Annotated in this window: 57 protein-coding genes, 1 pseudogene and 2 riboswitches (2 of these 60 cut by a window edge); of the genes and pseudogenes, 51 read left to right on the forward strand and 7 right to left on the reverse strand. The window is 32.8% G+C overall.

Annotated features, from left to right (window positions below):
* The 29 genes from ACSBO6_RS07500 to mutL all read left to right on the forward strand — a co-directional run.
* Positions 1 to 1,851: the 3' portion of a DNA translocase FtsK gene (locus ACSBO6_RS07500; RefSeq protein WP_098848324.1), read on the forward strand. 537 nt of this gene lie to the left of the window's left edge; the window shows 1,851 of its 2,388 coding nt (coding positions 538-2,388); its start codon lies beyond the left edge, outside the window; it ends in the stop codon at positions 1,849 to 1,851.
* 61 nt (positions 1,852 to 1,912) lie between these two features.
* A riboswitch (purine riboswitch) is annotated at positions 1,913 to 2,014 on the forward strand.
* A gap of 243 nt (positions 2,015 to 2,257) precedes the next feature.
* Positions 2,258 to 2,983, forward strand: a complete 726-nt coding sequence (locus tag ACSBO6_RS07505) for a GntR family transcriptional regulator (RefSeq protein ID WP_098848323.1) — start codon at positions 2,258 to 2,260, stop codon at positions 2,981 to 2,983.
* A gap of 168 nt (positions 2,984 to 3,151) precedes the next feature.
* Positions 3,152 to 4,249: a BMP family lipoprotein gene (locus ACSBO6_RS07510; protein ID WP_218937242.1), complete on the forward strand. Its 1,098-nt coding sequence runs from the start codon at positions 3,152 to 3,154 to the stop codon at positions 4,247 to 4,249.
* A gap of 251 nt (positions 4,250 to 4,500) precedes the next feature.
* On the forward strand, positions 4,501 to 6,024 hold the full coding sequence (locus ACSBO6_RS07515; RefSeq protein WP_098848321.1) for an ABC transporter ATP-binding protein: 1,524 nt from the start codon (positions 4,501 to 4,503) through the stop codon (positions 6,022 to 6,024).
* On the forward strand, positions 6,021 to 7,088 hold the full coding sequence (locus ACSBO6_RS07520; protein WP_098848320.1) for an ABC transporter permease: 1,068 nt from the start codon (positions 6,021 to 6,023) through the stop codon (positions 7,086 to 7,088). The genes ACSBO6_RS07515 and ACSBO6_RS07520 overlap by 4 nt, the downstream gene beginning before the upstream one ends.
* Positions 7,089 to 7,091: 3 nt before the next feature.
* A complete protein-coding gene (locus ACSBO6_RS07525; RefSeq protein ID WP_098848319.1) occupies positions 7,092 to 8,039 on the forward strand; it encodes an ABC transporter permease in 948 nt (315 codons plus the stop codon).
* Positions 8,040 to 8,339: 300 nt separating this feature from the next.
* A complete protein-coding gene (yfmF, locus tag ACSBO6_RS07530; protein WP_098848318.1) occupies positions 8,340 to 9,617 on the forward strand; it encodes an EF-P 5-aminopentanol modification-associated protein YfmF in 1,278 nt (425 codons plus the stop codon).
* Complete coding sequence (yfmH, locus tag ACSBO6_RS07535; protein ID WP_498844431.1) at positions 9,617 to 10,900, forward strand: EF-P 5-aminopentanol modification-associated protein YfmH; 1,284 nt, start codon at positions 9,617 to 9,619, stop codon at positions 10,898 to 10,900. Before yfmF ends, yfmH begins: the two co-directional genes overlap by 1 nt.
* Before the next feature lie 185 nt (positions 10,901 to 11,085).
* Positions 11,086 to 11,814 (forward strand): elongation factor P 5-aminopentanone reductase, encoded by a 729-nt coding sequence (gene ymfI / locus ACSBO6_RS07540; protein ID WP_098848316.1) that lies wholly within the window; start codon positions 11,086 to 11,088, stop codon positions 11,812 to 11,814.
* A gap of 112 nt (positions 11,815 to 11,926) precedes the next feature.
* Complete coding sequence (locus ACSBO6_RS07545; RefSeq protein WP_098848315.1) at positions 11,927 to 12,718, forward strand: DUF3388 domain-containing protein; 792 nt, start codon at positions 11,927 to 11,929, stop codon at positions 12,716 to 12,718.
* A gap of 20 nt (positions 12,719 to 12,738) precedes the next feature.
* Positions 12,739 to 13,632, forward strand: a complete 894-nt coding sequence (locus tag ACSBO6_RS07550) for a helix-turn-helix domain-containing protein (protein ID WP_098848314.1) — start codon at positions 12,739 to 12,741, stop codon at positions 13,630 to 13,632.
* A 72-nt stretch (positions 13,633 to 13,704) separates the two neighbouring features.
* Entirely contained in the window at positions 13,705 to 14,283 is a 579-nt protein-coding gene (gene pgsA / locus ACSBO6_RS07555) for a CDP-diacylglycerol--glycerol-3-phosphate 3-phosphatidyltransferase (RefSeq protein ID WP_098848313.1), read from the forward strand.
* A 24-nt stretch (positions 14,284 to 14,307) separates the two neighbouring features.
* Positions 14,308 to 15,567, forward strand: coding sequence for a competence/damage-inducible protein A (locus ACSBO6_RS07560; RefSeq protein WP_498844432.1), 1,260 nt, complete (start codon positions 14,308 to 14,310; stop codon positions 15,565 to 15,567).
* Positions 15,568 to 15,816: 249 nt separating this feature from the next.
* Positions 15,817 to 16,860 carry a recombinase RecA gene (gene recA / locus ACSBO6_RS07565; protein ID WP_098848311.1) on the forward strand — a complete coding sequence of 348 codons (1,044 nt, stop codon included), beginning with the start codon at positions 15,817 to 15,819 and terminating at the stop codon, positions 16,858 to 16,860.
* A gap of 467 nt (positions 16,861 to 17,327) precedes the next feature.
* Entirely contained in the window at positions 17,328 to 18,899 is a 1,572-nt protein-coding gene (gene rny, locus ACSBO6_RS07570) for a ribonuclease Y (protein WP_069034493.1), read from the forward strand.
* 215 nt (positions 18,900 to 19,114) lie between these two features.
* Entirely contained in the window at positions 19,115 to 19,906 is a 792-nt protein-coding gene (locus ACSBO6_RS07575; protein ID WP_498844433.1) for a TIGR00282 family metallophosphoesterase, read from the forward strand.
* 127 nt (positions 19,907 to 20,033) lie between these two features.
* Positions 20,034 to 20,294, forward strand: coding sequence for a stage V sporulation protein SpoVS (spoVS, locus tag ACSBO6_RS07580; protein ID WP_044893696.1), 261 nt, complete (start codon positions 20,034 to 20,036; stop codon positions 20,292 to 20,294).
* A 210-nt stretch (positions 20,295 to 20,504) separates the two neighbouring features.
* Positions 20,505 to 21,431: a dipeptidase gene (locus ACSBO6_RS07585; RefSeq protein ID WP_498844434.1), complete on the forward strand. Its 927-nt coding sequence runs from the start codon at positions 20,505 to 20,507 to the stop codon at positions 21,429 to 21,431.
* A gap of 230 nt (positions 21,432 to 21,661) precedes the next feature.
* Positions 21,662 to 23,419 carry a 2-oxoacid:acceptor oxidoreductase subunit alpha gene (locus ACSBO6_RS07590; RefSeq protein WP_098848308.1) on the forward strand — a complete coding sequence of 586 codons (1,758 nt, stop codon included), beginning with the start codon at positions 21,662 to 21,664 and terminating at the stop codon, positions 23,417 to 23,419.
* On the forward strand, positions 23,406 to 24,272 hold the full coding sequence (locus ACSBO6_RS07595; RefSeq protein ID WP_098848307.1) for a 2-oxoacid:ferredoxin oxidoreductase subunit beta: 867 nt from the start codon (positions 23,406 to 23,408) through the stop codon (positions 24,270 to 24,272). Before ACSBO6_RS07590 ends, ACSBO6_RS07595 begins: the two co-directional genes overlap by 14 nt.
* Before the next feature lie 192 nt (positions 24,273 to 24,464).
* On the forward strand, positions 24,465 to 24,650 hold the full coding sequence (locus ACSBO6_RS07600; RefSeq protein ID WP_098848306.1) for a hypothetical protein: 186 nt from the start codon (positions 24,465 to 24,467) through the stop codon (positions 24,648 to 24,650).
* A 50-nt stretch (positions 24,651 to 24,700) separates the two neighbouring features.
* Positions 24,701 to 24,946 (forward strand): hypothetical protein, encoded by a 246-nt coding sequence (locus tag ACSBO6_RS07605; protein WP_498844435.1) that lies wholly within the window; start codon positions 24,701 to 24,703, stop codon positions 24,944 to 24,946.
* A 213-nt stretch (positions 24,947 to 25,159) separates the two neighbouring features.
* Positions 25,160 to 25,705 (forward strand): GNAT family N-acetyltransferase, encoded by a 546-nt coding sequence (locus tag ACSBO6_RS07610; protein ID WP_098848304.1) that lies wholly within the window; start codon positions 25,160 to 25,162, stop codon positions 25,703 to 25,705.
* A 205-nt stretch (positions 25,706 to 25,910) separates the two neighbouring features.
* Positions 25,911 to 26,861 (forward strand): phospho-N-acetylmuramoyl-pentapeptide-transferase, encoded by a 951-nt coding sequence (gene mraY, locus ACSBO6_RS07615; protein ID WP_498844436.1) that lies wholly within the window; start codon positions 25,911 to 25,913, stop codon positions 26,859 to 26,861.
* Positions 26,862 to 27,600: 739 nt separating this feature from the next.
* On the forward strand, positions 27,601 to 29,130 hold the full coding sequence (gene miaB / locus ACSBO6_RS07620) for a tRNA (N6-isopentenyl adenosine(37)-C2)-methylthiotransferase MiaB (protein ID WP_098848301.1): 1,530 nt from the start codon (positions 27,601 to 27,603) through the stop codon (positions 29,128 to 29,130).
* On the forward strand, positions 29,130 to 29,576 hold the full coding sequence (locus tag ACSBO6_RS07625) for a YlbF/YmcA family competence regulator (protein WP_098848300.1): 447 nt from the start codon (positions 29,130 to 29,132) through the stop codon (positions 29,574 to 29,576). The genes miaB and ACSBO6_RS07625 overlap by 1 nt, the downstream gene beginning before the upstream one ends.
* 271 nt (positions 29,577 to 29,847) lie before the next feature.
* Positions 29,848 to 30,393: an outer spore coat protein CotE gene (gene cotE / locus ACSBO6_RS07630; protein ID WP_098848299.1), complete on the forward strand. Its 546-nt coding sequence runs from the start codon at positions 29,848 to 29,850 to the stop codon at positions 30,391 to 30,393.
* 152 nt (positions 30,394 to 30,545) lie between these two features.
* Entirely contained in the window at positions 30,546 to 33,191 is a 2,646-nt protein-coding gene (mutS, locus tag ACSBO6_RS07635) for a DNA mismatch repair protein MutS (protein ID WP_098848298.1), read from the forward strand.
* Between the two features lie 317 nt (positions 33,192 to 33,508).
* Positions 33,509 to 35,452 carry a DNA mismatch repair endonuclease MutL gene (mutL, locus tag ACSBO6_RS07640; protein ID WP_498844437.1) on the forward strand — a complete coding sequence of 648 codons (1,944 nt, stop codon included), beginning with the start codon at positions 33,509 to 33,511 and terminating at the stop codon, positions 35,450 to 35,452.
* Positions 35,453 to 35,573: 121 nt separating this feature from the next.
* Here the strand turns inward: mutL and ACSBO6_RS07645 are convergent, their stop codons facing one another.
* Positions 35,574 to 36,239 (reverse strand): O-methyltransferase, encoded by a 666-nt coding sequence (locus ACSBO6_RS07645; protein ID WP_498844438.1) that lies wholly within the window; start codon positions 36,237 to 36,239, stop codon positions 35,574 to 35,576.
* A gap of 183 nt (positions 36,240 to 36,422) precedes the next feature.
* On the opposite strand from ACSBO6_RS07645, the gene ACSBO6_RS07650 reads away from it, so the two are divergent.
* Entirely contained in the window at positions 36,423 to 36,800 is a 378-nt protein-coding gene (locus tag ACSBO6_RS07650) for a VOC family protein (RefSeq protein ID WP_098848295.1), read from the forward strand.
* A gap of 49 nt (positions 36,801 to 36,849) precedes the next feature.
* Here the strand turns inward: ACSBO6_RS07650 and ACSBO6_RS07655 are convergent, their stop codons facing one another.
* Positions 36,850 to 37,335 carry a QueT transporter family protein gene (locus tag ACSBO6_RS07655; protein WP_056470694.1) on the reverse strand — a complete coding sequence of 162 codons (486 nt, stop codon included), beginning with the start codon at positions 37,333 to 37,335 and terminating at the stop codon, positions 36,850 to 36,852.
* Positions 37,336 to 37,340: 5 nt separating this feature from the next.
* A riboswitch (PreQ1 riboswitch) is annotated at positions 37,341 to 37,385 on the reverse strand.
* A 183-nt stretch (positions 37,386 to 37,568) separates the two neighbouring features.
* On the opposite strand from ACSBO6_RS07655, the gene ACSBO6_RS07660 reads away from it, so the two are divergent.
* The gene (locus tag ACSBO6_RS07660) at positions 37,569 to 38,522 is read left to right on the forward strand and encodes a carbohydrate kinase family protein (RefSeq protein WP_098848294.1); all 954 of its coding nucleotides are present in this window, start codon (positions 37,569 to 37,571) and stop codon (positions 38,520 to 38,522) included.
* Between the two features lie 183 nt (positions 38,523 to 38,705).
* Here the strand turns inward: ACSBO6_RS07660 and ACSBO6_RS07665 are convergent.
* A pseudogene (locus ACSBO6_RS07665) lies at positions 38,706 to 38,837 on the reverse strand (NADH-dependent alcohol dehydrogenase); the annotation flags it as partial.
* Between the two features lie 23 nt (positions 38,838 to 38,860).
* Positions 38,861 to 39,397: a flavodoxin family protein gene (locus ACSBO6_RS07670; protein ID WP_098848293.1), complete on the reverse strand. Its 537-nt coding sequence runs from the start codon at positions 39,395 to 39,397 to the stop codon at positions 38,861 to 38,863.
* A 239-nt stretch (positions 39,398 to 39,636) separates the two neighbouring features.
* On the opposite strand from ACSBO6_RS07670, the gene ACSBO6_RS07675 reads away from it, so the two are divergent.
* The 6 genes from ACSBO6_RS07675 to hisC all read left to right on the forward strand — a co-directional run bounded on the left by ACSBO6_RS07675 (position 39,637) and on the right by hisC (position 45,339).
* Positions 39,637 to 39,957, forward strand: a complete 321-nt coding sequence (locus ACSBO6_RS07675) for a winged helix-turn-helix transcriptional regulator (RefSeq protein ID WP_498844439.1) — start codon at positions 39,637 to 39,639, stop codon at positions 39,955 to 39,957.
* 322 nt (positions 39,958 to 40,279) lie between these two features.
* On the forward strand, positions 40,280 to 41,395 hold the full coding sequence (gene hppD, locus ACSBO6_RS07680) for a 4-hydroxyphenylpyruvate dioxygenase (RefSeq protein ID WP_098848291.1): 1,116 nt from the start codon (positions 40,280 to 40,282) through the stop codon (positions 41,393 to 41,395).
* Positions 41,396 to 41,407: 12 nt separating this feature from the next.
* Positions 41,408 to 42,019, forward strand: a complete 612-nt coding sequence (locus tag ACSBO6_RS07685) for a flavin reductase family protein (protein ID WP_098848290.1) — start codon at positions 41,408 to 41,410, stop codon at positions 42,017 to 42,019.
* Between the two features lie 4 nt (positions 42,020 to 42,023).
* Positions 42,024 to 42,920 carry a fumarylacetoacetate hydrolase family protein gene (locus ACSBO6_RS07690; protein WP_098848289.1) on the forward strand — a complete coding sequence of 299 codons (897 nt, stop codon included), beginning with the start codon at positions 42,024 to 42,026 and terminating at the stop codon, positions 42,918 to 42,920.
* Positions 42,921 to 42,930: 10 nt separating this feature from the next.
* Entirely contained in the window at positions 42,931 to 44,082 is a 1,152-nt protein-coding gene (locus tag ACSBO6_RS07695) for a homogentisate 1,2-dioxygenase (protein WP_098848288.1), read from the forward strand.
* Positions 44,083 to 44,256: 174 nt separating this feature from the next.
* A complete protein-coding gene (gene hisC / locus ACSBO6_RS07700) occupies positions 44,257 to 45,339 on the forward strand; it encodes a histidinol-phosphate transaminase (protein ID WP_498844440.1) in 1,083 nt (360 codons plus the stop codon).
* A gap of 123 nt (positions 45,340 to 45,462) precedes the next feature.
* On the opposite strand, the gene ACSBO6_RS07705 is transcribed toward hisC, so the two are convergent.
* Together ACSBO6_RS07705 and ACSBO6_RS07710 are read right to left on the reverse strand one after the other, a co-directional pair.
* Complete coding sequence (locus tag ACSBO6_RS07705; RefSeq protein ID WP_498844441.1) at positions 45,463 to 45,888, reverse strand: SRPBCC family protein; 426 nt, start codon at positions 45,886 to 45,888, stop codon at positions 45,463 to 45,465.
* Between the two features lie 23 nt (positions 45,889 to 45,911).
* Positions 45,912 to 46,931: an aldo/keto reductase gene (locus ACSBO6_RS07710; protein WP_498844442.1), complete on the reverse strand. Its 1,020-nt coding sequence runs from the start codon at positions 46,929 to 46,931 to the stop codon at positions 45,912 to 45,914.
* A gap of 337 nt (positions 46,932 to 47,268) precedes the next feature.
* Here ACSBO6_RS07710 and ACSBO6_RS07715 point away from each other — a divergent pair, with 337 nt between their 5' ends.
* The 5 genes from ACSBO6_RS07715 to ACSBO6_RS07735 all read left to right on the forward strand — a co-directional run bounded on the left by ACSBO6_RS07715 (position 47,269) and on the right by ACSBO6_RS07735 (position 50,051).
* The gene (locus ACSBO6_RS07715; RefSeq protein WP_286138507.1) at positions 47,269 to 47,484 is read left to right on the forward strand and encodes a hypothetical protein; all 216 of its coding nucleotides are present in this window, start codon (positions 47,269 to 47,271) and stop codon (positions 47,482 to 47,484) included.
* A gap of 33 nt (positions 47,485 to 47,517) precedes the next feature.
* The gene (locus tag ACSBO6_RS07720; protein ID WP_098848284.1) at positions 47,518 to 47,796 is read left to right on the forward strand and encodes a hypothetical protein; all 279 of its coding nucleotides are present in this window, start codon (positions 47,518 to 47,520) and stop codon (positions 47,794 to 47,796) included.
* A 268-nt stretch (positions 47,797 to 48,064) separates the two neighbouring features.
* On the forward strand, positions 48,065 to 48,595 hold the full coding sequence (locus tag ACSBO6_RS07725; protein ID WP_098848283.1) for an SF0329 family protein: 531 nt from the start codon (positions 48,065 to 48,067) through the stop codon (positions 48,593 to 48,595).
* 420 nt (positions 48,596 to 49,015) lie between these two features.
* The gene (locus tag ACSBO6_RS07730) at positions 49,016 to 49,555 is read left to right on the forward strand and encodes a PepSY-associated TM helix domain-containing protein (protein ID WP_098848282.1); all 540 of its coding nucleotides are present in this window, start codon (positions 49,016 to 49,018) and stop codon (positions 49,553 to 49,555) included.
* Between the two features lie 157 nt (positions 49,556 to 49,712).
* Complete coding sequence (locus ACSBO6_RS07735) at positions 49,713 to 50,051, forward strand: DUF5655 domain-containing protein (protein WP_098848281.1); 339 nt, start codon at positions 49,713 to 49,715, stop codon at positions 50,049 to 50,051.
* Between the two features lie 80 nt (positions 50,052 to 50,131).
* Here ACSBO6_RS07735 and ACSBO6_RS07740 read toward each other — a convergent pair whose 3' ends face one another.
* A complete protein-coding gene (locus ACSBO6_RS07740; protein WP_498844443.1) occupies positions 50,132 to 50,743 on the reverse strand; it encodes a flavin reductase in 612 nt (203 codons plus the stop codon).
* A 102-nt stretch (positions 50,744 to 50,845) separates the two neighbouring features.
* Here ACSBO6_RS07740 and ACSBO6_RS07745 point away from each other — a divergent pair, with 102 nt between their 5' ends.
* From ACSBO6_RS07745 to hisF, 9 genes are all read left to right on the forward strand, one after another.
* Positions 50,846 to 51,532: an ArsR/SmtB family transcription factor gene (locus ACSBO6_RS07745; protein ID WP_098848279.1), complete on the forward strand. Its 687-nt coding sequence runs from the start codon at positions 50,846 to 50,848 to the stop codon at positions 51,530 to 51,532.
* Positions 51,533 to 51,669: 137 nt separating this feature from the next.
* On the forward strand, positions 51,670 to 51,846 hold the full coding sequence (locus ACSBO6_RS07750) for a hypothetical protein (RefSeq protein ID WP_180233013.1): 177 nt from the start codon (positions 51,670 to 51,672) through the stop codon (positions 51,844 to 51,846).
* A gap of 382 nt (positions 51,847 to 52,228) precedes the next feature.
* Positions 52,229 to 53,146, forward strand: a complete 918-nt coding sequence (locus tag ACSBO6_RS07755) for an ATP phosphoribosyltransferase regulatory subunit (protein ID WP_098848278.1) — start codon at positions 52,229 to 52,231, stop codon at positions 53,144 to 53,146.
* Entirely contained in the window at positions 53,143 to 53,790 is a 648-nt protein-coding gene (hisG, locus tag ACSBO6_RS07760) for an ATP phosphoribosyltransferase (protein ID WP_098848277.1), read from the forward strand. The genes ACSBO6_RS07755 and hisG overlap by 4 nt, the downstream gene beginning before the upstream one ends.
* Positions 53,771 to 55,057 (forward strand): histidinol dehydrogenase, encoded by a 1,287-nt coding sequence (hisD, locus tag ACSBO6_RS07765; RefSeq protein ID WP_498844661.1) that lies wholly within the window; start codon positions 53,771 to 53,773, stop codon positions 55,055 to 55,057. The genes hisG and hisD overlap by 20 nt, the downstream gene beginning before the upstream one ends.
* Positions 55,054 to 55,632 carry an imidazoleglycerol-phosphate dehydratase HisB gene (gene hisB / locus ACSBO6_RS07770; protein ID WP_098848275.1) on the forward strand — a complete coding sequence of 193 codons (579 nt, stop codon included), beginning with the start codon at positions 55,054 to 55,056 and terminating at the stop codon, positions 55,630 to 55,632. The genes hisD and hisB overlap by 4 nt, the downstream gene beginning before the upstream one ends.
* Positions 55,633 to 56,256: an imidazole glycerol phosphate synthase subunit HisH gene (gene hisH, locus ACSBO6_RS07775; RefSeq protein WP_098848274.1), complete on the forward strand. Its 624-nt coding sequence runs from the start codon at positions 55,633 to 55,635 to the stop codon at positions 56,254 to 56,256.
* Positions 56,234 to 56,965, forward strand: coding sequence for a 1-(5-phosphoribosyl)-5-[(5-phosphoribosylamino)methylideneamino]imidazole-4-carboxamide isomerase (hisA, locus tag ACSBO6_RS07780; protein ID WP_098848273.1), 732 nt, complete (start codon positions 56,234 to 56,236; stop codon positions 56,963 to 56,965). Before hisH ends, hisA begins: the two co-directional genes overlap by 23 nt.
* A protein-coding gene (hisF, locus tag ACSBO6_RS07785) for an imidazole glycerol phosphate synthase subunit HisF (protein ID WP_098848272.1) crosses the window boundary here: on the forward strand, positions 56,935 to 57,671 show its 5' portion. The gene runs 22 nt beyond the window's last position; the window shows 737 of its 759 coding nt (coding positions 1-737); the start codon lies at positions 56,935 to 56,937; the stop codon falls past the right edge of the window. The genes hisA and hisF overlap by 31 nt, the downstream gene beginning before the upstream one ends.

Raw genomic sequence — 57,671 nt, forward strand, 5'->3', positions numbered from 1 at the left:
ACTGGTAAGCCACTTGGAGGTTATGTATACCAATATATAATGCCAAAAGTTAGAAATTTAATTTCAGATACATGGAAGGATTTAACAAATTTTTGGAAACGTGGTCGTGAACAAAAAACAACTAGTAGACGAGCTGAGGCTAAACAAAAGAGAAAAGCAAAGAAAGATTCATATGAAGACGATGATCGTCATGAAGAAGTGTCAGGGGCTGAAAGTTTAAATTACCAAATTAATAATTCATATGAAGCTGAGATTGAGCCGAGAAAAGAAATTCAAATTGAATATTCTCCTACATATCAGCCACCTAAAGAACCAGAATTGATCATAGCAAATAATTCAAATCAACTTCAGGCTCATTTTGCAGATGAAGACGATCATTCAATCGAATTGCCAGTTGCAGAAGTAGGAGTCGAGGATAAGATAGACTACGTATTGCCATCAATGGACTTATTAGCCTATCCAAAAGGCGCTAAAAAACGAGAAAATGAATCAAAATTAAAGGAAAATGCGGACAAGCTTGAAAGAACATTTCAAAGTTTTGGTGTAAAGGCTACTGTAACGAAAGTACATCATGGACCTGCTGTAACAAAATATGAAGTATACCCTGAAGCAGGGGTAAAAGTTAGTCGTATTGTAAACCTTAGCGATGATTTAGCACTTGCACTTGCAGCCAAAGATATTCGAATTGAAGCTCCTATTCCAGGTAAATCAGCTGTTGGAATTGAAGTGCCAAATACGAATATAACGACTGTATTACTTAGAGAAGTTCTCGAAGCAAAAAGTCCGAAATTACAAAATCCATTAGCTGTATCGCTAGGAAAAGATATTGCCGGTGATGCTGTATTTGCAGAGCTTAATAAAATGCCACATTTACTCGTAGCTGGAGCGACAGGTAGTGGGAAAAGTGTATGTATAAATGGAATCATTGTTAGTATCCTAATGAATGCAAAACCATCTGAAGTTAAGCTAATGTTAATCGATCCGAAGATGGTTGAATTGAATGTATATAATGGTATTCCACATTTACTAACCCCTGTCGTAACAAATCCTAAAAAAGCTTCACAGGCGTTACGAAAAGTTGTTAGTGAAATGGAAAGAAGATATGAGCTTTTTTCTCATTCAGGAACTAGAAATATTGAAGGTTATAACGAATTAACGAGACAAAATAATGCGATGACAGATTCGAAACAACCTTTATTACCATTTATCGTCGTGATTGTTGATGAATTAGCTGACTTAATGATGGTAGCATCAAGTGACGTAGAAGATTCAATCACTAGATTAGCCCAAATGGCTCGTGCAGCGGGGATACACTTAATTATTGCGACACAAAGACCGTCTGTTGACGTTATCACAGGTGTTATTAAAGCAAATATACCTTCTCGAATTGCTTTTAGTGTATCTTCTCAAACAGATTCTCGTACAATACTTGATACTGGTGGAGCAGAAAAACTATTAGGAAGAGGAGATATGTTATACCAACCAATTGGTGCTTCTAAACCAATCCGAGTGCAAGGAGCATTTTTATCTGATGATGAAGTTGAACGAGTAGTCGAGTTTTCAATCTCTCAACAAAAGGCTCAATACCAAGAAGAAATGATGGTAAAAGAGGAAAAAGATGGGAAATCGGAAGTGGATGATGATCTATATAATGAAGCTGTTGAATTAGTAACCAATATGCAATCTGCCTCAGTATCACTACTACAAAGAAGATTTAGAATTGGTTATACAAGAGCTGCTAGATTAATTGATGCGATGGAAGATAATGGTGTAGTTGGTCCGTATGAAGGTAGTAAACCTAGGGAAGTATTAATTAGTAAACCGGTGGAAGATGAGCAAGCCTTGTCTTAACAAAAAAGAAAAAATTGTCGAAACATTGTTGACATTTTTAGACATAGAATGATATTATTTCTTCAGATAAATGGATAGTCCTCATATAATATCGACATAATGGGTCGGAAGTTTCTACATTGCAACCAATATTTGCAATACTATGGGGAAAAAGCATTATTATGGAGAAATGATTTATATTTATGAAAATCAAAAACTCTTATAATCTAGCTTTTTCACTAAGTGGAACAGTAGATTATAGGAGTTTTTTTGTTAAATATGAAGAAATGATTCATTAACGAAATAAAAAATAAAGCGTTTACAAAAAAGTGTTGAAATGAGTAAAAAATAACAGTATAGTAAAGAAGGATTATACGACAGATGTCTAACAACTGATGTCTGAAATCCGAAGTTTGGGGGATGGGAAATGAAGATTAAAACAGACACCAGATTACTTTATCTCCAAGTGATGGATCGAATAAAGCAAGATATTGAGAATGGTATTTATTTGCCACATCATAAGTTACCATCAGAGTATGAGTTATCTAAAATATTTGGAGTAAGCCGAGCAACATTAAGAGAAGCATTAAGAGTTTTAGAAGAAGAAAATATTTTAGTTAGAAGACACGGTGTCGGGACATTCGTCAAACCGAAACCAATTTTTAGGACAGGCATTGAACAATTAAGTAGTGTCTCAGAAATGATTATTGATGCAGGTAAAGAACCTGGTACAATCTTTCTTTCTTCTAAACTATTAGTTCCTACAAAAGAAGATTTAAAAAACTTCAATATAACAGAAGATGATCGTATGCACGTAGTAGAAAGAATTCGAACAGCAAATGGTGAACCTGTCGTTTATTGCATTGATAAATTGCCGACAAATTATTTTAAACAGGTTCCGTCTTATGAAGATCATTCGTTCTTTTCATTTATCGAAAAAGAAACTGGTCGAAATATCGAATATTCAAGTGCAAGAATTGAACCTATAGGTTATCACGATAAAGTTTCTCCTTTATTACAGTGTGAACCAGATGTTTCATTATTATTAATCGAACAGCTACATTTTGACGATTTAAACCGCCCAGTATTGCATTCTAATAATTACTTTAGAGCGGATCAGTTCAGTTTTAATGTATTAAGAAAAAGAAATTAAATTGTATAGCCAAAATATTATTTACAAAAAATAAGTTTTGGCTGGTTTTCAAATATTGTTTACTGAAATTTCATTAAATATTGGGGAGGTGGATCGTTAAGGTAACGATTATAAACCAAGCTAGTACAAATGTAAATAAAAATTTAAGGGGGCAAAATTTTTATGAAGATGAAAAAAGCTGGTCTTGTTCTTTCTATGGCCTTAGCAGCAGGTACAATTTTAGGTGCTTGTGGTAAGGGTGGAGAAACAAAAGACGTAAAAGGTGCATTTAAAGTAGGGATGGTAACTGACTCAGGTACAATTGATGATAAGTCATTTAACCAAGGTACTTGGGAAGGAATTCAAGCTGGTGCTAAAGATTTAGGTTTCGACCTTAAAAAGAATACAAAATACTTAAAACCTGCTGGTGAAACTGAGGCTGATTATTTAAAAGAAATTGGAAACTTAAATGATGCGGGCTTTAAATTTATCATCACTCCAGGTTATAAATTTGAAACAGCAATTAATAAAGCGCAAGATAAATATAAAGATGACAAATTTGTCATTATCGATGGAACACCACACTCTTCTAAAGATTTTACGCCAAATGTTAAAGAAAACACAGTTTCAATTTTCTTCGCAGAGCATGAAGCTGGTTACTTAGCTGGTATTGCTACAGCAGTACAATTAAAAACTGGTGATGTTGGATTTATCGGTGGTATGGAAATTCCAGCAGTACAAAAATTCAACTGGGGATTCCAACAAGGGATTAAATATGCAAACGAAAATCTTGGAACAAGCATTTCTTTAAAAGCTAATAACGTAGTGTATTCTGGAAGCTTCACAGACAAAGCAGCAGGGCAACAAATCGCAGCTCAAATGTATGACCGTGGCGTTAAAGCAATTTTCGCTGCTGCAGGTGGAGTAGGACAAGGTGCTATTACTGAAGCTAAAAATAGAGTGGCTAGTGGTAAAGAAGCATGGGTTGTTGGTGTTGACGTAGATCAGTATGCTGATGGTGTTTATAAAGATAACAAATCAGTCATTTTAACTTCAGCTATGAAAGGTGTAGCGAAAGCAGCTTCTGATATGGTAAAAGCTGAAAAAGATAAAAAATTCCCTGGTGGAGAAACTTTAACTTATGATGCTAAAAATGATGGTATTGGTTTACCAAAAGAAAATCCAAACTTAAGCTCAGAAACTTTAACAAAAGTTGATGAAGTATTTAACAAAATTAAGTCTGGTGAAATTGTAGTAGCAAGTGAAAGAGGAAGTTTAATTAAGTAATTAATAAATGAAAGAAGAAGCATAGGAAAGGAAATCCTTTTATATGCTTCTTCTACCCTATAAATGATTTTAGCAATTCATACTTTAATCAATTGTAAGCACTTATATTGGTAAAGCTTCCAATTGATTAGGGCATGAGTATCGGGTGAGCTTAGAAAAACCCTCCCTAAAGAATAAAATCGAGAAAAATATTTCGAAATCAAGTTAAACTTTAAAAATAAATGACTTCGTAATATACAAGGAGGAAAATTATGGAATATGTAGTGGAGATGCTAAATATAACTAAAGAGTTTCCTGGCATTATAGCGAACGATAATATTACACTACGATTAAAAAAAGGGGAAGTTCATGCTTTATTAGGTGAAAACGGAGCAGGGAAATCAACTTTAATGTCCGTCCTTTTTGGAATGTACTCTCCTGAAAAAGGAATTATAAAAGTAAAAGGTAAAGAGGTTAAAATTTCAAATCCAAATGTTGCAAATGAACTAGGAATCGGAATGGTTCACCAACATTTTAAATTAGTTTCGAATTTTACTGTAACAGAAAATATTATTTTAGGTCTTGAACCTAAAAAAGGTTTAGTCGTTGATATCAAGACTGCAGCAAAACGAATCGAAGAGCTTTCTAAAACTTACGGATTAAATGTAGATCCATATGCAAAAATTGAAGATATTTCAGTAGGGATGCAACAAAGAGTCGAAATTTTAAAAACATTATACCGTAATGCAGAAGTATTAATCCTAGATGAGCCAACAGCAGTACTTACTCCACAAGAGATTCAAGATTTAATGAAGATTATTAAAAATTTAATTAATGAAGGCAAGTCTATTATTATCATTACACATAAATTAAAAGAAATTAAAGCTGTTGCTGATCAATGTACGGTTATTCGTCATGGAAAATATATTGGTACTGTTGATGTAAAACAAACGTCTGAATCTGAAATGGCGTCTATGATGGTCGGACGTCAGGTGTCTTTCAAAGTAGATAAAGTAGAATCGAAGCCTGGTGAAGTTGTATTAGATATTAACAATCTAAGTGTAAAAAATAATAAAAAAGTATTAGGTTTAAAAAATGCTTCACTTCAAGTTCGAGCAGGTGAAATTGTTGGGATTGCCGGAGTAGAAGGAAATGGTCAAACTGAACTTGTTGAAGCAATTACAGGATTAAGACCGATTGAAGAAGGTTCTATTTTATTAAAAAATCAAGATATTACAAAACATAGTATACGCGATCGAATTAGAAGCGGTATTGCACATATTCCAGAGGATCGTCAAAAAAGAGGTCTTGTTCTTGAATATACAATTGAAGAAAACGTTGTTCTAGAGATTTATAATCAAGAGCCATTCTCTAAATATGGGGTGTTAGATAAAGCTGCGATTGCCAAACATGCAAAAAAAATCATTGAAGAATTCGATGTACGTTCAGGTGAAGGTGCTAAAACAGTCGTTGAATCAATGTCTGGAGGAAATCAACAAAAGGCAATCATTGGTCGTGAAATCGAACTTAAGCCTGAGTTATTAATTGCATGTCAGCCAACTCGTGGATTAGACGTAGGTTCAATTGAGTATATTCACAAGAGATTGATAGAGCAAAGAGATAGCGGAAAAGCTGTCCTATTAATCTCGTTAGAGCTAGATGAAGTTTTAAATTTATCTGATCGAATTGCAATTGTAAACGCTGGTGAAATCGTTGATATCGTTAATGCTAAAGACACAAATGAAGATGAATTAGGTTTAATGATGGCTGGTATAAGGAGAGGTGAAGGGGCATGAAAAAGGGAGGAATCATTTCTTTAATTGCCATATTATTAGGTTTACTAGCTGGAGCACTATTAATTTTTGTAACAGGTAATGATCCAGTAGAAGGGTTTACTTATTTATTCCAAGGTGGATTAAAAGATCCAGAGCGTATTGGAAATACACTTGCTACTGCTACTCCATTAGTTCTAACAGGACTTTCTGTTGCTTTTGCATTCAGAACGGGTTTATTTAATATTGGTGCAGCTGGGCAAATGCTATTTGCAGGATTTTGTGCTTCTGCAGTTGGTTTAACTGTCGATTTACCTACGCTGATCTTAGTTCCGATTATGGTAATTGTAGCCTTTTTAGCGGGTGCAGCTTGGGCATTTATTCCAGGACTATTGAAAGCGAAATTTAATGTTCATGAAGTAGTTTCTACAATCATGATGAACTGGATTGCATACTGGACAGTTTACTATTTAGTACCACAATATTTTAAAGGTAGTACAGAAACAGAGTCAAAAATGCTTGCAGATTCTGCAACATTAAAAATGCCATTTTTATCAAATTTATTTGGTGATTCATATATAAACTTTGGTTTATTTATTGCAGTTATTATGGTAATCATCATTTCATTTATTATTAATCGTACAGTATTAGGATATGAGTTAAAAGCTGTAGGTTATAACCGTAGTGCTGCTGAATACGCAGGTATCTCTGTAAATAGAAATGTTATTTTATCAATGATGATTTCAGGCGGACTTGCTGGCTTAGCGGGTGTTGTTCAATATGCTGGTAATGCATCATTAATTCAAATAGGTGTTTTACCTACTGAAGGATTCGACGGAATTGCCGTTGCACTTTTAGGAATGAATACACCAATTGGCGTATTTTTCTCAGCAATCTTCTTCGGACTATTATATTCTGGTAAAGGCTTTATGAGTGCAATGACTTCGATTCCACCAGATATAGCTGATGTTATCATTGCAATCATTATTTATTTCTCAGCAACTAGTATTTTAATTAAAAAAGTAATCGATCGAGTATCCAAATCACGTAAGTACAAAAACAGCAATGTAGGAGAGAAGGTGAAATAAGGCATGGATTTAATTATACAAATTTTCCCATATGCAATTGCCTATACGATTCCATTATTAATCGTAGCATTAGGCGGTTTATTTTCTGAGCGAAGCGGTGTCGTAAATATTGGTTTAGAAGGTTTAATGGTCGTTGGTGGTTTCGCTAGTGCCTTAACAATTTCAAAACTTCAAGAAACTCATCAAGGTGAAGTTTGGGTAATCTGGGTAGGGATTCTTGTTGCAGTTCTTACTGGTGCTTTATTTTCTTTACTACATGCCTTTGCTAGTATTAATTTACACGCAGATCAAGTAATTAGTGGTATCGCAATTAATATGATTGCAGGTGCTTTAACAATCTTCTTAGCAAGAAATATTACTGGATCAGGAAACATCAGTATTAATGGTATAACACGTACTGATATTCCAGTTTTAAAGGACATTCCAATTCTTGGAGACTTATTATTTAAAAACACGTATTCTACAACATGGTTAGTAATCGCAATTCTAATCATTAGTACATTTATACTTTATAAAACTCGTTTAGGCTTACGCCTACGTGCATGTGGTGAATATCCACAAGCAGCAGATGCAGCAGGTATTAACGTATACCGTATTCGTTATCTTGGTGTTATTATTTCTGGTGCATTTTCTGGATTAGGTGGAGCAATTATTTTAGTAACATACTCTGGCGAATTTACAGGAAGTGTTGCAGGGCTTGGTTTCTTAGCAATTGCTGCATTAATTTTTGGTCAATGGAAACCACTTGGGATTTTAGCTGCGACATTATTCTTTGGTGTTGCTACAACAATTGCCAATGTATCGCAAGTTATTCCAAGTTTAGCTCATATTCCACCATTAGCATTAAAGTTATTCCCTTACGTAGTAACTTTAATTGCATTAGTAATTTTCTCAAAATCATCTCAAGCACCAAAATCAGTTGGTGTTGCGTATGAAAAAGGTAAACGATAAATAAAAGTGTTGAAGCTTCCTAATTTAATTAGGAAGCTTTTTTTCTGTTTAAAATGATGTTGTCAATACATCCCCAAATATATCTCAATTAAGAAAGTTTGATCTTTTTACAATTAACAAGGTATGTTCTTTAAGAAGAACAATGCCTTTTTTCAATTCTGTAATAAAATTCATCTTTTATTTGAATTAATTATTTTGGGTAAACTAAGCAGTAGGTTTTATTTTTGGTAAAATTAGAGATACAATGAAGATATTGGAAATAAACATGAGTAAATAGTATTTGACTAAGGAGGGTTCAATTTGAATTTGTTACAGTACAAAAATAGTGATATTAACGGTATTAAACTACATGTGGTAACAACTGAAAAGTTTAAAACAAATTCGATTACGTTAAAAATCCGTGGAAAACTTGAAGAAGATACAGTATCGTATCGCGGAATTTTACCTTATGTATTGCAAAGTGGGACAAAAGATCTTCCTACAAATGGTGAAATTAGAAGGAAATTAGAAGAATTATATGGGGCGACCTTTTTTGTAGACGTTTCTAAAAAAGGTGATTATCATGTTATGTCATTTACAATTGACATTGCAAATGAAAAATACCTTTCAAATCAAGGTTCATTATTAAATGAAGCGCTCATGCTGATTGCTTCAATTTGGCAAAATCCATTTTTAGAAAATGGGGTATTTTCAGCTAAACATGTTGAAACTCAAAAAAGAACACAAATACAGCGAATTCAGTCAATTAATGATGATAAATTGAAATTTGCAAATCAACGATTAGTGGAAGAAATGTTTAAGGATGACCCTTATGCATTACTTGCAAATGGAAAAACAGAAGATGTATATTCAATTACAGCTGAGTCACTTTATAAGTATTATGAAAAAGCTTTACAACAAGATTTAATTGATCTTTATATCGTTGGAGATGTTGAATTTGATCAATGTAAACAATTAGTTGAAGAGAATTTTCGAAACACAACTAGTGAAAAATTAACGGTAGATACAACAAAAGCAACGCCAGTCAATTCTCCAAATGAAGTAATTGAAGAGCAAAAATTAAATCAGGCTAAACTACACATTGGCTATACTACTGGGATTTCAATTAAAGATCCTGATTACTTTGCACTTCAAGTATTTAATGGTCTTTTTGGCGGATACTCTCATTCAAAATTATTTATTAATGTTCGAGAAAAAAATAGTTTAGCATACTATGCTGCTTCTCGTTTTGAAAGTCATAAATCAATTTTAATGGTTATGTCAGGTATAGCAAGTGAAAATTATGAAAAAGCAACAACAATTATTGCTGAGCAACTTGAAGAGATGAAAAAGGGAAATTTCACTGAAGGAGAAATAGACCAAACAAAATTAGTCATTAAAAACAGTCTTTTAGAAAGCATGGACACTGCTTATGGAATCATTGAAACATTATTCAATGACCAAGCTGCGGGAAATGAACGTCCGATTGAGGATTGGTTCCCTGAAATCGAAAAAGTTACGAAAGATGAAATCGTGGCTGTAGCAAATAAAATAAAGCTTCACACAACTTATTTCTTAAAAGGTCAGGAGGGAGCATAATGGAAAAAAAGTATTTTGAACAATTGAATGAAACGCTTTATTTCGAGGAACTTGAAAACGGTTTAAAAGTATATATTCTTCCTAAACAAGGCTACAACAAAACATATGCGACCTTTACAACAAAATACGGTTCGATTGATTCTGAATTTATTCCTTTAGGAAAAGATGAAAAATTAGTAGTACCAGATGGGATTGCTCATTTTTTAGAGCACAAATTGTTTGAAAAGAAAGATGGGGATGTATTCCAGGTTTTTAGTAAACAAGGTGCCTCCTCTAATGCGTTTACAAGTTTTACACGAACTGCTTATTTATTCTCTGCAACGAATAATGTAGAACAAAATTTAATGACTCTAATTGATTTTGTTCAAGATCCATATTTTTCTGATCAAAGTGTTGAAAAGGAAAAAGGGATTATTGGTCAAGAAATTAAAATGTACGAAGATAACCCTGACTGGAGACAATATTTTGGGATGATTGCAAATTTATATGGTAAACATCCTGTTCGAACAGATATTGCTGGTACAGTTGAATCTATTTCAAAAATTACAAAAGAATTACTTTACACTTGTTACGAAACTTTTTATCATCCAAGTAATATGTTGTTTTTTGTTGTAGGTCCTGTAGACCCTGAAAAAACAATGAATTTAATTAAAGACAATCAAAGCAAAAAAACGTTTAAAGATGCAAATGAAATAAAGAGATTTTTCCCAGAAGAAACGCCTGAATCTGCAGTGAAGAAAAAAGTGTTACATATGAATGTTCAATCATCGAAAGTATTAGTTGGTGTGAAAGATTTTTCAGCACCTAAAGGTGGAAGCGAATTATTAAAGCATGAATTATCCATTTCCGTATTACTTGACTATTTATTTGGTAAAGGTTCAAATACGTATCAACAAATGTATGAGGATGGTTTAATCGATGATACGTTCTCATATGATTACTCAGCAGAAAATGGTTTTGCCTTTGCAATCATTGGAGGAGATTCTACTTCACCTGAAAAACTGTCTGAAAAAATAAAAGAAGTATTATTAGACGCAAAAAATCATCAGTGGGAAAAAGAAATTGTCGATCGCGTCGTTAAAAAGAAAATTGGCGGCTTCTTACGCTCGCTAAATTCTCCAGAATATATCGCAAACCAATTTACACGATATGCGTTCTTAGATATGCATTTATTTGATATTGTTTCTGTGTTACAATCAATTTCTGTAGAGGATTTAAAAGAAAGTGCTAGTCATCTAATAAATGAAGAATATATGAGTGAGTTTTTTGTTCTTCCTCATTAAATAAATTAAAAGCATCCTTTAATGGGATGCTTTTTGAAATTTATAAAATTTGATGGTTATTAAAAAATCTAATTTTGATATAGATTAATAAAAATTTTTAAGAGCTATTCCCCTCTATTCAACCTTTATATTTCTTAATACTATTAATCCTGCTTTAAAACTTCATAAATGGAGATTATAAATAAATGAGAAAAAGAATTCTAGTAGTAGGAGCTAGTGGTGACATTGGCTTAGCAATTTCAAAAAAATTAATAAATGAAAAATATGATTTAGTTGTTCATTATAATAGTAAGAAAGAGCCACTTAATGAACTGGTTGAATTGGCTAATGAGTTTAAGGTAAATTGCCAATTCGTTCAAGCGGACTTATCAGTTGAAAATGGCGTTGAAATTTTAACATCACAAATTACTGATACTATTGATTCAATTGTATATGCATCGGGTTTTTCAGTCTTAGGTTTAATTAACGATGTAAGTGATGAAGAAATTGATCGAATGACTCAATTACATATTAAAAGTTTGATAAAGGTAGTTAATCATTTTCTTCCTAATATGGTTGCAAAAAAATCTGGTAGTATCGTCGTTATTTCGTCTATTTGGGGACAAATTGGTGCATCATGTGAAGTATTATACTCAACTACAAAAGGTGCTCAAAATGCCTATGTAATGGCATTAGCTAAAGAGCTAGGGCCAAGTGGAATAAAAGTAAATGCCGTTGCTCCAGGGGCCGTAAAAACGAATATGTTAAATACATTTAGTGAAGAAGATTTAAAAGAGATTGCAAATGATATTCCGATGAATCGTTTAGCTATTCCAAGTGAAATTGCAAATACAGTAAATTTCCTTATTTCCGAACAATCTTCTTATATTACTGGCCAAATTCTTGGAGTAAACGGCGGTTGGCATACTTCTTAGTAAAATTTCCTATCGAAAGTTATTTATTTCACATATTTTACCTTTTATATTATGGCGAAATCGTTTATTATTAATTGTAGAGTTAAGTAGTTAACAAATAGGGGGTATAGGTATGGAGTTAATCGAATGGTATTTTGAGTATGAAATACATAAGAATCGCCCTGGACTACTTGGAGATATTGCATCACTAATCGGTATGCTAGGGATTAATATTTTAACAATCAATGGTGTCGACACAATGAAACGCGGCATGTTACTTGGTTGCGATAACGATGATCAAATTACTAGATTTGAATCAATTTTAAATACTATGGACAATATAACAATAATTAAACTTAGAAAGCCAACTCTAAGAGATCGCTTAGCTGTGAGACATGGTACTTATATTCAACGAGACGTTGATGATAAAAAGACTTTTCGTTTTGTCCGCGATGATTTAGGTATGCTTGTTGATTTTATGGCAGAGTTATTTAAAATGCCTGGCCATAAGCTAATCGGAATTAGAGGGATGCCTCGTGTTGGTAAAACAGAATCAGTTGTAGCAGCAAGTGTATGTGCAAATAAACGCTGGTTATTTGTTTCATCAACATTAATTAAACAAACATTAAGAAGTCAATTAATAGAAGACGAATATAATTCAGAAAATGTATTTATTATTGATGGCATACTTTCTCATAGAAGAGCGAATGAGCAACATTGGCAATTGGTTCGCGAAATTATGGCGATGTCTTCTGTGAAAGTAGTAGAGCATCCTGATGTATTTGTACAGCAAACTGAATACTCTTTAGAAGATTTTGATTACATAATCGAATTAAGAAATGATGAAAATGAAGAAATTAAATATGAACTTGTAGACCAAATGGATAAAAATGGACACAACTCGTTCTCAATGTTTGATTTTTAAAGTTAGTTGGGGTGTAACTTGTGACAGAATTAGGAAAATTTTTACGAGAAGCAAGAGAAGCGAAAGGCTTATCAATTGACAATGTACAAGAGTTGACGAAGATTCAGAAACGTTATCTCGAAGCAATTGAAGAAGGTAATTATGAAATATTACCAGGGCAATTTTATGTTCGCGCATTTATTAGACAATATGCAGAAACAATTGGTGTTGACGTTTCTGGATTTCTAAATGAAAAGCCAGTTGTAGAGGAATCAACAGTGGCAAATACAATAGAAGAAGTGAAGCATGAAGAAATCCCTAGTAGATCATCAAAGCTTAAAGAACCATTAAGCAATGTTAAGTCATCACGAATAATGGATTATTTACCAAGGATTCTAGTAGCGATTCTTATCATGGGAATTTGCATTGCTATTTATATGATGCTCCCGTCAAAAAATGATGATAAATCTGCGGATACGAATCAAACTCAATCTAACTCTAATTCTGAAATTGAAAAACCGAAAAATAATGCGCTAGATCAGGCAAAAGATAATAATACGAAAAAAACAGAGAAACCGAAAAATGATGTGACTGAGCAAACACCAGCACAAAAAATTACTGTTGACTCTGCAGCGGGTAAACGTACTACTATTTCTTTATCTGGTACGGATGTATTTAAATTAGAAGTAGTTGCAAATGGTGAAAGTTATGTTGATTTAAAAAATGCTGATGGGAAAATGTTCTATTCAGGAATTTTAAAACAAGGACAAACTCAAAACTACGACTTAACAGATGAAAACGAAGTAACTGTAAATATTGGTGCTTCTAATAATGTTGAGCTACGAATTAACGATGAGGTATTTAAATATCCAGTTAGTCCAACAAATGCTGTTCACCAAAAAATTACGATTAAAAATTTAAAAATGAATCAATAGTCATCTTTAAGATGGCTTTTATTCATTTATTATAAATGCTTCATTTTTTAGAAAGTTTTGGAGGGTTTTACCATGAATTTACCAAATAAGATCACAGTGTCAAGGGTTTGTTTAATTCCATTATTTATGATTGCCGTTTTAATTGATTTTGGATGGGGAAAAGTTACATTAATGGGTGATTCGATACCAGTTAATCATTTAATAGGAGCAGCAATTTTTATTATTGCCTCTGTTACTGATTTTATAGATGGTTATTACGCAAGAAAATATAATCTAGTTACTAATTTTGGTAAGTTTTTAGACCCACTTGCTGATAAATTACTCGTTTGTTCGGCATTAATTATTCTAACAGATTTTCATTATGTTCCTGCGTGGATTACGATTGTCATAATAAGTAGAGAGTTTGCTGTAACCGGTTTACGTCTCATTTTAGCTGGCTCTGGAGAAGTACATGCTGCTGCAATGCTAGGTAAAATTAAGACTTGGGCTCAAATAGTTGCGATTTCAGCCTATTTCTTACACGACTTCCCATTGAATTTCTTACCATTTTCGATTGCGGATGTAGCACTTTGGGTTGCATTATTCTTTACAGTATATTCTGGTTGGGATTATTTTTATAAAAATAGAGATGTTCTTCTTAAATCAATGTAATTTAAAATAGTAGGGGGAAATGATATGAAGCGTGCTGAAATCATCGCAGTAGGTACTGAGCTACTTTTAGGCCAAATTGCAAATACAAATGCTCAATTTTTAGCTAAACATTTATCTGCATTAGGATATCACCATCATTTCCAAACAGTTGTAGGAGACAATTCTGAACGTCTTAAAAGTGCATTAGAAATTGCTTCATCAAGAAGTGATTTAATCATTCTAACTGGTGGACTAGGACCAACAAAAGATGATTTAACGAAAGAAGTTGTCGCAGAATATGTTCAAGAGACACTTGTTTACCATGATCAGTCACTAGAGTATATAAAACAGTATTTTGTTAAAGTAAATCGACCAATGACTGAAAATAATAAAAAACAAGCATTAGTCATTAATAATGCACATGTTTTATTGAATAAAAACGGTATGGCACCTGGAATGGTTTATGAAGCGAAAGATAAACAATATGTATTATTACCAGGACCACCTAAAGAAATGATTCCAATGGTTGACAAAGAACTAATTCCTTATTTTTTAAAAGGAAAAGAAGCAAGTACGATTGTTTCGAAAGAACTTAAGTTTTTTGGGATCGGCGAATCATTTTTAGAAACTGAAATTCTTGATTTACTTGAAAATCAATCAAATCCAACAATTGCTCCTTTAGCGAGTGAGGGTGAAGTAATGCTTCGAGTTACTGCAAGTGCTAGTAATGAACAAGAGGCAGAAAAACTAATTGGTCAAGCTGAAGAAAAAATACGTGAGCGTGTTGGACAGTTTATATATGGTACAAATAGTGAAAACTTGTTTACAGTTTTATCAAGAAAGTTAAAAGATTTTAAACTGACTATTTCTGCTGCTGAAAGTTTAACTGGAGGTCTTTTCAGTAAAAGAATGACAGATATTCCTGGGAACTCGTCTGTTTTTAAAGGTAGTGTTGTTTGTTATTCTAATGAAATGAAACAAAATCTTTTAAACGTGCCATCAGACATTCTTAATAAAAATGGAGCAGTAAGTGCAGAATGTGCAAAATCACTAGTTGAAAATATTCAAAGATTAACAGGAAGTACGGTTTCAATTAGTTTTACTGGTGAAGCAGGACCGTCTCCATTAGAAGATGTGCCAGTAGGAAAAGTATTTATTGGTATTAAAATTGGAGATTCTGAATCAATCGTAAAAGAATTTCAATTCAGTGGCACTAGAGAACAAATTAGATTATCTAGTGTTAAAAATGGCGCGAACTTGTTGATTAAATTAATTAATTCAAGTTTCGAAAGTCAAGACTTATAAATTGAAATAGAATATTTTATAATATAAAAGCTCGGTTAATTTAGCCGAGTTTTTTAATTTTATAGTTTCGATATTAATAAAAATCGAGTTTTATAGACCGTAAAATACGAAACAAGCGTTTCTATTCTTTAAAAATAAAGTTTAAATACGAAAATAATCGAATAAACGTTCTATTTTTTTGTTGGCAAACGAACAAAAAACAGTTATTATATAGTTAAGAGATAAATGAATCCTGAAGGAGGAATCTAAATGAGTGATCGTCAAGCTGCATTAGATATGGCTTTAAAACAAATCGAAAAACAATTCGGTAAAGGTTCAATTATGAAACTTGGAGAACAAACTGATCGCCAAATTTCAACTATTTCTAGTGGATCGTTAGCACTAGATGTAGCATTAGGTGTAGGTGGATATCCAAGAGGACGAATTATTGAAGTATATGGTCCTGAGAGTTCAGGTAAAACAACTGTAGCATTACATGCAATCGCTGAAGTTCAAGCAAATGGAGGACAAGCGGCGTTTATAGATGCTGAGCATGCATTAGATCCGGTTTATGCTCAAAAATTAGGTGTAAACATTGATGAGTTATTATTATCTCAACCAGATACAGGTGAACAAGCACTTGAAATCGCTGAAGCATTAGTACGTAGTGGTGCAATTGATATTATCGTAATTGATTCAGTAGCTGCATTAGTTCCAAAAGCTGAAATTGAAGGTGAGATGGGTGATGCTCACGTAGGTCTACAAGCACGATTAATGTCTCAAGCATTACGTAAACTTTCTGGTGCAATTAACAAGTCAAAAACAATTGCAATCTTCATTAACCAAATTCGTGAAAAAGTTGGGGTTATGTTTGGTAATCCTGAAACGACTCCAGGTGGACGTGCGTTAAAATTCTATTCTACAATCCGTTTAGAAGTGCGCCGTGCTGAGCAATTAAAACAAGGTAATGATATTGTAGGTAACAAAACAAAGATTAAAGTAGTTAAAAATAAAGTAGCACCACCATTTAGACAAGCAGATGTAGATATTATGTATGGAGAAGGTATTTCTAAAGAAGGAGAAATACTTGATATTGGATCTGATTTAGATATCGTTCTTAAGAGTGGAGCATGGTATTCATACAATGAAGAGCGTCTTGGACAAGGCCGTGAGAATGCTAAGCAATTCTTAAAAGAAAATAAAGAAATACGTGATACGATTAAACAATCAATCCGTCTTCACCATGGTTTAGATAACCCTGTTACTGTAACAGAAACAGATGATGAAGAACAATTCTCTTTATTAAATGAGTAATCATAAGTCAGTTTAGAACGACAGAAAAATGCGGGCGCTTATTAAAAGTGCCTGCATTTTTTTTATATTTTCTTATGTCTTTAATTTTTTTAGACAGAAAAAAATAGATTGTTGTCTGTTTTTTTTGTACTGTTATTAAAGGTATTTATGTTTATATGTAGTATTGAAAAATTCATTCAATTAACTAATTAATGAGTTCTTAATAAATAAATTAATGAATAAAATTTGGATTCTTATGTATGAAATCTAGTAAAAATGTAATAAATATTGATAAATCAAGTAAGTAAGCGAGTTACAAGGCTTGACATCATTTGGTAAGAGATTTAATATTTAAGTGTATATTCTAAAAAAATATTACTATTTTGTGAAAAATTGAATTGAAGTGTGCTGTGTGTTGATGCAATTATTTATACAATATAACAGCCGACAAAAATGAAACTAACTAAATAGCAAGAGGAGGTGAAATCATGGGTGCAAATACTATAATTTTGATCATCTTCGCATTGCTTGCCACATTCGGAGTCGGTTATGCTGTCGGATTTTTTGTCCGTAAGTCCATTGCAGAAGCTAAAATAAATGGCGCAACTAATCATGCAAATCAAATTATTGAAGATGCAAAACGTGATTCAGAAACAATTAAAAAAGAAGCTTTATTGGAAGCAAAGGACGAAATTTTCAAAATTCGTACAGATGCAGAAAACGAAATTCGTGACCGTCGTAGTGAACTACAAAAGTCAGAAAATCGTTTAATGCAAAAAGAAGAGAACTTAGATCGTAAAGATGATGGACTTTCAAAACGTGAGTCTGTTCTTGAAAGAAAAGAGGAATCTCTTGTTTTAAAACAACAGCAGATAGAAGAAATGGAAAGCAAGATAGAAGCATTAATTGCTGCTCAACAAGAAGAGTTAGAGAGAATTTCTAGCTTAAATCGTGAAGAAGCAAGACAATTAATACTTACTAAAGTCGAAAATGAATTATCCCATGAAACAGCAATACTAGTAAAAGAAACAGAAGCTCGAGCAAAAGAAGAAGCAGATAAGAAAGCAAAAGATATTTTATCATTAGCAATCCAGCGATGTGCTGCAGATCATGTTGCTGAAACAACTGTTTCGGTTGTAAATCTTCCAAATGATGAAATGAAAGGTCGTATTATTGGCCGTGAAGGACGAAATATACGTACTTTAGAAACGTTAACTGGTATAGATTTAATTATTGATGATACGCCTGAAGCTGTCATATTATCAGGTTTTGATCCAATTCGTCGTGAAACTGCACGAATTGCACTAGATAAATTAGTACAAGATGGTCGAATCCATCCTGCACGAATTGAAGAAATGGTTGAAAAATCAAGACGAGAAGTAGATGAGTACATACGTGAAGTCGGTGAACAAACTACTTTTGAAGTTGGTGTTCATGGAATTCACCCTGACTTAATTAAAATATTAGGTCGTCTGAAATTTAGAACTAGTTATGGTCAAAATGTGTTAAAGCATTCGATGGAAGTAGCGAACCTAGCTGGACTTATGGCCGCTGAACTTGGTGAGGATACTAAGCTTGCAAAACGTGCAGGTTTACTTCACGATATTGGTAAAGCAATTGACCATGAGGTAGAAGGAAGTCACGTTGAAATCGGTGTTGAATTAGCAACTAAGTATAAAGAACATCCAGTAGTAATCAATAGTATTGCATCTCATCATGGAGATGCTGCGCCAACTTCAATTATTGCTGTTCTTGTAGCAGCTGCAGATGCATTATCTGCTGCTAGACCAGGAGCACGTAGCGAAACATTAGAAAACTATATTCGTCGTTTAGAAAAACTTGAAGAGATTTCTGAATCGTACGAAGGTGTAGAAAAATCATTCGCTATTCAAGCAGGTCGTGAAGTACGCATTATGGTTAAACCAGATACTATTGATGATCTACAAGCTCATAGATTAGCGAGAGATATTAGAAAACGTATTGAGGATGAACTGGATTATCCAGGTCATATCAAAGTTACGGTTATTCGTGAGACTCGAGCAGTCGAGTATGCAAAATAAAGTGGTATATGCCACTTTATTTTCTTTTTGTAACAAAATAAAGTATTTTTAAAAAATAGCTCCAACTAATACATATCTGAAATGAATCTTAGTTGAATGGCATAGATGAATGATTCAGATTGTGCTAGTAATGGGGCTTTTCGTATTTTTGGGTAATCTAAAAGTAAAAACAAATGCTGTGTGTTTACAGTGGCAAGTTGGAAGGATGTAATGAAATGAGAATAATGTTTATAGGCGATGTAGTTGGTTCAAATGGTAGGGCAATGGTAAAGGCGAATATTCAAGCTTTAAAAAGGAAGTATAACCCTTCAGTAACAATCATAAATGGTGAAAATGCAGCACATGGAAAAGGGATAACGGAAAAAATTTACCGCGAATTTTTAGAATTAGGTGCACAAGCAGTAACGCTTGGTAACCATGCATGGGATAAAAAAGATATTTTTGAATTTATTGATCAAGCAAAATACTTAGTTAGACCTGCTAATTTCCCTGAGGGTACACCAGGTAATGGATTAGTATTTTTAAATTTTAATGACGTTGAAATAGCTGTTATCAATTTACAAGGAAGAACTTTTTTACCACCACTTGATTGCCCTTTTAAAAAAGCTGATGAGCTAATAACAATCGCTAAAAAACGAACAAACATCATTTTTGTTGATTTTCATGCTGAAGCAACAAGTGAAAAAATTGCTATGGGCTGGTATTTGGATGGAAGAGTCACAGCTGTTGTAGGGACACATACACATGTTCAAACAGCTGATGAGCGAGTTTTACCTGCTGGTACAGCGTTTATTACGGATGTTGGAATGACTGGTCCATATGATGGAATTCTAGGCGTTACGAAAGAAGCAGTTATTAAAAAATTCTTAACGAACTTACCAGTGAGATTCGAAGTGGATGAAGGTAGAAGCCAGCTTAGTGGTGTAATCATCGAGTTGAACAAACAAAATGGACTAGCAAAATCAATTAAAAGAATACAAATAAATGATGATCATCAAGAGCTATAAAACTTAATTAAAAGAATTGTGAAAATTTTTAAAAAACTTTTAAATATTTGCAGGAATAACTTCTTGTTATCGAGAATAGTTTTTATTGTACACAATAATAGCTTTGTAAGTACAAGGAGGATCAGGAATGGAAATATTAAAAGTTTCAGCAAAGTCAAACCCTAATTCTGTAGCAGGAGCACTTGCAGGTGTATTGAGAGAGCGTGGTTCAGCAGAAATTCAAGCAATTGGTGCTGGCGCGTTAAACCAAGCTGTAAAAGCAGTTGCAATTGCAAGAGGATTTGTTGCACCAAGTGGTGTAGACCTTATTTGTATCCCTGCATTTACAGATATTCAAATCGATGGGGAAGAGCGTACAGCGATTAAATTAATCGTAGAGCCTCGTTAATAATAACAACCTGTTAGCCTAAAGCGACAGGTTGTTTTATTTTCAATTAAGATTTTCGCAAATTTAAAAAAAGTGGGGCTTCACTTTAGCCCCTACTAAAACCTCGTCAGTCGACGAGTTTTTTTTCGTATAATTATTACTTTTAATATTGAATTTATTAATATGTTACACTAGTTTCAAAAGTCAAAAAAATGAAAGGATGTTCATATTATGAAAGTTTTTGATGCTCATTGTGATGTATTGATGAAATTATTAGAAAAACCTTGGATCAATTTCGAAAATGATGATTCATTACAAGTTTCAGTTAATCGATTAAAACAAGGGAAAAGTAAAATACAATGTTATGCCATTTATATTCCCGAAAACGTACATAAACTTATTAAATTTGATGCAGCTCTTCAATGTGTCACACTTTTTTATGAAAAAGTAGCAACTGAAAATAATCACATAAAAGTTATTCGAACAAAAGAAGATGAAGTTGGATTAAAAAGTCACGAAATGGGTGCTATTTTGACGCTAGAGGGTTGTGACGCACTTTTAGGTGATATTAATCGCTTAAAGATTTTACATCGTCTTGGCGTACGTAGTGTCGGTTTAGTGTGGAATTATGCCAATGAGGCTGCAGATGGAATTCTTGAAGAAAGAAATGGGGGCTTAACTAATTTTGGAAGAAGTGTAGTTCATTATTTAAATGAGCATAATATGTGGTGTGATCTTTCTCATTGTACTGAAGCCGCGTTTTGGGATGCATTTGAGCAAGCAAAATATCCAACTGCAACACATTCAAATGCTAAAGCGATTTGTAAACATCCAAGAAATTTAAACGATGATCAGCTAAAAGCCATGTTTAATAGAGGAGCAATTGTAGGGATTAATTTCTTCCCAACATTTTTAGTTGATGAAGGTAGTGCATCTATTTCAGATATTCTGAAACATATCGATTATATGTGTTCACTAGGTGGAGAAAAATTTATCGCGATGGGGTCAGATTTTGATGGAATCGATACTCATCCGACAAATTTACATCACGTAGGACTTTATCAAAATTTAACAAATGAATTGCTTAAACACTATACAGAACAACAGGTTAAAGGCTTTCTGTATGAGAATTATTCATCATATATACATTACAAATAACATGTTACTTGTTCAGAATAATAAAAATATAAAAATTAAAGGAATAATTTCTTTCAAAATCATTGATTTTTTCGGTTAATAGGTCTAGAATTGAAAGCGAATTAACTCATATCAAAAGATATGTTTTAAATCGCTTTCATTCTTTTATAATAAAATGAATGATATGCAAAAAAATTATCCATTTATAATTTAATTTATTACGAATGAGGGCATTCAAAGGGGTGTAGGAAATGATTGAACAACTTTCGTGGAAAGTTGGAGGACAACAGGGTGAAGGTATCGAAAGTACAGGTGAGATTTTTGCAATTGCGTTAAACCGTTTAGGTTACTACTTATACGGATATCGTCATTTCTCTTCTCGTATTAAAGGTGGTCACACAAATAACAAAATTCGTGTAAGTACAACTGAAGTTCGTGCTATTTCAGATGACTTAGATATTTTAGTAGCATTTGACCAAGAAACAATCGATGTAAACTTTTATGAATTACGCAAAGGCGGTATTGTAATTGCTGATGCTAAATTTAATCCGACAATTCCAGATTCAACTGACGTAACACTTTATTCAATTCCATTTACAGAATTAGCTACTGAACTAGGAACTTCATTAATGAAAAACATGGTTGCAGTTGGAGCTTCAAGTGCAATTTTAGGTCTATCAATTGAAGTTTTCAGAGAAGTTGTAGATGAAATTTTTGGTAAAAAAGGTCAACAAATTGTTGAGAAAAACATAGAAGCAATCGCACGTGGAGCAGAAGAAATGAGAGAAATGCTTGGCGTGAATGTAAATAAAATGCAATTAGCAGAAGCTGATGGTAAAAAACGTATGTTCCTAATCGGTAACGATGCAATCGCAATGGGTGCATTAGCTGGTGGTTCTCGTTTTATGGCAGCGTATCCAATTACGCCAGCATCTGAAATTATGGAATACTTAATTAAAAAATTACCTCAATATGGTGGAGCAGTTATTCAAACTGAAGACGAAATTGCTGCATGTACAATGGCAATCGGTGCTAACTATGCTGGTGTTCGTACATTAACATCATCTGCAGGTCCTGGTCTTTCATTAATGATGGAAGCAATTGGTCTTTCTGGTATGACTGAAGTTCCTTTAGTTATCGTTGATACTCAACGTGGTGGTCCAAGTACTGGTCTTCCAACTAAACAAGAACAATCAGACTTAATGGCTATGATTTACGGAACTCACGGTGAGATTCCAAAAGTAGTAATCGCTCCAAGTACAGTAGAAGAAGGATTCTACGATATGGTGGAAGCGTTTAACGTAGCTGAAGAATTCCAAGTGCCTGTTATCGTAATTACTGACTTACAACTTTCTTTAGGTAAACAAACTGTTGAGCCACTTCAATTTGAAAAAGTACAAATTCGCCGTGGTAAGTTTGATTACAAACAAGAATTACCTGTATCTGAAAACAAAGAGTACTTCAAACGTTATGAAGTGACTGAAGATGGAGTTTCTCCTCGTGTAGTACCAGGTATGAAAGGTGGAATTCACCACGTAACTGGTGTTGAGCATGATGAAATGGGTAAACCATCAGAATCACCAATTAACCGTAATCAACAAATGGATAAACGTATGCGTAAATTAAATAACCTAAAATTCCCTAACCCAGTGTTAGTGAACTCTAAACACGAAGATGCTGATGTATTACTAGTTGGTTTCAATTCAACTCGTGGTGCGATCGAAGAAGCAATGGTTCGTTTAGAGCAAGATGGTATCAAAGTTAACCATGCTCATATCCGTTTAATACACCCATTCCCAACAAACGAATTAATGCCTGAGCTTAAAAAAGCTAAACGTGTAATCGTTGTTGAAAATAATGCTACTGGTCAATTAGCAAGCATTATTAAAATGAATTGTGGTCACGCAGAAAAGATTTCAAGCTTACTAAAATATGATGGAAATCCTTTCTTACCAAAAGAAATTTACAACACTTGCAAGGAAGGAGTTGTTCTAAATGGCAACATTTAAAGAATTTCGTAATAATATTAAACCAAACTGGTGCCCAGGATGTGGAGATTTCTCTGTACAAGCATCGATCCAACGTGCAGCAGCAAATGTTGGTTTAGAACCTGATAACCTTGCAGTAATTTCTGGTATTGGATGTTCTGGTCGTATTTCTGGATATATTAATTCATACGGTTTACATGGTATCCACGGTCGTTCACTTCCAATTGCACAAGGTGTAAAAATGGCAAACCGTGATCTAACTGTTATCGCTTCTGGTGGTGACGGTGATGGATTCGCTATCGGTTTAGGTCATACAATCCATGCAATTCGTCGTAACATCGACATTACGTATATCGTAATGGATAACCAAATCTATGGTCTTACAAAAGGTCAAACATCACCTCGTAGTGATGTAGGTTTCAAAACTAAGAGTACACCACAAGGTTCTGTTGAATCTGCACTTTCAGTAATGGAAATGGCATTAACAGCTGGTGGAACATTCGTAGCTCAAAGTTTCTCAAGTGACTTAAAAGAATTAACTTCATTAATCGAGCAAGGTATTAACCACAAAGGTTTCTCTTTAATTAACGTATTTAGTCCATGTGTAACTTACAATAAAGTAAACACATATGACTGGTTTAAAGAAAATCTTGTTAAACTTTCTGATGTTGAAGGATATGATCCATCAAACAAAGAAATGGCTATGCAAACATTAATGCAAAATAAAGGTCTAGTAACTGGTCTGATCTACCAAAACAAAGAGCAAAAATCATACCAACAATTAATTTCAGGATACAGTGAAACACCATTAGTTGAATCAGAACTTCAATTAGAAAAAGCACAATTCGAAAAACTAGTTGCTGAATTCATGTAATAAGAAGAAAAACTCCTCATTTTTGAGGAGTTTTTTTATTTTAATTTTAGGCTCTGTTATAAAATAATGTTGATTTTCTTATTTGAAAAATGACAGATTAGTGGAAAAAGGAAAAAGGTAAATTTAAAAAGATCTCGAAGTATATATACTAATAAAATACAGATCGGATTTCGGAAGGACGGTTACTAAACAATGGGAGTCTTTAAGGGGAAAATGAGTATTTCTCAAATTGCATTTATGGCAGCATTTTATGCGATTGTAGATACAATATTAAGTAATAATATACATTGGGATAATCGTTATATCCATGGTATTTTTGGTGGATTAATTACACTTATCGGAGGAATCTTAGCTGGATTTATCATTAAAAAGGCCTAAACCTTATAATACGAACTGATTCTTTAGTTGAAGTAAAGGAGTTCAAGCAGATGGAACAATACAGTTATAAAGAATTTCTTGAAGATTTAAGCATAGGTAGTGAAATTCACTTTAGTTATAAAAATGACAATTACTATATTGGTCGTGGAACTGGTCTATTTATGTTTTGGAAGTTTTATGACTCATCCAGTGAAATCATTGGAGATGATCTTGAAGATTTACTTCAAAAAGTGAGACTAGATGAGAAACTAATAAAGGAAATATGGGACTTAATTGAGATTGATGACATCTTTTGATGAGTTTAAAAACCAATGAGTTGTTCAACTAAAGCAGTGCTTTAGTTGCATAAGAATAATAAGCAAAGTCCACAATTTTTTGTGGTTAATTTTTGTTCAAAAATTAACAATCTATTTTAACAGGGCCTAATTTTAATAGATGACCATACTGACAATGAGATGAAGGATAATACCATTTACTGTTGAAGTAATTTGTAGTAAGGAGTGTTTTTGATGATAAATATCATAATAAGAAGGCCGAAAATAGAGGATATGAAAGAGTTAAATCAATTTTTTAAAATAGTGATTACGGACACTTTTACAAAAGAAGGTATTAGCAATCAAGTGGAAAGTTTGAATGATGAAATCGAAACAAAAGAAAAATATTTAGAAAATGATTTTGAAAGTAATGGTGAAAAACGATATTTTTTGATTGCTTTAGATAACGAAAAGATTATTGGTTCGATTGAATATGGTCCAGCAAGTGATCTTATTTTAAACTGTACAAACAATGCATTGAAAGGAATGCCTGAGGTCGGAACTGTATTTGTACATCCGGATTATCAAAAAAATGGTTTAGGAAATTTATTATTAAATAAGATGTATGTTACTTTAAAGGATAAAGGGATCGAAGAATTTTGTTTAGATAGTGGTTATCGTAATGCCCAAAAAATATGGAAAAAGAAATTTGGGGAACCTAATTATTTATTAAAGGATTATTGGGAAAAGGGTTATGATCATATGATTTGGAAAATCAAAGTTAATGATATATTAAAATAGCAATAAGAATGAGTACAGTGGCGATTTATCAAGTAGGAGGTAAGGTTGGGCGTATTTACGATTCAAAAAGATTATTTCTCCTAATAAATATCGGGGTTCTTATTACTAGTGACACTGAATTCTTAAATTAAAAATCAGGAAAATAAAGGGAATCACGTGATATTATCGAATTTCTTAATTGAAAATAATCGAAAGGAGAAAAAATTTGATATCCTCACTCGTACCTGCTTTGATCACTTTTATTTTGGTAAGTATTCTTTCACCTTTTTTAATTGCTACGTTAAGAAGACTAAAGTTGACTCAACCGATAAGAGCGGAATTACCTGTTGAACACCATAATAAAAAGGGCACTCCTTTAATGCTTGGAAGTATATTTTTGATTGGTACTTTAGTAGCTTTCCTTAATTATTCAAGTCCTCTTATGCTTTTTTTAGTTGGAACCTTTATTTTATTTAGTGTCGTTGGTTTTCTTGATGACTTCCAGAAAGCATCAAAACAGGATCCAGGAGGAATATCAGCTAAAACTAAACTAGTTTTTCAATTTTCTTTTACTATTTTTTTACTGATTGTGTTAATCAACTTTTTTCAATTAGACACAACCTTTCGGATTACGGATTCTATCAATATCGTTTTACCATTATGGTTGTATTTGACTCTAATCACTTTATTTATTGTTGGATCAGCTAATGCTATTAATTTTACTGACGGGATGGATGGGCTTCTTGGTATGGTATCAATCCCTACCTTCTTTTTCTTTTTTTTGATTTCAGATCATATTGAAGTGAAAATTTTTAGTCTTATAATGATTGCTAGTTTAGCTGGTTTTTTAATTTATAACTTATACCCAGCTAAGGCTTTTATGGGTGACACAGGTTCAATGGCAATTGGTGGTTCTTTATCATTTTTAGCGATAATTGAAAAAGTAGAAATCTTGATTCCGTTATTGTTTTTTATTTATTTAGCTGAACAGTTTTCTGTTATTTTTCAAGTTTTCTACTTTAAAAGAACAAAAAAAAGATTATTTCTTTTGGCCCCAATCCATTTTCATTATGGAATTAAATATGGTTGGTCAGAAAATATTATAGTCATGAATTTTACGATTGTTTCTTGGACAGGTTCTTTTTTAAGCTACTTATATGTTTATTTTATGATGTAAACAAAAATGCAAAAATTTATAACTGAAGAGGATCCTTTCATGGATCCTCTTCAGTGTGTTGAAATATATTGTAGTCAATTGGAACATTAACTGAATTTCAAGGAAAAATAGTCTATTTATTATTTATGTGTCCTTTTATTGATAATTGATATTGGTTGAAATATAAATGTTTTAATTAACTGATTAAGATTTAATAGGTCATCTTTTTGACAGTGAATATTTGTAAAGATATGAAAGTCGCCATCATGAGTTTCGATTTGAATTTGATTAATAAAGTGTAATTCATCGTTCAATTGAGTATTCTAATTCTATTATTTTTAGATTATTATTTTTCATAAAGAAAATGATTGGAGACCCCGCAAGGCAATGCCGAGGAGGCTCAGGTCTCGCCCCATGGAAAGCGAGCAACCTGTAGTGGAAATCACTGAAACACAACTTACTTATCAAGATTTAATTGACAAATTCTTTTTTCAACAGCGTGAAGAGGATCCTTTGATGGATCCTCTTTTTATGTTTCAAAGGGTTTTATGGTCAACTTCCACAATTGAGAATCCTATATTGGAAATCAACATATAAAGCGCTTTATTATTTTAACAATTGATTTTTCAAAATGAATAAAATTATTCAAATATACTACTATTACCAGCTTTCTTTTTTGCGTAACGCACATTGTATATTGTAGAATAACGTTATATACTTAAGTAATGTGTGGACGCTCGAGAAGAAAGGAGATTGTTTCATGAATGAACAACAACGCCTTCAAGGCACTAATATAAATAATACAAAAGATAAAAATGATAAAGATTATAGTAAATATTTTGAAAAAGTTTACCAAGCTCCATCTTTAGCTGATGCAAAGCGTAGAGGTAAAGAAGAAGTTACGTATGATCGTGGTTTCGAAATTCCTGAAGAAATGAGAAATTCTGGTGTTGGTAAGAAATTCTTAATCCGTACTTATGGTTGTCAAATGAACGAGCATGACACAGAAGTTATGGCAGGTATTTTAACGACAATGGGTTATGAAGTTGCTACTTCAGCTGAAGATGCTGATATTATTCTATTAAACACATGTGCTATTAGAGAAAATGCTGAAAATAAAGTGTTTGGTGAAATTGGTCACTTAAAACCGTTAAAACTTCAAAGACCAGATTTATTAATTGGTATTTGTGGATGTATGTCTCAAGAAGAAGCAGTTGTTAATCGAATCTTACAAAAACATTCATTTATCGATATGGTATTTGGTACACATAATATTCATAGATTACCATTTATTATTCAAGAAGCGATGTTCAGTAAAGAAATGGTGATTGAAGTATGGTCAAAAGAAGGGGATGTAATTGAGAACCTTCCTAAAGTACGTCGTGGTGAAATTAAAGCTTGGGTTAATATTATGTATGGCTGTGATAAATTCTGTACGTACTGTATTGTTCCATACACACGTGGTAAAGAACGTAGTCGTCAACCAGAAGATATCATAAATGAAGTTCGTGAATTAGCTAGACTAGGCTACAAAGAAGTTACATTATTAGGTCAAAATGTTAATGCTTATGGGAAAGATTTAAATGATGGTAAATATGGATTAGGTCATTTAATGGATGAAATCCGTAAAATTGGCATCCCACGTGTTCGTTTTACAACAAGTCACCCACGTGATTTTGATGATCATTTAATAGAAGTATTAGCAAAAGGTGGTAACTTAATGCCACATATTCATTTACCAGTTCAATCTGGTAGCTCTGAAGTTCTAAAACTAATGTCACGTAAATATGATCGTGAACAATATTTAGAACTTGTAAGAAAATTAAAAACGGCAATGCCACATATTTCGTTTACAACTGATATCATTGTTGGATTCCCGAATGAAACGGATGAGCAATTCGAAGAAACGATGACATTATATGAAGAAGTTGGTTTTGATTTAGCATTTACATTCATTTATTCACCACGTGAAGGTACACCGGCTGCAAAAATGGTGGATAATGTACCAGAGAGTGTCAAAAAGGAAAGATTACAACGTCTTAACAATCTAGTGAATGAAAAATCTGCTGAATTTAATAAACGTTTTGAAGGGCAAGTCCTTGATGTATTAGTAGAAGGAGAAAGCAAGAAAAACCCTGATGTACTTGCTGGGTATACTCCTTATAATAAACTTGTAAACTTTAGAGGTCCTAAATCAATCGTTGGTCAAATTGTAAAAGTAAAAATTACAAAAGCTAAAACTTGGTCATTAGATGGTGAACTAGTAGAAGAAACAGTTGAGGTGCTATAATGGGAAAATATACAAAAACTGATATCGTTGAACGCGCAAAAGAATTAGCAGTAATGATTTCTGAAACAGAAGAAGTAGACTTTTTTAAACGTGCTGAAGCGCAAATTAACGAGAGTGAAACTGTAAGAACTTATATTGAAGAAATTAAGTCATTACAAAAACAAGCAGTTAATTTAGAGCACTGGGGTAAGAAAGAAGCTCTTAAAAAGGTTGAACAAGAACTTGAAGAATTGAACGAAAAACTAGAATCAATTCCAGTTGTACAAGAATTCCAATCTTCACAAGTAGAGGTTAATGATTTACTTCAATTAATCGCTCACACGATCTCAAATGGTGTAACCGACGAGATCATTAAGTCAACAGGTGGTAACTTATTAAGCGGTGAGACAGGTTCAAAAGTAGCTCATGGACCGGATGCTTGCAAAACAGATAGCTGCGGTCATTAATAAAAAAGACTCAAGGAAGCAATTAATTTTGCGACCTTGAGTCTTTTTTTTATGTAAGGCTAATAAAGTAATAACTAAATAGCCTAATTATCATATTTTTATGTTTATTTTTTAATTTCTTCAAAATAGAGTCAACTTTATTAGGCTGTCGTCATACAATTTATCATCACATGTTTTTTTAACTTGTATAAAAGAATTTTCATGTCATTAACACATTCCGCATATGTCACGCATAGAATGAAATGAAAATGGAACGAGGAGGGTCACACCTATGTCTGAACGCGAACATAGAGAGATTATAACGAAGGCAGTCGTAGGAAGAGGCAAGAAATATAACAAAGTCACACATACAATCACACCAAATCATACTCCATCAAGTATTTTAGGCTGCTGGGTTATAAACCATGTATATGATGCAAAAAAATGTAAAGATGGGGTAGAAGTATCTGGTAAATATGATATTAATATTTGGTACTCCTATGGTGACAATACGAAAACAGAAGTAGTACCTGAAGCTGTTAAGTATAATGAAGTCGTAAAATTAAGACACAGAGATGAAAATTTTACTGGCGAAGATTGTGAAGTAATTGCTAGATCATTAAAACATCCAAATTGTTTAGATGCAATTATATCTCCAAATGGTAATCGATTTATTGTGACTGTAGAAAAAGAAGTATTAGTTGAAGTTGTAGGTGAAACGAAAATAGTTGTTCTTGTTGCACCGCATGGTGTACATGACGATGATGATTTCTTTGACGTAGATGATGAGTTTGAAGATTTAGATCCTGATTTTGTTTTAGAGGGCGAAGAAGAATAGTCTAGGCTAGGGAGGTGATACTTCCTAGCTTTTTTGTTTTATTAGGATTTTGCATCCTATAAGTTTTCTTTTTCTTAACTTTCGAACTTTCCAAGCCTTTTCGCAAAATATGATATAATATGCGAAGAAAGTTTTTTGATGGAGTGGATAGAATGGCAACTTATACGCCAATGATTGAGCAATATTTAAATATAAAGAAAAATTACCAAGATGCATTTTTATTTTTTAGACTTGGTGATTTTTATGAAATGTTTTTTGAGGATGCAATTAAGGCATCTCAAGTTTTAGAGATTACTTTAACCGGACGAGCAGGAGGAACTGATGAACGAATTCCAATGTGTGGGGTACCTTTCCATTCTGCTGCTGGATATATAGAACAATTAGTTGAAAAAGGATATAAAGTTGCTATTTGTGAACAAGTCGAAGATCCAACAGTCGCAAAAGGAGTCGTTAAAAGAGAGGTTGTTCAATTGATTACGCCAGGGACGCAAATGGAAGGTAGATCAATTGACGAAAAGCAAAATCATTATATCTCAACATTATCAGAAGTATCACCAAGCTCATATGCTTTAGCTTGGATTGATTTGACGACTGGTGAAGGCAATGCTTTATTACTTAACGGTTCAATAGAAGAAGCAGTTTTAAAAATTGCAGCAACTGGAACAAAAGAAGTAGTCGTAAATGAAGATTTTTCATCTAAAGCAATCCAAACACTTGAAAAAAGTTTTTCAATTACCGTTTCGTTTGAGGAGAACGATCGTTTATCAGAGGAGTTTACAAATGTTGTAAAATCTATTGATCAAACAAGTTTAAAAGCTACTGCTGCAAGATTATTAAATTATTTATCAAGAACACAAAAACGAACACTTTCTCATCTTCAAGAAATAGTCGTTATTCATCAACATGATTTTTTAAATATGGACATGTATTCGATGAGAAATCTTGAATTAGTTGAAACTCAACGTTCAAAAAACAAACAAGGTTCTTTGAATTGGTTATTAGATGAAACGAAAACAGCAATGGGTGGCCGACTACTTAAAAAATGGATTCAACGTCCACTAGTAAGTACGAAACAAATCGAGCATCGTTTGACGATTGTGGAATTACTAATGGAAAACTATTTTATCCGTGAAGACCTGAAGGAGTTATTAAAAGATGTATATGATTTAGAGCGTTTAGCTGGTAAAGTCTCATTTGGTAATGTAAATGCAAGAGATTTATTACAACTAAAACGTTCACTTCAAACAGTACCTTCAATTATTCATGCTTTAAAATCAATTAATCATGAAACGATCGATGAGCTAATTAATCAAATCGATCCATGTGAAGAGCTTCAAGTTCTTTTAGAGAATGCAATTATTGAAGATGCGCCTTTATCTATTAAAGAAGGAAACATTATTAAAGATGGATTCCATAAAACATTAGATGAATATCGATTCATTAGTAAGAACGGTAAAAATTGGCTAATGGAATTGGAACAAAGAGAAAGAGAAATTACGGGGATTAAGTCGTTAAAAATTGGATACAATCGAATCTTTGGATACTATATTGAGGTTACTAGATCAAATATTAGTCAAATTCCAGAAGGCCGTTACGAACGTAAACAAACGTTAGCGAATGCAGAACGATTTATAACAAATGAGCTAAAAGAAAAAGAAACAATGATTCTTGAAGCTGAAGAAAAAATGATTGGATTGGAATATGAGTTATTTATTTCAATAAGAGAACAAGTAAAACAATATTTATCTAGACTTCAAACATTAGGGCAAGTAATTAGTCAAATTGACGTTTTACAAAGTTTTTCTGTAGTAAGTGAAAAAAATGGATATGTAAGACCAACATTCACAGAACAAAGAGAATATATCGTGAAGAACGGAAGACATCCAGTAGTTGAAAAGGTACTTCTAGGTTCAGAGTATATTCCGAATGATACAAATTTAGATGTTGATACTCATCAATTTTTAATTACAGGACCAAATATGGCTGGTAAGAGTACGTATATGAAACAAGTTGCTTTAATAAGTATATTAGCTCAAATTGGATGCTATGTACCTGCTGAATATGCGAAATTACCTATTTTTGATCAAATTTTCACTAGAATTGGTGCTGCAGATGATTTAATTTCTGGGCAGAGTACTTTTATGGTCGAAATGTTAGAAGCTAATTATGCAATCACGAATGCAACAGAAAAAAGTTTAATCTTATTTGATGAAATTGGTAGAGGAACATCAACATATGATGGAATGGCTTTAGCGCAATCGATGATTGAATATATACATGATCATATAGGAGCAAAAACGCTGTTTTCTACTCACTATCATGAATTGACGGTATTAGCAAATCAACTTAAGTATTTAAAAAATATTCACGTAGCAGCAAAAGAGCAAGATGGAAAAGTATTATTCCTTCATAAAATCTTTGAAGGTGCAGCGGATCAAAGCTACGGTATCCACGTTGCCGAATTAGCCAATCTTCCGAAAGAGGTAATTACTCGGGCAAAAGAACTATTAAATGATTTAGAATCAACTAATCATTCGTTTGTTAAAGAAGAAATTGAAGTTGCAGAAAAAGAGAATGCAGATAGTAAAGTACCTATAAAAGAAATTGTTCAAACAATAGACAAAGAGGATGCTGAATCTCAGTTAAGCTTATTTGACGATCATCAACCAGTCGTTAAAGAAGTTGTTAAAAACCATCCTGTCATTGATCAATTAAAAGGAATCAATATACTAGAATTAAATCCAATGGAAGCATTTAATTTACTATATGAACTTCAAAAGCAAGTTAAAAAATATTAATAGGTAATAAGTATTTCTACTACAGGTTGCTCGCTTTCCATGGGGCGAGGTTCCTTTAGCCTCCTTTCCCATTGAAGCCTGGCAACCTTTCGTTCCAATCAATTTCTATATGATCAATAATGATCTTAAAAACAATAGTCAATTAAACGAATGAATTACATTTTATTCATTCGTTTAATTGAAACCTATTATGACGACATCGACATTCACATTTTTACAAATAAGTTTATACTAGTCAGTTAAAATATTTATATTTCAACACTCATACTATAACTTTTCTTAATGTATAGTATTCTATTTAGAGAGGAGGTTCACTAATGTCAAAAATACAGAAGTTAGATGAGATATTAGCCAATCAAATAGCCGCAGGTGAAGTTGTAGAACGTCCTGCATCAGTTGTGAAGGAATTACTTGAGAATGCAATTGACGCAAATAGTACACGTATTACAGTCGAGATTAACGACGGTGGACTCTCACGAATTTTTGTCAGTGATAATGGTGAAGGGATGTCAAAGGAAGATAGTGTCCTAGCATTTGAGCGCCATGCAACTAGTAAAATTAAAGATGAAAATGATTTGTTTCGAATACGTACATTAGGTTTCAGAGGTGAAGCATTACCGAGTATTGCATCTGTAAGTTATGTTACAGTAAAAACATCAACCGAGGACGGACCTGGAATTGAAACAATTTTAAAAGGTGGCGTATTACAATCCCAGAAAGAAATTGCTAAATCAAAAGGGACAAGTATTGAAGTTTCAAATTTATTTTTTAATACACCTGCTAGATTAAAATATATGAGAACGGTCCAAACGGAATTAAGTAATGTAACAGATGTTGTCTATCGATTAGCATTAGCAAATCCACAAATTGCTTTTGATTTGAAACATAATGATAAATTAATGTTTCGTAGCAATGGCAATGGCGACGCAAGACAAATTCTTGCATCATTATACGGCTTACAAATTGCAAAAAACATGGTTCATTTTAAAGGCGAGTCATTAGACTTTCAAATTGAAGGCTATTTATCCATGCCTGAATATACAAGAGCAACTAGAAATTATATTTCACTATATGTTAATGGAAGATATGTAAAACATTATGGCGTAAACAAATCAATTAGCGAAGGCTATCATACTTTGCTACCAATTGGCCGTTTTCCAATCGTTTCGTTATTTATTAAAATGGACCCACAATTAGTCGATGTAAATGTCCATCCAACAAAACAAGAAGTTCGTTTTAGTAAAGAGGATCAATTATTTACATTAATTACAGAAAGTATAAAAAAAGTTTTTAGGGGTCGTTCGCTTATTCCAGAAATAAAGTCAACAGCTCCTAAGGAAAAAATAATAAGTGAACAATCTACATTTTCGTTTGAACATTCTTCTATAAAAGAAGACGTAGAAAAGAAATTACCTTTCTCGCTTCAGGAGCGTTTTAGTACTAGTTCGAATTACTCAAATGAGACAAAAGAAACAGTCAATGTAGAAAAATCAACTGAATATGATTCAACTACTCAAAATGATTCATCAAACCGAACGGATTATGAGAGTCTTTATTTTGAAAAACATGAAATGAATAATGATATAGTTTTTTCAAATAATGCTAATGAAGACGATCAATCCAAACTAGAAGAAACAGTTATTGTGAACGAAGATGTATATGATGAGCAAAATATAGACCAACTACCTCCTTTATATCCAATCGGGCAAATGCACGGAACATATATTATTGCTCAAAACGAAAAAGGATTATATTTAATTGATCAACATGCTGCACAAGAACGAGTTTACTATGAATATTTTAAGGAAAAAATAGGGGAAGTAGCATCAGAACTACAAACCTTATTAATTCCAATTACATTTGATGTATCACCAGAGCAAGCTATTTTATTAGACCAATACCATGATGAACTCCAAGAAGTTGGGTTATTTATCGAGAAGTTCGGATCGAATAGTTATGTCATTCGTGAACATCCAAATTGGTTTCCAGAAGGGCAAGAAGATACATTAATTGATGAAATGATCCAAGAACTATTAAAACGAGGAACAATTAATATAAAAAAACTACGTGAAGAAAAAGCCATCATGATGAGCTGTAAAGCATCAATAAAAGCAAATCAATATATAACAAACGACGAGATTTTTAATCTATTAGAATCGTTGAGAAAATCAAGCAATCCATTTACATGTCCACATGGACGTCCGATCGTAATCCATTTTAGTTCGTATGAGCTTGAGAAAATGTTTAAGCGAGTTATGTAATAAAAAGGGGAGCCACATCATTCAGGTTAACTGAATTAAGGGCACCCCTTTTTCAACTATTATTTGCCATGCTTCTTCATTAATATGCAAAAACAAAACGTGGGCTCCCATAAAGGAATTACTATTTAACAACCCCAATCACAAATCCATCATACCCTTTTAACCCAACAGTCTGAAGAGCGGTGGTGTCAATTCGAGAGTCTGTACTGAGTAGATCCATTAGCTGACGGACACCTTTGACACTTTCATCTTCACTTGATTCATTAATGACCTCTCCGCTTCGAACAACATTATCGACAATAATTAAGGCGCCAGAACTTGCTAATTTTAATGCCCATTTTAAATAATGTGGATTATTTGGTTTATCAGCATCGATAAATATAAAGTCAAAAAAAGGTTTTGATTCTTTTAAAGATGGCAATGTTTCTAACGCTTTTCCGATGATCACTTCGACTTTATCTTGCAATTGTGCTTCTTTGATATTTTGTTTGGCAACTTTTGCATGCTCATTGTTAATTTCTAAAGTAGTTAATTTCCCATCTTCGGGAAGTGCACGTGCTAACCAAATACTACTATAGCCACCTAATGTACCGATTTCTAAAATATTTTTGGCACGTTTAATCTTTGCTAATAAATAAAGTAATTTACCTTGAGTAGGAGACACGTCTATACTAGGTAATCCCGCTTGATGATTTGCAAGTAATACATTTTCTAAGATAGGATCAGTCGGAAGGAGTTTTTCAATAAAATATTCATCAACATCATTCCAAATTACGTTTTTAGGCAAAATTACTTCCCCCTTACTTTGTACTGTATAAAAAAAGTATATGGTATAGTTTTATAAAAATGCTTCTACAGGAAAAAAGTCATCCCTATGAAGTAAACATTCATACTTAAGCGGTTTGTTTTACAAATTTATGATTGTTAAAATAGAGTGGTAGTAAAATTAACGAGTAGAGGAGATTTTTATATGATAAATAAAATTGGTAAAGTTACTGTTTATGTTGAAGATCAAGAGCAAGCAAAAGATTTTTGGATTAATAAAATGGGGTTTGTTCTAAAATTTGAAATGCCAATGGGGCCAGATGCTAAATGGATTGAAGTAGCTCCAAGCGAAAGTGAATTTACTACTTTAGTACTTTACTCTAAACCTTCGATGGAACAATTTAAACCAGAAAAAGTAGCTCATCCAACTGTACTTTTTAGCACTACAGATATCGAAGCTGCTTATGAAAAAATGAAACAAAATGGTGTAAAAGTTGATGACCTGATGAGAATGCCATACGGTTCTATGTTTAATTTCTACGATCAAGATGGAAATGAGTATTTATTAAGAGAAGACAAATAATACATAATAAAAAGAGTTGTTTCCAATTTGGAAAACAACTCTTTTTTACTTAAATAAGATGTTCGAATTTTACTCGTTTATTTAAATAGTACATAATCGGTATACCAACAACCATTACGACAAATTCACCAATTGCTGTAGTTAAATAAGTCATTGGGAATGGTAAATGAAATGCTAGTTTTAATTCGATTGCGATTAAGAACATAGTAATCGTAAAGACAACCGTGTTAACAATCATTCTCGGAATAATGCCTTTTATAAACTTTGATGTCGCGATCGTAATTAATAAAGAAATAATCGATTGGCCAACACCAAAGACTAAATCATAAGCCATAATTGGAGAAAAGAAAAAATTAGCTAATATAACGCCTAAAACGACTCCATATATGTACTTTTTATTAAAAACGACTAAATGGTTAAATATTTCAGATACACGAAACTGTACATTCGTAAACCCGAATGGTTGAATAAAATACGTTACTGCAATATATAATGCAGCAAATACTCCATTTACAGTAATAGTTTTTAACTTCATTTTGTTTCTCCTTAGTTTTTTTTCGTGGGAGGTTCTCGAACCACGTAAAATATATTTTTTTAAACGTAAGAATAAATATTATACTTAAAAATAATTTTAGTCAATAATAATAAAGAAATTAATGATGAAAATAAGTTTAAAAAAATACTTTATAAAAAATATATTATACTGGTATAATTGGTGAATCGAAACAAATTATTTTTCTTTCAGTTTAAAGTGAAAGGACTGACAAAATGACAAATCCTTCTAATCCATATATATTAGTATTTGGTGTTTCCATATGTGATATTATCGGGTTCACGAAAAAAAATTATCGCCCATATGATTCGAATCCAGGCAGCGTAAAAGTATCGTTTGGGGGTGTTTGCCGAAATATCGCTGAAAATATGGCGAAGATCAACGTAAACACAAAGTTTATTTCGGTAATTGGTGATGATATCAATGGCATCAACATGTTAAATCACGCAAAGAATCTGAATATAGATATGGAAGACACGTTAATTATTAAGGGTGAGTCTACGCCAACATATTTAGCCATATTAAATGAAAGTGGAGAAATGGTCTCTGCGGTAGTAGATTTAGATATCACAAACAATTTTACAATGGAGTTTATAGACTCCAAAGCAGATGTGATTCGAAATGCCGAATATATGGTAGTTGACGCGGATAATCCAAGTATTTTAGCTTATTTATTAACAAATTTCCATAATGACACTAAATTTATTTTAGATCCAGTTTCTGCTTCAAAAGCTTCAAAAATAAGAGATTATATTCAATATTTTCATACGATTAAACCAAATCGACATGAAGCTGAAGTACTATGTGGATTTGACATTACTTCAGTTGAAGATGTACGAAAAGCTGGCAAATATTTTAAAGACTTAGGCGTAACAAATGTCTTCATTAGTTTAGATGCAGAAGGAATTTATTATAATAATGGTATAGAAGAGGGTATTATCCAAGCAGATGGCGTATCAGTCGTTAATGTAACAGGAGCGGGAGATGCTTTAGTTGCTGGGATTGGATATGGCTATATGAATAATATGAGCATTGTTGATACAGTTAAATATTCGGTTTCAATGTCTTCTATTACAATTTCACATGTTGATACGATTAACCCGAATATGTGTTGTAACGTTGTAGATCACCAAATTAATGAACTTAATTGGATAGAAATGCAATTTTAGTTGAAAGAACCTTTCATTAGGTTCTTTTTTTTGATAAAAATGTCAGTGAAGTCGCAAATTAAGTCTTTTAACTCATCCATTACTAGTTCAATCTAAATAAGAAAAGAACCTAGCTAAATGCAAGGTCCCCTCCAATACTAAAAAGAGCGTACTAAAATATCTGTTACACTTTCCTTATCTGGCATTTTTTTTAATACTGCCGCCACCATAAACGATAAGGATACGATGATATGCTTGTACTTCATTTGCTAATTGTTCAATTTGATTTTTCCCAAACCATAATTTCGTTGGGTTATGTTGTAAAAATGGAATCAAGTTCTTACTCCTTTTAGTTGTACTTACTTATTTTTTAATGTTGTGTTTAGTATCTTTGCTTGTTGAATGGCTAATTGATCTTCCAATATTGCACCAGGTGTATTTCCTGTTCCAATAATATATCCTTCAAGTGTTGCTCCAATAAATTCGAATATATGTTTAAATTGTAAAATTAAAGGTAGTGCTTTAATTTTCGGCTGATCTCCACCAACAATTACGACATACATTTTTTTGTTTTTCATTTTTTCTGCGAATTGAAGATCTTTATTACGAAGACTTTGAGACCAACGATCAATAAAGTTTTTCATGTACCCACTCATACCATACCAATATAAAGGTGTTGAAAAAATAATCGTATCATGCTCTAACATTTCTTTAATCATTTCCTCGTAATCATCATCAATTGGTTGGAAGCCATTTGGTTCATGTCTTTGGTCGTTTATCGCTTTTATATTTTTATGACGTAATTGCACTTGTGTTTTAACTATATCTTTCGTAATGAGATTTGTTAGCTGCTCTGTATTTCCATTTTCCCTAGAACTTCCATGTATGATAAACATATTGTTTCCACTCCTTTAAATAAATGATGATTGTAATTATGAATGATAACGATCCTAAAATAAAGTACGTACTAAAAAGTGCCTATAAGCTTCTTTTTAGTTTGCGTCTTTAGAACTAAGTAAAAAATTTTTTAAACTAATTTTATTTGAACTATAAATTATTTGTATGCTATATTTTATAAACCTTTACTGTAGGACTTAATGATAATTTATTAGTAATAAGCAATGATGGAGGATTTATGAAAGAGTATAATATGCCGATTGAAGCAGCGATTGAGGTAATAGGTGGTAAGTGGAAATGTATTATACTATGCCATTTAGAAAGCGGTAAAAAAAGAACAAATGAACTTAGAAAACTGATGCCTAATATAACTCAAAAAATGTTAACACAGCAATTAAGAGAGTTAGAAGCAGATGGACTAATTAATCGTATTGCTTATGACCAAATTCCACCTAAAGTAGAATACGAATTAAATGAATATGGCAAATCAATGAAACCAATTTTAGATCTCTTATGTGAATGGGGCCAAAATCATATAAAGAAAAGCAGAACTAATTAAAAAATTAAGAAACGACAAAAAATTTATTTAATTGAAAATTTTTTGCAGGAAATTAAAAAGAAGTGTAGAAATATTTATTTTAGAGACTACTATATAAATGTAAAATCGATTCATAAAACGATGATTACATTTATATAGTAGTAAAGGTTGTGTGTTCGTTAGGAAAATCCCTATATATTTCCAAATGGTATTCTTGGCGAATTGTCATCCTTGTTAAGAATTTTTTTTATGCGGTTTATTTATTTTGTAAGCGTTTACTTAGCGCTCTTACATAGTTTTTTCTTTTCTTTACAAAAATCGTATTTTTTAGGGGGAAATTAAAATGAAACAAGATGAATTAAAACAAACAAATACTAGCTACGATGTTTTTCCGGTACAAGATGTACATCATTTAGAACTATATGTAGGGAACGCGAAACAAACAGCTTATTTCTTCGCTAACACTTTTGGATTTACACCAATTGCTTACTCAGGTTTAGAAACAAAAGTACGCGATAAAGTTTCTTACGTTTTAAAAAATGGTAATATTCGCCTAGTTATTACTGGAACTTTAAAAGAAGATTCTAAAATTGCTGACTTTGTTAAAAAACATGGCGATGGCGTTAAAGATATCGCTTTATTAGTAGATGATATTGAAGCAGCATATCAAGGTGCAGTAAGCCGTGGAGCAATTAAGATTTTACCTCCAACTGAAGTTAGCGATGAATATGGTACAGTGAAAAAAGCTGTGATCGCAACTTATGGTGATACAATTCACACATTAATCGAAAAAGGCGACTATAATGGTCCTTTCTTACCAGGATATAAAGATCGTGCATTCACTATTCCAGTAAATGAAACAGGTTTAATCGCATTAGACCATGTAGTTGGTAATGTTGAAAGAATGGAAGAATGGGTTTCTTATTATGAAAATGTAATGGGATTCCAATCTATGATTCATTTTGACGATGATGATATTAGTACTGAGTATTCTGCATTAATGTCAAAAGTTATGACAAATGGAAGCAGAATTAAGTTCCCAATTAATGAACCAGCTGAAGGGAAAAGAAAATCACAAATTCAAGAGTACTTAGATTATAACAATGGACCAGGCGTGCAACATATTGCTTTATTAACTGAGGATATTGTTGATACAGTTACTAAGCTTAGAGCTCTAGGTGTTGAATTCTTAAAAACACCAGATACGTATTATGATATGTTAACAGAGCGCGTTGGAAAAATTGATGAAGATATTGAGAAATTAAGAGAATTAAAGATTTTAGTTGACCGTGATGATGAAGGATATTTACTACAAATCTTTACTCGTCCAATCGTTGACCGTCCAACTTTATTTATTGAAATTATTCAACGTAAAGGTGCTAGAGGATTCGGTGATGGTAACTTTAAAGCATTATTTGAATCAATCGAGCGTGAGCAAGCTCTTCGAGGAAATCTATAAGGAGTTGTAACAATGGAAATTAGACCGGATACTTTACCATGGCAAGATGCTTATAAGCTGTTAATTGGTTCAGTGTTGCCTCGTCCGATTGCATTTGTTTCAACTGTAAACTTAGAAGGTGTAGCGAATGTTGCACCTTTTAGTTTCTTTACAGCGATTTGTGCTGACCCGATGTTAGTGTGCTTTGCACCAATGCTTAGAGGGACAGACGGCGAGAAAAAAGACACATTAAAAAATATTGAACAAACGAAACGATTCATTATTAATATAGTAAGTGAAGAAATTTGCGAAAAAGTTAATAACGCTGCTGCAGATTTCCCTTATGGAGTAGATGAATTTGAGCAAGTTGGACTTACAAAAGTCGATGGATCAATTGTACAAGTTCCTCGAGTAAAAGAAAGTTTAGTAGGACTAGAATGTGAGCTTCATGAGCTATTACATTTTGGTGAGAATAAAGGTGCTGGAAGTTTAGTAATTGGTAAAGTCGTCAATGTACATATAAATGATGAATTATATGCAGATGGCAAAATCAATACTGAAAAACTAAACCCAGTTGGCCGCCTTGCTGGCCATTCTTATACACGGGCAATTTCTGATACTTTTGCAATTGAAAGAAAAAGGTGAAGGTATGAAATTTATAACTTTTCAATATGATGGTAATGAGCGTGCAGGTTTATTAGTTGAAGATCAAGTAATTGATCTAAATAAAGCTAGTAATGGCCAAATTCCAGCAGATTTACTAACGATTCTAGAAAACTATGATTTATATAAAAATATAATAGCAGAAATTAAAGGAGAAGGTATTCCGCTTTCTTCTGTTCAATTGCGAGCACCATTACCAAAACCACAAAGTATTCGTGACTTTTATGCCTTTGAAGAGCATGTGAAAACTGCACGCTCAAGAAGAGGTCTAGAGATGATACCTGAGTGGTATGACGTACCTGTTTTCTATTTTACGAATCATCGAGCGGTTATTGGACCTGATGATTATGTCAGCATTCCAGCTAATTGTAAAAAGATGGATTTTGAATTAGAAATCGCTTGTATAATCGGTAAAGAAGGTAAAGATATCCCAGTTGAAGAAGCCGATGATTATATACTTGGCTATACAATATTGAATGACTGGAGTGCTAGAGATATTCAAGCACATGAAGTAAAGGTAGGCTTAGGCCCATCAAAAGGTAAGGATTTTGCCACTTCTTTAGGACCTTGCATTGTAACGAAAGATGAAATTGAGAAATTCAGAACAGGTAAAAGCTATGATTTGAAGATGACAGCCGCAGTTAATGGAAAGGTCATATCTAGTGGCAACTTTTCTACAATTTATTATTCTGTTCCAGAATTAATTTCTCATGCTTCAAAAAATGTAACGCTTTATCCAGGTGACGTGATTGGTTCAGGAACTGTTGGAACAGGTTGTATTTTAGAACTTGGTGAAGAAATACATCGCTGGTTAGAAGATGGAGACGTCGTTGAGTTAAGCATTACAGGTTTAGGTACATTACGAAATACTGTAAGAAAGTGAGGGGAAGCGTGTGTATTATCGTAGTCTAGGTAAGATTCCAAAGAAAAGACATATTCAATTTCGAAAAGAAGATGGAACATTATATAGAGAACAAGTAATGGGTACAAAAGGATTTTCAGGTACTCAATCTATTTTATATCATAACCATATGCCTACATCAGTTAGTGAAACATCATTTTATAAATCACTTCAAATTGAATTTGAAGAACAGACATCCTTGCAACACCGCCATATTCGTACAAACAATTTGGAGAAAAAAGGTGATGCTTTAGAAGGAAGAGTATACGTTTTAGGAAACTCTGATCTGTTAATTGCAGTTGCAAACGTAACAGAAGAAAGCAAACATTTTTATCGAAATGGTGAAGGCGATGAAATGTTCTTTGTCCATTACGGTTCAGGTGAAATCCAAACAATGTTTGGAACAATTACTTACCGTAAAGGGGATTATATCATGATCCCTATTGGAACAATTTACAAAGTAGTTCCAAATGATGATACGAAATTTTTAATTGTTGAGTCTAATAGCCAGTTAACAACGCCAAGACGTTATCGCAATGAATATGGCCAAATGCTTGAGCATAGTCCATTTTGCGAACGTGATTTTAGAGGACCAGAAACTTTAGAGACATATGATGAAAAAGGTGAATTCACTGTTCTAACTAGAGCAAGAGGAAATCTTTATAAACATGTCTTAACACATCATCCATTTGATGTAGTAGGATGGGATGGGTATTTATATCCATGGGCATTTAATATTGAAGATTTCGAACCAATTACAGGAAGAATTCATCAGCCACCACCAGTACATCAAACATTCGAAGGACATAATTTTGTCGTGTGCTCATTTGTGCCAAGGATGTATGATTACCATCCTGAAGCAATTCCGGCACCTTATGTACACAGTAATGTAAATAGTGATGAAGTCCTTTACTATGTAGAAGGAAACTTTATGAGTAGAAAAGGGATCGAACAAGAGTCGATTACATTACATCCATCAGGTATTCCACATGGACCACATCCAGGTAAAACTGAAGGAAGTATTGGAAAGAAAGAAACATTAGAACTAGCCGTTATGATTGATACCTTTAGACCACTTTATGTAGTAAAAGAAGCACATCAATATGAAGATCCAGCTTATATGGGTAGTTGGATTGAAAAGTAGAGTCTTTTGATTCTACTTTTTATTTGAATTTTAAACAAGCTATGTAAAGATAACGCAGGCATTATGGGCCTTAGATAATTTGAAATATTCTTGAAAATAGGACTAGATTAAGAGCTTAATAATATGATAAACTGACAACATTATACAAAACTTTGAATAAAAGGAGAAATAAGCATGTACGTGAAACCACAAATTTTGACTCTTCAAGCATACACACCAGGAAAACCAAGTGAAGTAGTCATGCGAGAATATGGTCTAGACAAAGTTGTAAAACTTGCATCAAATGAAAATCCATTCGGATGTTCTCCTAAAGTTTTTGAAGAACTACGTAATGTCGTAAGTAAGTTTGCGATTTATCCAGATGGAGCGACAGAAGAAATTGGGAAGAAACTAGCAAAATTTTTAAATATACAACCAGATCAATTAATATTCGGAAGTGGTGCTGATGAAGTTATTCAAATGCTTAGTCGATCATTGCTAACGAAAGAACATAATATTATACAAGCATCTCAAACTTTTTCACAATATGCTCACCACGCAGTTATTGAAGGTGCAGAAGTTAGACCTGTTCCTTTAGTGAATGGTGTGCACGATTTAGATGCTATGCTTGCACAAATAGATGAGAATACTAAAATTGTTTGGATTTGTAATCCAAATAACCCAACTGGTACATATATCGGAAGCCGCAAATTAGTCGAGTTTTTAGAAAAAGTACCAAGTACTACCTTTGTAGTTGTTGACGAAGCTTACGTTGAATATGTTTCGGCATCAGATTTCCCGGATACAATCTCATTATTAAATAAATTTGAAAATCTTATCGTATTAAGAACATTTTCAAAAGCTTACGGCCTAGCATCATTCCGAATTGGTTATGGAATCGCAAATAGCAAATTAATTCAAGAATTAAATATTGCTAGACTTCCATTTAATACGTCAATGTTATCTCAAGTAGCAGCAATAGCAGCACTTGAAGACCAAGTCTTTATTAAAAACTGTGTCGAAGAAAATAAAAAAGGAATGGAACAATACGAAGAATTTTTCAACAGTTATGGAATCGAATACTATCCATCTCAAGCGAATTTTATATTTGTTCCACTTGAAAACAGTCAGGAAATCTTTAAAGAACTAGAGTCAAAAGGATATATTATCCGTGCGTTCCCTAACGGAATTCGAATTACAATTGGAACTGCTGCCGAAAATGATGGATTAATCTTAAATTTGAAGTCTTTATTAACGAAAAATACTTCTAAAATTTAAAACGTTATGTTAAATGGAGCTTTAGATCATCTATAATATAATTAACTTAATCACAGAAAAAAATCCGCTCAAAAAAATTGAGCGGATTTTTTAACCTCTATTTCACTAATGAAAATTTAGTAATTATACTGCTAAAACTTGAAATGCTTGTCTTAATGCTTCCAATCCATCACTATAAATCCCACTGAATAGTTTGATTACTTCTTCATCCGTTACATCAACAGGTGTAAAACTGCCAGACCATTCTACAATTGATCGATTAGGATCAGAATGCTCTAAAACGCGTATTGTTGATTGATAGTTTGTAACTGGGAATGGAGCTTTCATAATTGAATACGTATAAAAATGCTCTTTATCATTAAACTCTTCAAGACGTTCTACAATTGCATCTCCATCAGGATTTGCTAAACTTCGAACACGTCCACCTTCTAATAATTCACTACTTGGGATGTATGGTAACCAATCTGGTAGCGAATTGAAACCGCCAATTAATTGCCATACTTTTTCAGGATTTGTTGGAATTTCCATTGTAACAATTGTGTTAGCCATTTTTTATCGCTCCTATATTATAGTTATTTTTTAATATCAATTGGTAGAGGTGCATTTTCTGACACTAATTTTTGTTCTCTCATTTCATGCCAGAATGTAGCTGGAATTACTTCGTTTAATGCAGCTTGGTCTTCAGCAATTCGCTCTGGTTTACTTGCACCTGGAATAACTGTTGCAACTGCTGGATTTGATAATGAAAATTGAAGAGCAGCGGCTTTCACACTAATACCATGTCGATTTGCAATTCCTTTGATTTTCTCAACTTTCGAAATAATTTCAGGTGATGCTTTTTGATATTCGAAATGAGATCCACCAGCTAGAATACCAGAGCTATATGGGCCACCAACGATAATATCAACATTTTGTTTAGCAGCTTCAGGCATTAAACGTTGAAGCGCACGATCATGATCTAAAAGTGTATAACGACCAGCTAATAAACTAACATCTGGTTTGTATTCACCTAATTCTAATGCGATTTCAATTGGTTCTACTTTATTTACACCAAGTCCCCAAGATTTAATAACACCTTCGTCTCGTAATTGAGAAAGTACGCGGAAAGCACCAGTACGAGCAATTTCAAACTGTGCAATCCACTCGTCACCATAAAAGTCTTGTGCAATATCATGAACATAAACAATGTCTAATCGATCAGTTTTCAAACGTTTTAAACTTTGTTCGATTGAACGTAAAGTTGCGTCTGCACTATAGTCGTTCACAAGTTTATTCTTACGTCCAAATTCGAAAACTCCGCCTTTTTCACCTAAGTCTCGTGCTGAAACGTCTTCTAGTTCATCTAAAATTAAACGTCCAACTTTTGTACTTAAAACATAATCATCACGTTTGTATTTTGATAATACTTCTCCAAGGCGGATTTCAGCTAGACCTGCACCATAAAGTGGCGCTGTATCAAAATAGCGAATGCCATGATCCCAAGCTGCTTCAACAGTTGCCACTGCTTCTTCATCTGGGATGTTACGGAACATATTTCCTAGTGGAGCAGTTCCAAAACCTAGTTTTCCTTGAAATAAATTAGTCTCTTTCATGTAAATCCTCCTATATATAAACTTCATGAAAATGATGAAGTTAAGTTAAATTGTAGGTAGAGATTAGAAATTAGATATTCAATGGAATCCTCTAAAGAATCTATCCTCTACAGATGCTATTATGGAATATATTTAAAAAGAAAAAAAGAACGTACTTTAAAGTGCGATAGTAACTTGTATGTTCTATAGGCACCTTTTGGTTACTTAAGAATAGGCATTTTTGTCCGATAAGAGTATTAACAATATAAATGGAGACAATCAATAAAAACCACATTAATTCCAATATATGGTAATATTAAAATATCAAATAAGTAGGTAAAAAGGAGCGGGAGGAAATATGAATCCACTACATATTAATTACGAATACAAACAAAAAGAAAAGAAAAATGGTAATCATATTGTCTCAGTACGAAATAAAGGGGAGAATGCTTTACTGGAAGTTGAAAAGAAAGGAAATCAAGTAGACATTATCACTTATTGGAAGAATGAAAAAACAACGAAGTTCACTATTCCATACGAACTCTTTGAAAAAATAAGTAATGATATTCAATAACATAAAAATAGATAAATTGGTAGGTGTTTTTTGATGGAATATATGTTTATTGGATTAATATTAGTCATTATGTTCGTACTTGTAACAACAGTTATGGATAAACTTAACAAACTAGAAAATCGGATGAAAAATATCAAGATTACTTTAGATCAGATTGCAAAAGTAGTAGAAGTTCCAGAACATCCAATTAATAATGATTTACGTGAACTTTTAAAAGAAGGAAAAGAAATTCAAGCAATTAAACAGGTTAGAGCTGTTTTAGGCCTATCATTATTAGAAGCTAAACAATATGTTGATGCTTTAAAAATATGATTTTTTTCCGATTTCCTTCGTTATAGCGGACTTGTATGATGAATGACTGATAAATTTTTTGTTGAATTTGTTTTTATAGAAAGCACTGTTAAAGTGGAATGTTGATTTTTTTATTCAACTGTATGGGGATATTTACAAAAGCAAAAAAGTAAAATGATTTTTTACTCTCTATTAGATTGTAGCTAGGAATTATTTTCCGAGAGAGAAAAAAATATGTGATATTTTACCAATTTCAATATAATTGGAATAGTTAATGGAGGATAATATTGTGTTGTATAGTCCCAAATGGAGCAAAGCAAAGAAACGATTAATGAGTTTACTATGCGAACCATTACGTTCGAGAGTGGATTTTCAAGTGATTAATTACCGTAAAGCACATGATCAATTGGGTAGAGCTGTAATGACTGTCGATAAAGTAGAAGTATTAAGTATGTGTACAATACTGGCTGAAAGAGCAGAATACAAAAGAGAACGCGAGATAAGAAATGGATCTAACAAATTTAACATTAATGATGTAAATGAGAATCTTACAATACAGAACCAGGCTCATAGTATCATTAAAAAAGAAGGAATTTATGGTCAGTATGATTTTTTCTTTGCATTAGAAGAATATTTTAATTCTCCAATTGAAATATTATTAAAATCCTCAGACATTCTAATAAAAATACTGTGTCTGTTAGATCGTCGTATAGGAAAAAGAACATTAATTAAAATGGAAAAAACAATAATAAACGAACATAGACTTATTCAATACTTTTATAATCTACGTTGTAATGTTGAAGGGATTAAATTTAACTGATGTATTACTTTAGGAACGCATTGCGTCTATTGAAGTTCAGAAGCAGCCATTGACTGCTTTTTTCTTTATGTATATGGCTGTATAGTTGCATAAATAGAATGATAATTTTAAAAAAATTTTTGTTTTTTATCGGATTAATAATGTTCATGATTGGTATATACTTATCAACCTATTAGAATGTAATCGGTATGTTAAAGGCATTGCAGGCGGCATGGTAATGGGAATTAGTACTTATTTCTTGGTTACTAAAATAACTAATCCATAATTGAGCTAACTAATGTGCTAGTTACATAAGAAGCAAAAAGATCTGGTAGCCTAGATCCTTTTTTTATTGCTTATGAGAATGTTTATGTTAACTAGATTCGAACTATAATTTACATTGAATATTAGTAATAAAAATTTAGATAAGGTGTGAGGAGAATGTCAAAATCTTTAAAGCTGTATCAATTTAGTCGAAAAGTACATAAATGGTCAGGATTAATTTTATCTTTGTTTTTTATGTTTATTGCAGTAACAGGGCTCATGCTAGTTTATATGATACCATTAGGAGTTGCAGATGAGTTAAAAATAGGGAAAGAGGCGAGTCCAAGTCAAGCGATAACAATGGATAAAGTCGTTTCAATTGCGACATCTCAAGGGCTCTCAGGTGCCAATTCGGTTGAAGATATTTTTAGGATAGAATATAGACCTGGTTTAAACATTTACCAGGTTCGCTTTAATAATAGCCAAGACGTTCAAATTGATGCAAGCACAGGCAAGGTTTTATCTAAAAATCCTGATTACTCGACTTTCATCATTTCTTTACATGATGGATCCTTCTTTGGTAATTGGTATAGATACAGTATCCTAACAATGACTGGTTTATCCTTAGTACTGTTATCATTCTCAGGGTATTATATGGTGGGCTATCCAATTTATAAGCGTTTAAAGGTGAGAAAAAGAGAAAGTGTTGAATTATAATTTGTAGAAAAATTTGACTAGTCAGGCTTGTTGAACAAAAAGAGTTGCTTTGGTGACTCTTATTTTGTTTAACTAAATGGTAGTTTAGTGGAATAAGGCTTTTGGTAAAATAATGGTAATACACTTAATTGTTGGGGAGAAAGAAGGCGATAACAATATGTCTGAAGATGAATTATTCTCAAATAAGGGATCTAATGTTTATGAAATATATTTAACATTACTCGATTTATTAAAAGAAATAGGACAATTTGAAGTTGAGTTTAAAAAGACTTCTATTCATCTTTTGAATAAGTATTCATTTGGAGGAGTTCATCCAAAAAAGAAATGGCTAGATTTTAATTTAGTTACAAACCATCATATTGAACACGAGAATATTACTAAAATTGAACAAGTATCCAAAAACAGATTTCACATTAACTTTAGATTCCATAGTAAAGACGACATAAATCAAGAGTTTTTAGTTCTTTTAAAAGAATCATACCAATTGATGGGTTAGTTAGAGAAGAAGTCAGATGCCATACAAGTTGGAATCTGACTTTTATATTTGAAGTACTATTTTTTACTAAAAAGAGAGATCTATATTTCCGAACGAAAAGTTTTACCTAACTTATTTCCGAGACCGAAGTAATGGCGGAAATTATATATTAGTGGACTCCATTTATTTGGATCGATATGATTTTCTTCAATGATGATCTCATTATGAGCATGTACGTGCAAAACTTGTGTCTCGACAATTGCAAAATCAGGTGAATGTTCGGGAATACGAATGTGTTTTACAGTTGCCTCGATTTGAATTGGGCATTCCGATATACGTGTAGGTTTTACGGTTTTTGATTCGATAGCGGTTAATTTACTGATATCGTATTTTTCTTTTACATATGTAAATCCTATATTTTTCTTAAAATGAGGAACGGGATTTTTTCCGGTATATGGAGCTAACAATTCCACATTCTCCCATAATAAAGGGCTAGGAACATTGATTACACATTCAGGATGTCGCTGTAAATTTTCAATAGCTTTTCCACCAAGTCCAATTCCTAATATGATGCATTCTCCTAAAGCCCATGAGGAAGACATAGGGCTAATATTAACTGTTTGATCCTCATTTAATGTATTTTGTAAAATCACAGGTGTTCCATAGTATAGAATTTTAGGTTGTATTAACTTTGTATTTGTAAAATGACTCATTGTATTTCCTCCTAATCATTATTTCCTTCAAAATTTATTGTAGAATATAAATAGTTCTATTATCATCGAAATATGGATTACATAATGAGAGGAGAATGAAAAATGAATGCAAATCCTAATGTGGCAGTGGTTGCTACACTTGTAAGTGAAAGGTCCCGTGCGGCAATTTTAACTGTCCTTTTAGATGGAAGATTCCATCCAGCTAGCGAACTGGCATATATGGCTGGAATAAAACCACAAACGGCTAGTTTCCATTTAACAAAATTGGTCGATGCGGAAGTAGTGAGCGTAGAAAAACAAGGAAGACATCGATACTATGGTATTCGAAATCAAGAAGTTGCTCAAATAATGGAGACATTATTATCACTTGCTCCTCCCATTGAAATCAGGTCTTTAAAACAAGCTACAGAAAATACAGCAATACGTTATGCACGAACGTGTTACGATCATCCGGCTGGAAAGTTTGGGGTACTATTAACTAATTCTTTAGTTAATTTGGGTGTTATAAGTGAAGAAAGTCAAAGCTTTATTGTGACAAAAAAAGGTGAGAGATTTTTTACTGATTTTCAAATTGATCTTGAAAAAATTAAGAAGAAGCGTCGATCATTTTCACATAAATGTATAGATTGGAGTGAAAGACATTACCACCTTGGTGGGGCATTGGGAAGTGCTCTTCTAGAAAGATTTATAGAATTAAATTGGATTCAACGTATGCCAAAATCAAGGGCAGTAAAGATAACATTTGAAGGAAAAAAAGGATTTAAAGAAACATTTTTATTTGATATTTAACTAACTATTACAACAATCAACCAGAAAAATCCGGATGCATTCAAGTAAAAATATTAATACTTGAAGAGAATAAACTTTTAACTTTAGAATAAATATTATATGAAAATATAGACACTGTTGAAATGGGGATTGAGTTAATGAAAGAACGGTCGGAAAAAAGACAGATTGTTCCAGTTGGTTCAAAAAGTGCTATTACTTTCGGTTCTGCTTTAGCTATTACAATATCTTGGAGTATTCATAAATCGGTTCTATGGGCAATAATTCACGGTTTTTTTAGTTGGTTTTACGTTATTTATTATGTTTTTACAAGGTAAAATGTACGTTCAATATTTTACTATAATAACCAGTTGTTAGTAGAAAAAACAGATATTCATTCAATAGATTCAAAAAATTAAAAAACGTTAATGAAAACCCTTTCAGATTTTTTATTTTTTAAAAGGGATTGACAATTTATAACAAATTCATTAAGATGAATAAAAATAAAACGAAAAAGGAGACATGAACATGTTTTTCGCACGCACGAATAATGGGCTACAACATCATCATCCACCCAGGGTTTGAATCTATGGACAAAAATTGACCATAGATACAAGCCCTCTTCGTGTTACGAAAAAGGTGCTTGTGTCGTGCCAGAAGGCCATACAGGCATTTAACCTGTATGGCCTTTTTGTTTTTTCTAGAAGGGGGAATGTTCAATTGGATGGGAAATTAAAGCAGTCATTAGTCAATTATCAATATAAAAGAAAAATGGAAGATTATGCACTAGAACGAGGATATATCCCATTTCATCCTCAATTATTTGAAGAATATGATTCATTTTCAAGTCGAAATCCAAGATTAGCTAGAGAAGATTTAGTTGTTGTTTTAACACGGTTACAGCAAATTTTATTGTTAAGACCTGATTTAACAAGTGCACTGATGAAAGAAATTTATCCAATCGCACTGAAGGAAGAGAAATGTAAAGTATTTTATCAATCAACAATTTATCGGAATAATGGGGTGGAACTTGAAGAAATTAATCAATTTGGAATTGAAAATTTAGGTCGAATTACGGAAGAATCTGAAATAGAAGTAGTTATTATGGCAATTGATTTATTAAGTAATGTTCCATTTATTTTAGAAATCGGTCATACAGGGTTTATCGACGGATTATTTAAAGAATGTAATTTAACTGAGTCGCAAAAAAATAAATTAAAAAAGCTAATTTATTTAAAAAACATAGATGAATTAGAACGATTTATTCAGTCAATTAATTTACCATTTCAAGCTAGGAATGTTTTTGAACAGTTATTTAGTTTACAAGGTAAAGGAGAAAAGCTACATTCATTACTGAAAAGCTTAGTATTAAATAATGAAATGGAAAATGCTGTTGAAAAGGTAATCAAATTTCAAGAAATTAGTCCAAATATTCTTCTCGATTTATCAATTGTAAATGAATTTGATTATTATGACGGAATCGTTTTTAAAGGGTATTATGATCAGTTAAATAAAGAGGTTTTAAGTGGAGGACGCTATCTTCTGGTGTCTGAAGATTCGGAAAACAGCATTGATGCAATCGGATTTTCGATCGATACAAATGCTTGGATAACTTGTCAAATGAGGGATGTAAAGTGAGTTGGCTAACAGTTGCAGTTGCAAAAGGAAGACTTGAAGATGAAGTCATTAAAATATTAAGTCAATCTGGTTACAAAAAAGTAATTGATTCTAAAACTAGAAAACTAATTTTTGAAGATGAGTTACAAAAAATTAAATATTTAGTAGTAAAACCAGTGGATGTCGCTACATATGTTGAGCGAGGAGTTTGCGATCTTGGCTTTGTAGGAAAAGACATTCTGTTAGAACAAGAGAAAGATGTCTATGAGTTGATGGATTTAGAACTAGGAAAATGCATTTTTGCTGCAGCGGGTTTTCCAGGAACGTTAATTGATCGAGGTGATGAAACGTTAAGAGTTGCGACAAAATATCCAAATATTACTTCGAAGTATTTCCAGTTTAGGCAAAATATTGAACTGATTTATTTAAACGGTTCTGTTGAATTAGCACCAATTGTAGGCATGTCAGATATTATTGTTGATTTAGTCGAAACAGGAAGTACTTTAAAAGCAAATGGATTAGTTATTTTAGAAGAAATGATTCCAATCAGTGCTAGAGTGATTTCAAATCGTGTTAGTTATCGATTTAACTATTTCCGTATTACTGAATTTATCGAAAAAATTAAGAAGGGTAGGAACATATATGCTGGAAATTTTATCGATTAATCAAAAAAGCGAAAAACTTGAAAGTATTATAAACCGAACGAATTTGCCCACTGTTGAGATCACAAAAAGTGTAGAAAAGATTTTATTAAATGTGAAAGAAAATGGTGATGAAGCGGTACGTCAGTATTCTTTAATTTATGATGAGGTGAAACTAAAAAGTTTTGAAGTAAGTGAAGATGAGTTTAATGAAGCCCTAAAACAAACCGATGAAAACTTAATCAATGCATTAATTGAAGCTAAGAAAAATATAGAGACTTATCATGAAAAGCAACTGCAAGATGGATATAAAATAAATGAAAAAAATTCATATGTTCAACAAATCATAAATCCGATTGAAAGAGTTGGTGTGTATATTCCAGGAGGAAAAGCGGCATACCCATCAACCGTATTAATGAATGTAATTCCTGCCAAAATAGCAGGAGTGAATGAGATTGTCATTGTAACGCCACCAAATAAAGAAGGAAAAATTAAGCCTTCCATTCTAGTTGCTGCAAAATTAGCTGGTGTTACAAAAGTATTAAAAATTGGTGGAGCGCAAGCAATCGGGGCACTGGCGTATGGAACTGAAACAATTGAAAAAGTAGACAAAATAGTTGGTCCAGGAAATATTTATGTGGCGCTTGCTAAGAAAAGCGTTTCGGGAATAGTAGGAATTGATATGGTTGCAGGCCCAACTGAAGTTGTCATTTTAGCAGATGAAACAGCCAATCCAAGATTTATTGCAGCTGACTTAATGGCACAGGCAGAACATGATGAAATGGCATCTAGTATTGTGATTACGAATTCAGAAGAGTTTGCCCAAAAAATACAGCAAGAAATACCAAACTTATTAGACGAACAGCCGAGAAAAGAAATTATTAAAAGCTCATTCGAAAATTATGGAGCCATTATCGTCGTTCAAACAATCGAGGAAGGAATTGAACTTATTAATAAGCTAGCGCCTGAACATCTTGAACTAATGATAAAAAAGCCAGAGTCGATCGTTCATAAAGTGAAAAATGCTGGTGCTATATTTTTAGGAGATTATACTCCAGAGCCTGTTGGCGATTACTTTGCGGGAACGAATCATACATTACCGACTAGCGGAACTGCAAGATTCACCTCGCCATTAAATGTAAATGATTTTCAGAAGAAAACATCCGTTGTTTACTACAATAAGGCGGCCTTAAGTGAAGCAAGAAAACATATTGAATTGATCGCAGAGGAAGAAGGACTATATGGTCACGGTAAAGCAATTAGTATTCGATTTGAGGAGGATTCAAAGTGAGAACTGCATCGATCACAAGACAAACAAATGAAACAAATATTCGATTGAAACTAAATTTAGATGGTGATGGAGAAAGTACGATTCAAACTGGTATTGGCTTTTTAGACCATATGTTAACGTTATTTTCATTCCATAGTGGCATTAATTTAGAAGTATTTTGTGAGGGGGATCTTGAAGTAGATGATCATCACACAACAGAGGATGTTGGGATCGCATTAGGTAAAGCTTTATTAATTGCGTTAGATGAAAAATTTGGCATTAATCGTTACGGCTCATGTTATATTCCGATGGATGAAACATTAGCTAGAGTAGTCGTCGATTTTAGTGGCAGACCGTATCTTGTTTATAATGATAAAACGGTGAGAGAACGTATTGGAATGATTGATACACAGAATTTTAAAGAATTTTTTAAAGCATTAAGCTCCGAAGCTAAAATGAATTGTCATATGGAAGTTTTATATGGAGAAAATGATCACCACAAAATTGAAGCTTTATTTAAAGCATTTGGTAGAGCGGTTAAACAAGCAGTTGAAGTAACTTCGACTAAATTACCTTCAACGAAAGGAATGTTATAAGTGAATATTATTATTGATTATGGTGTAGGTAATTTAGATTCATTAAAAAGAGCATGTGAGGAAATTGATTTTCCTGTGGTTATTACAAATGAAATTGAAGTAATCAAGCAAGCATCATCTATTATTCTACCAGGTGTTGGCGCATATGAAGCAGCGATGAACGAATTAAATCGACTTGGTTTAGTAGATTGTATAAAGTTAAAGGCAAAAAGCGGTACACCGATTTTAGGAATTTGCCTAGGAATGCAATTATTATATGAATTTAGTGAAGAAAACTTCGGAGCAAGTGGGCTAGGCTTAATTAAAGGTTATGTAAAACGTATACCTGACATCGTAAAAGTACCACATATGGGCTGGAACAATCTAAATTTTACTAAACAAGAATCATTTTTAAAATATGTAAATGAAGGTGAGTATGTCTATTTTGTACATTCATTTTATATAAGTTCAACAAATGAAGAGCTTTTAGCTTATTCCGACTATGGAGTGAAGATTCCAGCGATTGTTAAATCCGGTAATATTTACGGAATGCAATTTCACCCTGAAAAAAGCGCAGAAACTGGTCTAAATTTATTAAAAGCATTTAAGGAGATGTGTTTATATGATTCTATATCCAGCAATTGATTTAAAGGACGGTAACTGCGTTCGCCTTGAGCAAGGGGACTTTAATAAGAAAGTAATTTATAAGAGTTCACCACTTGAAGTCGCGTTAGATTTTGAAAAAGCAGGTGCAAAAGTATTACACATTGTTGATTTAGATGGAGCTAGAACAGGAGAAAGGAAAAATGCACAAATTATAAAAGAAATCGTTCAAAATACGAATTTAAACATTCAGTTAGGTGGAGGAATAAGATCACTTGATTCGATTTCATTTTGGTTAGAATTAGGTGTTGAAAAAGTAATTTTAGGTACAGCTGCTATTAATAATAGACAACTTTTAGAACAAGCGGTTTTACAATACGGTGATCGAATCATTGTAGGAGTAGATGCAAAAAACAGTTTTGTAGCCATAAATGGTTGGGAAGAGTCGACTAATCAAGATAGCTTTGAATTTTGTAAACTGCTAGAGTTGCTTGGTGTGAAAACAGTCGTATACACTGATATATCAAAGGACGGCATGCTTTGTGGACCTAATTTAGAAGCATATAAAAGATTAGCTGAAGAAACAAATTTAAATATTATCGCATCAGGTGGAGTGAGCTCAATCAATGATTTGAAGTCCCTTTGCAAGTTAAATATTTATGGTGCGATTTCAGGTAAAGCTTTATATGAAGGAAAATTTACAGTTGAGGAGGCACTTAAATGCTTGCAAGAAGAATTATACCGTGCTTAGACGTTCGTAATGGACGAGTTGTGAAAGGAAAACAGTTTTCAAGTATTCAAGATGTAGACTCTCCTACGAAACTAGGAAAATATTATAGTGATAATGGTGCTGACGAGTTAGTCTTTTATGATATTACAGCCTCAAATGAAGAAAGAGATATATCATTGCAATTTGTTTCAGAAGTAGCGAAACAATTGCGTATTCCTTTCAGTGTTGGAGGTGGGGTACGGTCGATTGATGATTTTACGAAACTATTAAGAAATGGAGCCGATAAAGTCTCAATCAATTCTGCTGCAATTTTAAATCCGACTTTAATTAAGGAAGCATCTGATCGTTTTGGATCACAATGTGTTGTGCTTTCAATTGATGCAAAGTTAAATAAAGATGGCAATTATAAAGTGTATATAAATGGTGGCCGAAAAGAGACTGAATGGGACGCAGTCGATTGGGCAAAAAAAGGTGTGGAACTTGGAGCGGGTGAAATTGTTTTAAATAGTATTGATGAAGACGGGATGAAAAGAGGATTTGATATAAGATTGCTTCAAAAAATTACTAATGCGGTTAATGTTCCCGTTATCGCATCAGGTGGCGCTGGTAAAGTAGAACACTTTTATGATGCGATTGAATATGCAAATGTCGATGGCGTTTTAGCTGCATCAGTATTTCATTTTGGAGAGATCAAAATTAGTGAATTAAAAGACTATTTAAATGAAAA

The organism is Bacillus sp. AL-1R (assembly GCF_052180195.1).
Taxonomy (GTDB): Bacteria; Bacillota; Bacilli; order Bacillales; family Bacillaceae_G; genus Gottfriedia.

Excerpts from the sequence above, each read along its gene's own strand:
- ACSBO6_RS07505 (WP_098848323.1), top strand. The coding sequence starts at position 2,258 with ATGAAGATTAAAACAGACACCAGATTACTTTATCTCCAAGTGATGGAT.
- ACSBO6_RS07510 (WP_218937242.1), top strand. The coding sequence starts at position 3,152 with ATGAAAAAAGCTGGTCTTGTTCTTTCTATGGCCTTAGCAGCAGGTACA.
- ACSBO6_RS07515 (WP_098848321.1), top strand. The coding sequence starts at position 4,501 with ATGGAATATGTAGTGGAGATGCTAAATATAACTAAAGAGTTTCCTGGC.
- ACSBO6_RS07520 (WP_098848320.1), top strand. The coding sequence starts at position 6,021 with ATGAAAAAGGGAGGAATCATTTCTTTAATTGCCATATTATTAGGTTTA.
- ACSBO6_RS07525 (WP_098848319.1), top strand. The coding sequence starts at position 7,092 with ATGGATTTAATTATACAAATTTTCCCATATGCAATTGCCTATACGATT.
- yfmH (WP_498844431.1), top strand. The coding sequence starts at position 9,617 with ATGGAAAAAAAGTATTTTGAACAATTGAATGAAACGCTTTATTTCGAG.
- ymfI (WP_098848316.1), top strand. The coding sequence starts at position 11,086 with ATGAGAAAAAGAATTCTAGTAGTAGGAGCTAGTGGTGACATTGGCTTA.
- ACSBO6_RS07545 (WP_098848315.1), top strand. The coding sequence starts at position 11,927 with ATGGAGTTAATCGAATGGTATTTTGAGTATGAAATACATAAGAATCGC.
- pgsA (WP_098848313.1), top strand. The coding sequence starts at position 13,705 with ATGAATTTACCAAATAAGATCACAGTGTCAAGGGTTTGTTTAATTCCA.
- ACSBO6_RS07560 (WP_498844432.1), top strand. The coding sequence starts at position 14,308 with ATGAAGCGTGCTGAAATCATCGCAGTAGGTACTGAGCTACTTTTAGGC.
- recA (WP_098848311.1), top strand. The coding sequence starts at position 15,817 with ATGAGTGATCGTCAAGCTGCATTAGATATGGCTTTAAAACAAATCGAA.
- rny (WP_069034493.1), top strand. The coding sequence starts at position 17,328 with ATGGGTGCAAATACTATAATTTTGATCATCTTCGCATTGCTTGCCACA.
- ACSBO6_RS07575 (WP_498844433.1), top strand. The coding sequence starts at position 19,115 with ATGAGAATAATGTTTATAGGCGATGTAGTTGGTTCAAATGGTAGGGCA.
- spoVS (WP_044893696.1), top strand. The coding sequence starts at position 20,034 with ATGGAAATATTAAAAGTTTCAGCAAAGTCAAACCCTAATTCTGTAGCA.
- ACSBO6_RS07585 (WP_498844434.1), top strand. The coding sequence starts at position 20,505 with ATGAAAGTTTTTGATGCTCATTGTGATGTATTGATGAAATTATTAGAA.
- ACSBO6_RS07590 (WP_098848308.1), top strand. The coding sequence starts at position 21,662 with ATGATTGAACAACTTTCGTGGAAAGTTGGAGGACAACAGGGTGAAGGT.
- ACSBO6_RS07595 (WP_098848307.1), top strand. The coding sequence starts at position 23,406 with ATGGCAACATTTAAAGAATTTCGTAATAATATTAAACCAAACTGGTGC.
- ACSBO6_RS07600 (WP_098848306.1), top strand. The coding sequence starts at position 24,465 with ATGGGAGTCTTTAAGGGGAAAATGAGTATTTCTCAAATTGCATTTATG.
- ACSBO6_RS07605 (WP_498844435.1), top strand. The coding sequence starts at position 24,701 with ATGGAACAATACAGTTATAAAGAATTTCTTGAAGATTTAAGCATAGGT.
- ACSBO6_RS07610 (WP_098848304.1), top strand. The coding sequence starts at position 25,160 with ATGATAAATATCATAATAAGAAGGCCGAAAATAGAGGATATGAAAGAG.
- miaB (WP_098848301.1), top strand. The coding sequence starts at position 27,601 with ATGAATGAACAACAACGCCTTCAAGGCACTAATATAAATAATACAAAA.
- ACSBO6_RS07625 (WP_098848300.1), top strand. The coding sequence starts at position 29,130 with ATGGGAAAATATACAAAAACTGATATCGTTGAACGCGCAAAAGAATTA.
- cotE (WP_098848299.1), top strand. The coding sequence starts at position 29,848 with ATGTCTGAACGCGAACATAGAGAGATTATAACGAAGGCAGTCGTAGGA.
- mutS (WP_098848298.1), top strand. The coding sequence starts at position 30,546 with ATGGCAACTTATACGCCAATGATTGAGCAATATTTAAATATAAAGAAA.
- mutL (WP_498844437.1), top strand. The coding sequence starts at position 33,509 with ATGTCAAAAATACAGAAGTTAGATGAGATATTAGCCAATCAAATAGCC.
- ACSBO6_RS07650 (WP_098848295.1), top strand. The coding sequence starts at position 36,423 with ATGATAAATAAAATTGGTAAAGTTACTGTTTATGTTGAAGATCAAGAG.
- ACSBO6_RS07655 (WP_056470694.1), bottom strand. The coding sequence starts at position 37,335 with ATGAAGTTAAAAACTATTACTGTAAATGGAGTATTTGCTGCATTATAT.
- ACSBO6_RS07660 (WP_098848294.1), top strand. The coding sequence starts at position 37,569 with ATGACAAATCCTTCTAATCCATATATATTAGTATTTGGTGTTTCCATA.
- ACSBO6_RS07670 (WP_098848293.1), bottom strand. The coding sequence starts at position 39,397 with ATGTTTATCATACATGGAAGTTCTAGGGAAAATGGAAATACAGAGCAG.
- ACSBO6_RS07675 (WP_498844439.1), top strand. The coding sequence starts at position 39,637 with ATGAAAGAGTATAATATGCCGATTGAAGCAGCGATTGAGGTAATAGGT.
- hppD (WP_098848291.1), top strand. The coding sequence starts at position 40,280 with ATGAAACAAGATGAATTAAAACAAACAAATACTAGCTACGATGTTTTT.
- ACSBO6_RS07685 (WP_098848290.1), top strand. The coding sequence starts at position 41,408 with ATGGAAATTAGACCGGATACTTTACCATGGCAAGATGCTTATAAGCTG.
- ACSBO6_RS07690 (WP_098848289.1), top strand. The coding sequence starts at position 42,024 with ATGAAATTTATAACTTTTCAATATGATGGTAATGAGCGTGCAGGTTTA.
- hisC (WP_498844440.1), top strand. The coding sequence starts at position 44,257 with ATGTACGTGAAACCACAAATTTTGACTCTTCAAGCATACACACCAGGA.
- ACSBO6_RS07705 (WP_498844441.1), bottom strand. The coding sequence starts at position 45,888 with ATGGCTAACACAATTGTTACAATGGAAATTCCAACAAATCCTGAAAAA.
- ACSBO6_RS07710 (WP_498844442.1), bottom strand. The coding sequence starts at position 46,931 with ATGAAAGAGACTAATTTATTTCAAGGAAAACTAGGTTTTGGAACTGCT.
- ACSBO6_RS07715 (WP_286138507.1), top strand. The coding sequence starts at position 47,269 with ATGAATCCACTACATATTAATTACGAATACAAACAAAAAGAAAAGAAA.
- ACSBO6_RS07720 (WP_098848284.1), top strand. The coding sequence starts at position 47,518 with ATGGAATATATGTTTATTGGATTAATATTAGTCATTATGTTCGTACTT.
- ACSBO6_RS07730 (WP_098848282.1), top strand. The coding sequence starts at position 49,016 with ATGTCAAAATCTTTAAAGCTGTATCAATTTAGTCGAAAAGTACATAAA.
- ACSBO6_RS07735 (WP_098848281.1), top strand. The coding sequence starts at position 49,713 with ATGTCTGAAGATGAATTATTCTCAAATAAGGGATCTAATGTTTATGAA.
- ACSBO6_RS07740 (WP_498844443.1), bottom strand. The coding sequence starts at position 50,743 with ATGAGTCATTTTACAAATACAAAGTTAATACAACCTAAAATTCTATAC.
- ACSBO6_RS07745 (WP_098848279.1), top strand. The coding sequence starts at position 50,846 with ATGAATGCAAATCCTAATGTGGCAGTGGTTGCTACACTTGTAAGTGAA.
- ACSBO6_RS07750 (WP_180233013.1), top strand. The coding sequence starts at position 51,670 with ATGAAAGAACGGTCGGAAAAAAGACAGATTGTTCCAGTTGGTTCAAAA.
- hisA (WP_098848273.1), top strand. The coding sequence starts at position 56,234 with ATGATTCTATATCCAGCAATTGATTTAAAGGACGGTAACTGCGTTCGC.